At 36.4% G+C, this 57,671-nt stretch carries 59 protein-coding genes (2 of these 59 running past the window's edge); 8 read left to right on the top strand and 51 right to left on the bottom strand.

What is annotated here, in order from left to right:
- From IGL07_RS05735 to IGL07_RS05720, 4 genes are all read right to left on the bottom strand, one after another.
- Positions 1-942, bottom strand: partial view of an ABC transporter ATP-binding protein gene (locus IGL07_RS05735; protein ID WP_438747270.1) — the 5' portion only. Its footprint begins 99 nt before the window's first position; the window shows 942 of its 1,041 coding nt (coding positions 1-942); it begins with the start codon at positions 940-942; its stop codon lies off the left edge, out of view.
- A gap of 38 nt (positions 943-980) precedes the next feature.
- Positions 981-1,760, bottom strand: coding sequence for an ABC transporter permease (locus IGL07_RS05730; protein WP_002357916.1), 780 nt, complete (start codon positions 1,758-1,760; stop codon positions 981-983).
- The gene (locus tag IGL07_RS05725) at positions 1,753-2,589 is read right to left on the bottom strand and encodes an ABC transporter permease (protein WP_002382189.1); all 837 of its coding nucleotides are present in this window, start codon (positions 2,587-2,589) and stop codon (positions 1,753-1,755) included. Before IGL07_RS05725 ends, IGL07_RS05730 begins: the two co-directional genes overlap by 8 nt.
- Positions 2,590-2,796: 207 nt before the next feature.
- The gene (locus IGL07_RS05720; protein WP_025187334.1) at positions 2,797-3,177 is read right to left on the bottom strand and encodes a hypothetical protein; all 381 of its coding nucleotides are present in this window, start codon (positions 3,175-3,177) and stop codon (positions 2,797-2,799) included.
- 229 nt (positions 3,178-3,406) lie between these two features.
- Here IGL07_RS05720 and IGL07_RS05715 point away from each other — a divergent pair, with 229 nt between their 5' ends.
- Positions 3,407-4,168: a WxL domain-containing protein gene (locus tag IGL07_RS05715; protein WP_025189512.1), complete on the top strand. Its 762-nt coding sequence runs from the start codon at positions 3,407-3,409 to the stop codon at positions 4,166-4,168.
- A gap of 114 nt (positions 4,169-4,282) precedes the next feature.
- Here IGL07_RS05715 and IGL07_RS05710 read toward each other — a convergent pair whose 3' ends face one another.
- The 3 genes from IGL07_RS05710 to alsS form a co-directional block, all read right to left on the bottom strand.
- Positions 4,283-5,365, bottom strand: a complete 1,083-nt coding sequence (locus IGL07_RS05710) for a PA2928 family protein (RefSeq protein ID WP_010817200.1) — start codon at positions 5,363-5,365, stop codon at positions 4,283-4,285.
- A 157-nt stretch (positions 5,366-5,522) separates the two neighbouring features.
- Positions 5,523-6,227, bottom strand: coding sequence for an acetolactate decarboxylase (gene budA, locus IGL07_RS05705; protein WP_002357922.1), 705 nt, complete (start codon positions 6,225-6,227; stop codon positions 5,523-5,525).
- 11 nt (positions 6,228-6,238) lie between these two features.
- Positions 6,239-7,891, bottom strand: coding sequence for an acetolactate synthase AlsS (alsS, locus tag IGL07_RS05700; protein WP_002357923.1), 1,653 nt, complete (start codon positions 7,889-7,891; stop codon positions 6,239-6,241).
- Between the two features lie 277 nt (positions 7,892-8,168).
- Between alsS and IGL07_RS05695 the strand changes: the two genes are divergently transcribed.
- Positions 8,169-9,077 carry an LCP family glycopolymer transferase gene (locus IGL07_RS05695; protein ID WP_438747269.1) on the top strand — a complete coding sequence of 303 codons (909 nt, stop codon included), beginning with the start codon at positions 8,169-8,171 and terminating at the stop codon, positions 9,075-9,077.
- A 72-nt stretch (positions 9,078-9,149) separates the two neighbouring features.
- On the opposite strand, the gene IGL07_RS05690 is transcribed toward IGL07_RS05695, so the two are convergent.
- The 10 genes from IGL07_RS05690 to IGL07_RS05645 form a co-directional block, all read right to left on the bottom strand.
- Positions 9,150-9,851 (bottom strand): hypothetical protein, encoded by a 702-nt coding sequence (locus IGL07_RS05690; RefSeq protein WP_104879655.1) that lies wholly within the window; start codon positions 9,849-9,851, stop codon positions 9,150-9,152.
- Between the two features lie 3 nt (positions 9,852-9,854).
- Positions 9,855-10,688 carry an ABC transporter ATP-binding protein gene (locus tag IGL07_RS05685; RefSeq protein WP_010817199.1) on the bottom strand — a complete coding sequence of 278 codons (834 nt, stop codon included), beginning with the start codon at positions 10,686-10,688 and terminating at the stop codon, positions 9,855-9,857.
- A 351-nt stretch (positions 10,689-11,039) separates the two neighbouring features.
- Positions 11,040-12,503, bottom strand: a complete 1,464-nt coding sequence (locus tag IGL07_RS05680; protein WP_002369577.1) for a helix-turn-helix domain-containing protein — start codon at positions 12,501-12,503, stop codon at positions 11,040-11,042.
- Positions 12,504-12,690: 187 nt separating this feature from the next.
- Complete coding sequence (locus tag IGL07_RS05675) at positions 12,691-14,802, bottom strand: MucBP domain-containing protein (RefSeq protein WP_010817198.1); 2,112 nt, start codon at positions 14,800-14,802, stop codon at positions 12,691-12,693.
- Positions 14,795-15,139 (bottom strand): LPXTG cell wall anchor domain-containing protein, encoded by a 345-nt coding sequence (locus IGL07_RS05670; protein ID WP_002366500.1) that lies wholly within the window; start codon positions 15,137-15,139, stop codon positions 14,795-14,797. Before IGL07_RS05670 ends, IGL07_RS05675 begins: the two co-directional genes overlap by 8 nt.
- Before the next feature lie 16 nt (positions 15,140-15,155).
- Complete coding sequence (locus IGL07_RS05665) at positions 15,156-16,184, bottom strand: DUF916 and DUF3324 domain-containing protein (RefSeq protein WP_010817197.1); 1,029 nt, start codon at positions 16,182-16,184, stop codon at positions 15,156-15,158.
- Positions 16,171-16,836, bottom strand: coding sequence for a WxL domain-containing protein (locus IGL07_RS05660; protein WP_438747268.1), 666 nt, complete (start codon positions 16,834-16,836; stop codon positions 16,171-16,173). Before IGL07_RS05660 ends, IGL07_RS05665 begins: the two co-directional genes overlap by 14 nt.
- A 185-nt stretch (positions 16,837-17,021) precedes the next feature.
- Entirely contained in the window at positions 17,022-18,365 is a 1,344-nt protein-coding gene (locus IGL07_RS05655) for an NADH peroxidase (RefSeq protein ID WP_002357926.1), read from the bottom strand.
- A 184-nt stretch (positions 18,366-18,549) separates the two neighbouring features.
- Complete coding sequence (locus tag IGL07_RS05650; RefSeq protein ID WP_010817196.1) at positions 18,550-19,242, bottom strand: response regulator; 693 nt, start codon at positions 19,240-19,242, stop codon at positions 18,550-18,552.
- A complete protein-coding gene (locus IGL07_RS05645) occupies positions 19,223-20,773 on the bottom strand; it encodes a Spo0B domain-containing protein (RefSeq protein ID WP_010817195.1) in 1,551 nt (516 codons plus the stop codon). The genes IGL07_RS05650 and IGL07_RS05645 overlap by 20 nt, the downstream gene beginning before the upstream one ends.
- Before the next feature lie 147 nt (positions 20,774-20,920).
- On the opposite strand from IGL07_RS05645, the gene IGL07_RS05640 reads away from it, so the two are divergent.
- Positions 20,921-22,246: a 2-hydroxycarboxylate transporter family protein gene (locus IGL07_RS05640; protein ID WP_010712318.1), complete on the top strand. Its 1,326-nt coding sequence runs from the start codon at positions 20,921-20,923 to the stop codon at positions 22,244-22,246.
- Positions 22,247-22,277: 31 nt separating this feature from the next.
- Positions 22,278-23,447, top strand: coding sequence for an NAD(P)-dependent malic enzyme (locus tag IGL07_RS05635; protein ID WP_010817194.1), 1,170 nt, complete (start codon positions 22,278-22,280; stop codon positions 23,445-23,447).
- A 74-nt stretch (positions 23,448-23,521) separates the two neighbouring features.
- Here the strand turns inward: IGL07_RS05635 and IGL07_RS05630 are convergent, their stop codons facing one another.
- The 4 genes from IGL07_RS05630 to ireB all read right to left on the bottom strand — a co-directional run bounded on the left by IGL07_RS05630 (position 23,522) and on the right by ireB (position 25,902).
- Complete coding sequence (locus IGL07_RS05630; protein WP_002382173.1) at positions 23,522-24,370, bottom strand: helix-turn-helix domain-containing protein; 849 nt, start codon at positions 24,368-24,370, stop codon at positions 23,522-23,524.
- Positions 24,371-24,870: 500 nt separating this feature from the next.
- Positions 24,871-25,176: a DUF1292 domain-containing protein gene (locus tag IGL07_RS05625; protein WP_002357933.1), complete on the bottom strand. Its 306-nt coding sequence runs from the start codon at positions 25,174-25,176 to the stop codon at positions 24,871-24,873.
- A gap of 37 nt (positions 25,177-25,213) precedes the next feature.
- Entirely contained in the window at positions 25,214-25,636 is a 423-nt protein-coding gene (gene ruvX / locus IGL07_RS05620; RefSeq protein ID WP_002357936.1) for a Holliday junction resolvase RuvX, read from the bottom strand.
- A complete protein-coding gene (gene ireB, locus IGL07_RS05615; protein WP_002357937.1) occupies positions 25,633-25,902 on the bottom strand; it encodes a regulatory phosphoprotein IreB in 270 nt (89 codons plus the stop codon). The genes ruvX and ireB overlap by 4 nt, the downstream gene beginning before the upstream one ends.
- 435 nt (positions 25,903-26,337) lie before the next feature.
- On the opposite strand from ireB, the gene IGL07_RS05610 reads away from it, so the two are divergent.
- Positions 26,338-27,090 carry a threonine/serine exporter family protein gene (locus IGL07_RS05610; protein WP_002357938.1) on the top strand — a complete coding sequence of 251 codons (753 nt, stop codon included), beginning with the start codon at positions 26,338-26,340 and terminating at the stop codon, positions 27,088-27,090.
- Positions 27,091-27,095: 5 nt separating this feature from the next.
- On the top strand, positions 27,096-27,596 hold the full coding sequence (locus IGL07_RS05605) for a threonine/serine exporter family protein (RefSeq protein ID WP_029659058.1): 501 nt from the start codon (positions 27,096-27,098) through the stop codon (positions 27,594-27,596).
- Positions 27,597-27,647: 51 nt separating this feature from the next.
- Here the strand turns inward: IGL07_RS05605 and IGL07_RS05600 are convergent, their stop codons facing one another.
- From IGL07_RS05600 to IGL07_RS05520, 17 genes are all read right to left on the bottom strand, one after another.
- Entirely contained in the window at positions 27,648-28,514 is an 867-nt protein-coding gene (locus tag IGL07_RS05600; RefSeq protein ID WP_002357940.1) for a TIGR03943 family putative permease subunit, read from the bottom strand.
- A gap of 18 nt (positions 28,515-28,532) precedes the next feature.
- Positions 28,533-29,447: a permease gene (locus IGL07_RS05595; protein WP_002379342.1), complete on the bottom strand. Its 915-nt coding sequence runs from the start codon at positions 29,445-29,447 to the stop codon at positions 28,533-28,535.
- 210 nt (positions 29,448-29,657) lie between these two features.
- A complete protein-coding gene (locus IGL07_RS05590; protein WP_002357943.1) occupies positions 29,658-30,464 on the bottom strand; it encodes an MBL fold metallo-hydrolase in 807 nt (268 codons plus the stop codon).
- Between the two features lie 56 nt (positions 30,465-30,520).
- Positions 30,521-31,375: a two-component system regulatory protein YycI gene (locus tag IGL07_RS05585; protein ID WP_002365516.1), complete on the bottom strand. Its 855-nt coding sequence runs from the start codon at positions 31,373-31,375 to the stop codon at positions 30,521-30,523.
- Positions 31,375-32,685: a YycH family regulatory protein gene (locus tag IGL07_RS05580; protein WP_104879671.1), complete on the bottom strand. Its 1,311-nt coding sequence runs from the start codon at positions 32,683-32,685 to the stop codon at positions 31,375-31,377. The genes IGL07_RS05585 and IGL07_RS05580 overlap by 1 nt, the downstream gene beginning before the upstream one ends.
- Positions 32,682-34,511, bottom strand: a complete 1,830-nt coding sequence (gene walK / locus IGL07_RS05575; RefSeq protein ID WP_002357946.1) for a cell wall metabolism sensor histidine kinase WalK — start codon at positions 34,509-34,511, stop codon at positions 32,682-32,684. Before walK ends, IGL07_RS05580 begins: the two co-directional genes overlap by 4 nt.
- A gap of 6 nt (positions 34,512-34,517) precedes the next feature.
- Complete coding sequence (yycF, locus tag IGL07_RS05570) at positions 34,518-35,222, bottom strand: response regulator YycF (RefSeq protein WP_002357947.1); 705 nt, start codon at positions 35,220-35,222, stop codon at positions 34,518-34,520.
- A gap of 173 nt (positions 35,223-35,395) precedes the next feature.
- Positions 35,396-36,097, bottom strand: coding sequence for an MIP/aquaporin family protein (locus IGL07_RS05565; RefSeq protein ID WP_029659057.1), 702 nt, complete (start codon positions 36,095-36,097; stop codon positions 35,396-35,398).
- A gap of 117 nt (positions 36,098-36,214) precedes the next feature.
- Positions 36,215-37,075, bottom strand: a complete 861-nt coding sequence (locus IGL07_RS05560) for a DegV family protein (RefSeq protein WP_002357950.1) — start codon at positions 37,073-37,075, stop codon at positions 36,215-36,217.
- Positions 37,068-37,637: a DUF1836 domain-containing protein gene (locus IGL07_RS05555; RefSeq protein ID WP_002357951.1), complete on the bottom strand. Its 570-nt coding sequence runs from the start codon at positions 37,635-37,637 to the stop codon at positions 37,068-37,070. Before IGL07_RS05555 ends, IGL07_RS05560 begins: the two co-directional genes overlap by 8 nt.
- Positions 37,638-37,763: 126 nt before the next feature.
- Positions 37,764-38,417 carry a TIGR01906 family membrane protein gene (locus tag IGL07_RS05550; RefSeq protein ID WP_002382167.1) on the bottom strand — a complete coding sequence of 218 codons (654 nt, stop codon included), beginning with the start codon at positions 38,415-38,417 and terminating at the stop codon, positions 37,764-37,766.
- Positions 38,405-39,175 carry a TIGR01457 family HAD-type hydrolase gene (locus IGL07_RS05545; protein WP_010817192.1) on the bottom strand — a complete coding sequence of 257 codons (771 nt, stop codon included), beginning with the start codon at positions 39,173-39,175 and terminating at the stop codon, positions 38,405-38,407. The genes IGL07_RS05550 and IGL07_RS05545 overlap by 13 nt, the downstream gene beginning before the upstream one ends.
- Before the next feature lie 5 nt (positions 39,176-39,180).
- A complete protein-coding gene (locus IGL07_RS05540) occupies positions 39,181-39,810 on the bottom strand; it encodes a YutD family protein (protein ID WP_002357954.1) in 630 nt (209 codons plus the stop codon).
- 34 nt (positions 39,811-39,844) lie between these two features.
- Positions 39,845-41,227 carry a bifunctional metallophosphatase/5'-nucleotidase gene (locus IGL07_RS05535; protein ID WP_002357955.1) on the bottom strand — a complete coding sequence of 461 codons (1,383 nt, stop codon included), beginning with the start codon at positions 41,225-41,227 and terminating at the stop codon, positions 39,845-39,847.
- A gap of 124 nt (positions 41,228-41,351) precedes the next feature.
- Positions 41,352-43,040: a ribonuclease J gene (locus IGL07_RS05530; RefSeq protein ID WP_010712311.1), complete on the bottom strand. Its 1,689-nt coding sequence runs from the start codon at positions 43,038-43,040 to the stop codon at positions 41,352-41,354.
- 30 nt (positions 43,041-43,070) lie between these two features.
- Positions 43,071-43,943: a 4-hydroxy-tetrahydrodipicolinate synthase gene (gene dapA / locus IGL07_RS05525; protein WP_010817191.1), complete on the bottom strand. Its 873-nt coding sequence runs from the start codon at positions 43,941-43,943 to the stop codon at positions 43,071-43,073.
- A 33-nt stretch (positions 43,944-43,976) separates the two neighbouring features.
- Positions 43,977-45,044, bottom strand: a complete 1,068-nt coding sequence (locus IGL07_RS05520) for an aspartate-semialdehyde dehydrogenase (RefSeq protein ID WP_002381968.1) — start codon at positions 45,042-45,044, stop codon at positions 43,977-43,979.
- Positions 45,045-45,250: 206 nt separating this feature from the next.
- Between IGL07_RS05520 and IGL07_RS05515 the strand changes: the two genes are divergently transcribed.
- The gene (locus tag IGL07_RS05515) at positions 45,251-45,709 is read left to right on the top strand and encodes an S-ribosylhomocysteine lyase (protein ID WP_002357960.1); all 459 of its coding nucleotides are present in this window, start codon (positions 45,251-45,253) and stop codon (positions 45,707-45,709) included.
- A gap of 83 nt (positions 45,710-45,792) precedes the next feature.
- Positions 45,793-46,527 (top strand): oxygen-insensitive NADPH nitroreductase, encoded by a 735-nt coding sequence (nfsA, locus tag IGL07_RS05510; RefSeq protein WP_195526160.1) that lies wholly within the window; start codon positions 45,793-45,795, stop codon positions 46,525-46,527.
- A 57-nt stretch (positions 46,528-46,584) separates the two neighbouring features.
- Here nfsA and IGL07_RS05505 read toward each other — a convergent pair whose 3' ends face one another.
- The 13 genes from IGL07_RS05505 to IGL07_RS05445 form a co-directional block, all read right to left on the bottom strand.
- Positions 46,585-46,833 (bottom strand): YtxH domain-containing protein, encoded by a 249-nt coding sequence (locus tag IGL07_RS05505; protein ID WP_002357962.1) that lies wholly within the window; start codon positions 46,831-46,833, stop codon positions 46,585-46,587.
- A gap of 90 nt (positions 46,834-46,923) precedes the next feature.
- Positions 46,924-47,802 (bottom strand): fructokinase ScrK, encoded by an 879-nt coding sequence (gene scrK, locus IGL07_RS05500; RefSeq protein WP_002377804.1) that lies wholly within the window; start codon positions 47,800-47,802, stop codon positions 46,924-46,926.
- A 226-nt stretch (positions 47,803-48,028) separates the two neighbouring features.
- On the bottom strand, positions 48,029-48,241 hold the full coding sequence (locus tag IGL07_RS05495; protein ID WP_002377806.1) for a hypothetical protein: 213 nt from the start codon (positions 48,239-48,241) through the stop codon (positions 48,029-48,031).
- The gene (locus IGL07_RS05490; protein ID WP_010817189.1) at positions 48,234-49,298 is read right to left on the bottom strand and encodes a DUF916 and DUF3324 domain-containing protein; all 1,065 of its coding nucleotides are present in this window, start codon (positions 49,296-49,298) and stop codon (positions 48,234-48,236) included. The genes IGL07_RS05495 and IGL07_RS05490 overlap by 8 nt, the downstream gene beginning before the upstream one ends.
- Positions 49,299-49,436: 138 nt before the next feature.
- The gene (tagD, locus tag IGL07_RS05485) at positions 49,437-49,847 is read right to left on the bottom strand and encodes a glycerol-3-phosphate cytidylyltransferase (protein ID WP_025187336.1); all 411 of its coding nucleotides are present in this window, start codon (positions 49,845-49,847) and stop codon (positions 49,437-49,439) included.
- 53 nt (positions 49,848-49,900) lie between these two features.
- On the bottom strand, positions 49,901-50,494 hold the full coding sequence (locus IGL07_RS05480) for a hypothetical protein (RefSeq protein ID WP_002377812.1): 594 nt from the start codon (positions 50,492-50,494) through the stop codon (positions 49,901-49,903).
- Positions 50,495-51,241: a WecB/TagA/CpsF family glycosyltransferase gene (locus IGL07_RS05475; protein WP_010817188.1), complete on the bottom strand. Its 747-nt coding sequence runs from the start codon at positions 51,239-51,241 to the stop codon at positions 50,495-50,497.
- Positions 51,231-52,343 (bottom strand): teichoic acid biosynthesis protein TagB, encoded by a 1,113-nt coding sequence (tagB, locus tag IGL07_RS05470; protein WP_010817187.1) that lies wholly within the window; start codon positions 52,341-52,343, stop codon positions 51,231-51,233. Before tagB ends, IGL07_RS05475 begins: the two co-directional genes overlap by 11 nt.
- Positions 52,344-52,659: 316 nt before the next feature.
- On the bottom strand, positions 52,660-52,929 hold the full coding sequence (locus tag IGL07_RS05465; RefSeq protein ID WP_002357967.1) for a type B 50S ribosomal protein L31: 270 nt from the start codon (positions 52,927-52,929) through the stop codon (positions 52,660-52,662).
- Positions 52,930-53,029: 100 nt separating this feature from the next.
- Positions 53,030-54,322 (bottom strand): transcription termination factor Rho, encoded by a 1,293-nt coding sequence (gene rho, locus IGL07_RS05460; RefSeq protein WP_002357968.1) that lies wholly within the window; start codon positions 54,320-54,322, stop codon positions 53,030-53,032.
- Positions 54,319-55,611 (bottom strand): UDP-N-acetylglucosamine 1-carboxyvinyltransferase, encoded by a 1,293-nt coding sequence (locus IGL07_RS05455; RefSeq protein WP_002357969.1) that lies wholly within the window; start codon positions 55,609-55,611, stop codon positions 54,319-54,321. The genes rho and IGL07_RS05455 overlap by 4 nt, the downstream gene beginning before the upstream one ends.
- A 173-nt stretch (positions 55,612-55,784) precedes the next feature.
- Entirely contained in the window at positions 55,785-56,654 is an 870-nt protein-coding gene (locus IGL07_RS05450; protein WP_002357972.1) for a class II fructose-bisphosphate aldolase, read from the bottom strand.
- Between the two features lie 202 nt (positions 56,655-56,856).
- Positions 56,857-57,671, bottom strand: partial view of a YitT family protein gene (locus tag IGL07_RS05445; protein WP_002381974.1) — the 3' portion only. The gene runs 142 nt beyond the window's last position; only the last 815 of its 957 coding nucleotides appear in the window; the start codon falls outside the window, past its right edge; the stop codon is at positions 56,857-56,859.

Genomic DNA, 57,671 nt, shown 5'->3' with positions numbered 1-57,671 from the left:
ACCTAGCGCTGTTTCCACTTCATATTGATAGCTTTTCCCTAAAAATGTTCGGACAGCGACAGTACCTGCTACAGTATTAGTAGCAGCTTCTGAAACAATCTCGATGTCCTCTGGACGAATCGTTGCCACCGTCGTTGTAACATTGGGTTCAGGATTAGTCGTTTTCACTATTTGATTTGTTTGTGTCCGATAATGACCAGCTTCCATTTTTTTGACAGAGAAAAAGTTTTCAAAACCGATAAATTCAGCGACAAACTTAGTACGAGGCAAACGATAAATCGTTTCTGGTGAATCATATTGTTCAATCACGCCATTATTCATAATGGCCACTTTATCTGAAATAGAAAAACATTCTTCTTGGTCATGTGTGACAAAAACTGTCGTAATGCCTAATTGTTGTTGAATCCGTTTGATTTCAATCCGCATCGCTACTCGCAATTTTGCATCTAAATTACTCAACGGTTCATCTAGTAGTAATAGTTTAGGTTCAATAATCAGAGCACGTGCTAGCGCAACCCGCTGTCTTTGACCACCAGATAATTGTTTTGGATAACGGTCGCCTAAGCTTTCTAAACCACATACTTTTAGCATTTCTGTGACTTTTTGGTCCATGGTTTGTTTGCTTTCTTTGCGTAATTTCAACCCAAAAGCGACATTTTCTGCAATCGTTAAATGAGGGAATAACGCATAACTTTGAAAAACCATCCCGAAGTTTCTTTTATGGACAGGAACCTTTGTTAGTTCTTCTTGATCAACGAAAAACTGTCCGTCGTTTGGCTTAATTAATCCAGCAATCACTCTTAGCGTAGTCGTTTTACCACAACCACTCGGTCCTAATAAAGAAACTAACTCTCCTTTTTCCATTGAAATATTTAAATCTTTTAAAATATCTTGTTTTCCGTCATAGCTGACGCGAATATCTTTTAAATCCACAAAAGTCAAAATTTTCTCCTCTTTCTATCTCGTGCTTCTTCCATGTTTTAGGCAATGGAAGCTAGTCCCAACGTTTTTTCAATTAAAAACATTAAGCCCATTGTTAGTAGCATCAACAATACAGAAATTGCTGAAACAGTTGGATCATAATTGTATTCCATATAACTTAATAAAGAAGTAGGCAGCATCGTCACACCGGGACCTGATAAAAACATCGATACAGGAACATTGTTAAACGAATTGACAAATGCTAACATAAAGGCAGCAAAAATTCCTGAAGACACATTGGGTAAAACAATTTGAATGAATGCTCGCAATCTTGTACAACCTAATGTCCAAGCTACTTCTTCCATTGAATAATCTAGTTGTTCCATACTTGACCCAACCACTCGAATAATATAAGGCAAACTAATTAAAAAATGCCCCATTAATAATCCTTGAAAGACAGGCAAACCTAATTTAATAACAATATATTGAAATAACGTATACCCGACCACAATTCCTGGAATCACAGTTGGGGATAAGAAAAAGCTTTTAATAAAGTTGCGCCCGCGAACGGAATAACGTGCCAGCGCATAGGAAGCCGGAATCCCTACTATTAATGCTAAAACAGTCGCTAATACCCCAATCAACAAGCTTAACTTAAAACTGTCCATAAACGTTTCCGATTGTAAGGCTTTGGCGTACCAATCTAAAGTAAATCCTTTAATCGGAAATTGAATCGCTGCGGCTGTTCCAAAAGAAGTCACCACAATCAAACATAATGGTAAAAATAAAAACAGAAAAACTAGAATTGCAATAACAGATAGTCCTTTTTGCTTACGCATGATTTGCTTCTCTCCGATCTACTTTCTTAGCGACCATGTCTAGGCCTTTCATCACAATTAATGTTGTTAAAATCATAATAAATGCAAGAACACTTGCCGATTGCCAATCACCTAAAGTATTAGCCTTTTGATATAAGAAGGTCGACATCATCATTTTTTGGTTACCACCTAACAGCTGTGGCGTCGTATAAGCCGTTAAAGTTCCTGTAAACACTAATATACTTCCTACAATGGTGCCTGGAATTGATAAAGGTAAAACAATTTTCCGAAAAGCCGTCATTGGATTGGCGCCTAGCGTCTCAGCCGCTTCTAGCATTTCTCCTTCAATGTTTTCCATAACCCCAACTAAGGTCATAATCATTGTTGGTAAAAATAAATACACTGAACCGATAATAATTGCAAATTCTGTATACAATAAATTCAGCGGTTGCTCAATTAAGCCTGTTTTTAATAACAACGTATTCACTACACCGTTTTTTCCTAAAATGTTAATCCAAGCAAAACTTCGAATAACTGAATTGGTTAATAGTGGAAACAAGGTCATAGCCATTAAAAAGCCACGCCATTTTTTGGAAACTCCAGCAATAAAGTATGCCGTTGGAATGCCCAACACAATTGAAATACCCGTCACAATTAACGAAACTCTTATCGTTCGCCAGAAAATTGAAACATTATAGTCATCTTTAAAAAAAGTAACATACTGATTTAGTGTCAAGCCATGATCAGTAAAAATGGTTGGCAAAATGCTAGTAATTAATGGAATCATTAAGAAAAATAATAATAGTACTAGCCCCGGTGCCACAATTAAATAAGGAACTTTCTTGTTCATTCGTACACTCCTCGTTCGTTTTTTCACTTCATCAGTATACGCAAGGAAAACGTATATTTCAACACATTTTCATCTTTTTGTTCGTTTTTAAACCCGAACGTTCGTATATTTTTTCGGAAAAGGTTATTAAAAAATAAAACACGAACATTAAACAAAAAAACACAAACAAGACTGTTTGTGTTTTTTGTCAACTTTTTTATTTATCATTTAATTTTCTTGGAACGTTTGATCCTTTTCCATCATTTTCACTATAATACCATCTTGATACACCTGATAATATCCGAACAATTCATTCTCTTTTGAGACACTATTCTTTTCAGATATAATTTGAACAACATAACTTCCTTTATTTGACTGCTTAAACGTATAATGAAACGCCGAGTCATTCGTTGGTATCCCTAAACCATTTTGTAAAAATTCAATCGCTTCCTGTTTAGTATAAGATTCTGCTTCTAATTGCGTTCCTAAATGCGGATTTTTTTGATCAACAAATTGTCTTGCTTTGTCATTATTAGCAGACCTTTCTATAACGACTTCCTGTTGCGAATTCCTACTTCCTGAACAGCCAGATAATACAAATAAAATCATCAACAACCCGAAACACTTACTCAATTTTTCTCCTCCTCTCCATTTTGATTAGTGATACTTGATGATTTCTTTTATATTTTAGCATGCTTGATATAACGAATTGTGCTCAAAAAAGACAGAATCAACAAGTAAAAATTGTCGACTCATCTTTCTCTACTAATATTAAACACTATCTATCTCAATATTTTCGAATTACCTGTAAATTACTGATAAATAAAAACAGCTCCTTTTGCGTATACTTAGATTATCAGCACCTAAAGGAGGAACTTTCTTGAAGCAAAACAATCTACTCACTTATCAATCACTTGCCGTCTTGTTGCTAGTATTCAGTCTCTTTAGTTTTGACCCATCGGTTTCTTTTGCCACCCGTTCTGGAAAAACGCCTGTTTCAGTTAAACTAGAACTTGGAGGGTTGCCTGGCGATGAATCGGTTAACGATGCCATTGATCCTGATTTAGAAAATCCTAACACTAGTTTTGACTTGCTCTTTATTCCGAAAGAATTTACTTTTGAAACCCAAGCGATTTCTGGTGATTTAACAGCAGTTCCTATACGACCTTCTGAAGGTAATACTCATACAATGAGACACTTCGGGATGGGGGATGTTCGCGGAGCCTTAACTGGTTGGCATGTCACTGCTGAAATCCCACACATGCGAAACGAAGCTCATTCTTTACTAGGCATCATTACGTTTCAATTAACAGGCGGCTATGCCCGCTATGACAAAACGTTAAGGCGTTTCTTTATGACAAATACAATGTATGGACTGGATTTTTCAGAAGATCCTGCTGCACCCGACTTCCCGACCAACCCAATTATTATCGGTAACGGTGCGACTTTAATGAGTAACGCTGGTGATAGAAAAGGACAAGGAATGTGGAGCGGCCGCATGACCGATATTTCTCTTGCAATCCAAACCCCTGTTTCACAATTATTTCCTGGCGCATATACAGGTTCGCTTATCTGGAATTTAATCTCTGGACCTGCATAAAATAAAAAAAACGCTTAGAAAACTAGCGGAATCGCTACTCTTCTAAGCGTTTTTTTATATCATAAGGACTATTTGCTCCTTCTATTTGTCTAAGTATGCTTTACCGCTTTTCGTTTAACGAATCACTTGGCCCCAACGGTAATCAAACTGATACTCTTGATTACCATTATTCAAGTTAATTTTGTATAAATAACGCGGGACTTTAATGAATAACCCATCCTCTACTTGAAAAGCTTCAATAGGTACATTTTCTTTAGTTAAAAGCAATGGTGTTTGCCACTCGTATGTTTTTTTCTGCCAATTGTATAAGCCAACTATCGCTTGATTACTTTGTCTTTTCTTGTATGACAGAACATAATAATTTGCTTCATCTTTCTTGCCTAGTAAAACTGGCGCTATTAGTTGCTCTTCTAGTTTTCCTTGCACTGTTGTACGCTCTTCCGATGACAGCTCTTGACCAATTTGACTTTCATTTGAATCTACCGTCCATTTAGGCGCTTCTTGTGTTTGAAAGACTTCTTTGAAAGTTGGGTCTTGTTTTAACTGCCAATTTTTCAAATCTAATTGATAATATCGATTGTTTAATCCATAAATATAGAGATAGCGATTATCCATAAAACGATAATCAACGAAATCAGAGCTTAAACAGTCTTTTAATTCAGGGAATTTCTTCACTAAATCCGCTTCAGAAAACTGTTTTTTCCCTGTTTTTGTATCTAGTAAGTAAATGGCCTCGTTATCAGCATTATTCAAAACCACATATTGATCTGTTTGACCAATTAAATAATCACGCCAGCCTAAACGTTTACTCCACATTCGTTCGCCCGTCTGACTATTAACAGAAATCACTTGAAACAATGAGTTACTAGTGCTAATGCCATTCGTTCGTCCATTTGGGATAATCATTCGCTCGATAGAAGTTAAGCCTTTCGTTTTTTCAGAATAAAACGTCGCACTTTTCTCTTCAATCGTTACTGAACGAAACATTCCGAAAAAGATTAAACCAGCAAAATGTACCACTGCAAGATAAACCAACAAAATTAACGCATAGGGAACCAGTCTCCTTGTACTCCGCCTTCTTATTAAGGAAATAACCAAAATACCACTAATTACTATAAAAATAATTGCTACAATGATGACAAAAATATCATGATAGAGCCAACCAGATAATTGCCAACTTCTATAAAGTGTGTCCATTACGCCATCCTTTCCAATTGTTATTTGCTTATTATAAAAAGGATACTATTTTTTTTTGAAAAATAACAACAAAAAGCGACGAACAGCAATAAGCCCATTCAAGTTGACTAACTAGGTCAACTTGAATGGGCGTGGAGAAATGTGCCTTGTTATTCAGTTATTCCGCTTCTTCAATTGCGGACAAAGCTTTTGCAATATCAATTTCTTTATTCCGATAATCAGCATCATGAACTGGAAAATGCTGCCGCAATTCAGCTGTTTCCATCCACGAAACAGTCCCTTGTTTAATGCCAAAATCAAGAATGTGCCCACCAAATTGGTGATCCTCACTGATAAAGTGCAAATGAAACCCTGCGGCAGAGGCACCATGAAATAATTTAGGTGTAAAGAACCCTACAACTGTTCCCTGAATATTCTCCGCTGTAAATTCAGGTTGATTGCGTGCTGCTTCTACAAATGGTGGATACGGTTTTTCTTGTTTAGGTGCCACACGGACATGCATCTTCGCAAAAAGACCGCTAATTTTAATTGCCGCAAAAAAATTAGGACTAATTTTTTCTAAAATTTGTGCTTTAATATTTTCATCGGTTTCCGTTGATACAGGGAATGCGCCATCTTCTTGAAAACGAGTAACTGCGGCATATGGCGTTAATTCTTCGCCTTCTAGAATAGTAATTTCGCCAGTTTGATTTGCATGATATAATGTACCGTCCAATAAAATAATTTCGCCATTTGAGCCTTCTAATGTCCCAATTCCAAAATCACCTTGCGTGAGTAACGTACCAATTTCTGCCGTTCCTGCCATCAAACTTTCCATTAAACCGCCTAGCGTACCATGTTGATAAACATATTGTTCGCTCATTTTTCCATCTCCTAATAAAGTTGATCTGGTAACAATGTTTTACCTAATTCTTGATTATCTGAATAATCCACAGGAACATCAATAATCACTGGGCCTTCTGTTTGCATTCCTTCTTCTAAAGCTGCGGCAAATTCTGCTTGTGAATGAACTCGAACCCCTTTGGCTCCAAAAGCTTCAGCATACTTCACAAAATCAACTGGACCAAAATCTACGCCAGAGGATCGATTATATTTCATTTCTTCTTGGAATTTAACCATATCATAACTACCATCATTCCAAATAATATGCACGATATTTTGCTTTAAACGAACCGCTGTTTCTAATTCTTGCGCTGAAAATAGGAAACCGCCGTCCCCAGAAACAGAGATAATTTGTGTATTCGGACGAACCAGCGCAGCCGAGATTGCCCAAGGCAAAGCGACACCTAATGTTTGCATACCGTTACTAAATAATAAATGACGCGGTTCATAACTTCTAAAGTGGCGAGCCATCCAAATGTAATGGCTCCCTACATCAACAGTAACTGTCATTTCATTCGTGGTTTTTTCTTGAAGCGTTTGAACAATTTCTAATGGATGTAATCGATTTTCAATTGTACTTGTTTTTACTTCTTTAATCGTTAATTTTTCTTGAAGCGTTTCTAAATAATCTTGCGCATCTTCTGTTAGTATTGGTTCACTAAATGCTTCTGATAATTTCAAAATATTTTTAGACATATCACCAATTAGCTCTTCTTCCGGTTGCATATATTGGTCAATTTCCATTTGAACTTCATCAATGACAATAACGCGCGCATCTTTTTCTGCGTTCCAATTACGTGCTTCATATTCAATTGGGTCATAACCAATCGCAATCACTAAATCACTTCTTTTTAACAAACGATCCCCAGGTTGGTTTCGAAATAAACCAACACGCCCAAAGAAATGTTCTTCTAATTCTTTTGAAATAATTCCTGCCCCTTGGAACGTTTCCACGACTGGCAAACCAGTTATAGCAACCAATTCACGAATGGCTGCGGTAACTTTTCGTGCAGAGGCCCGCATTCCTAAAAGTAAAACAGGTAACTTCGCTTGCTTGATTCGTTCAGCTAAAGCTGCGATTGTTTCTGCTGATGCATGGCCCAGTTTCGGAGCCGACAAAGGCTTAATTGCTTCGCCTGTCACCGGACTATCTGTGACATCTTGTGGGATCGATAAGAATGTTGCACCTTTTTTCGCTGTTTTGGCGATACGGTAAGCATTGGCAATATTTTCAGATAATGTTTCTGGATCTTGAATTTCTGTACTGAATTTTGTTATTGGGCTAAATAATGCAGCATTATTCATGCTTTGGTGAGTTAATTTTGACAAATCGGACCGTTTCACCTGTCCAGCCAATGCTAAAACAGGATCCCCTTCTGCAGTCGCAGTTACTAACCCAGTGGCTAAATTGCTGGCACCAGGTCCACTAGTTGCAATAACTAAGCCAGGCTCTCCCGTCAAACGACCAATCCCTTGTGCCATAAAGGCAGCGTTTTGTTCATGTCGAGCTAAAATTAATTCTGGACCTTTGTCAACTAATGCATCAAAAACCCCATCAATTTTTGCACCGGGAATCCCAAAAATATAGGGCACTTCGTGATTGATTAAACTTTCTACTATGATATCTGATCCTTTTTTACTCACTGTTATACCTCCAATTAAAATCTGTACTAATTACAAATACAAAAATACCACTAAAATTCTAATTAATCAACAATGAAACACCTTGAAAACGTGTGATATACTAATTCGCATATTTTAATAGAATTGAGATATTTCAAAAGATTAAGCAAAAATAATGCAAAATACCTTAAAGTTTTATAGTCTTTCAACAATTATTATATACTTCTTCACTAAAAATTAGTAAGATTAACCTATAAGAAAAAAATCACAACCTGTGATAAATTATTGGAGGAAAAATATGTCAAAAGGGAAGAAAATTTTTGCCATTATCTTTGGAATTATCTTGGTTCTATTTCTTGCAGTTGTTGGAATGGGAGCAAAACTTTATTGGGATGTTTCTAAATCAATGGATAAAACCTATGAAACAGTAGAACGATCTAAAAAAAGTCAGGTCAATTTAAACAATAAGGAGCCTTTTTCTGTTTTATTATTAGGGATTGATACAGGCGATGATGGGCGTGTCGAGCAAGGTCGTTCGGATACAACAATTGTTGCAACAGTTAATCCTCGTGACAAGCAAACAACCTTAGTCAGTCTTGCTCGCGATACCTATGTTGATATTCCAGGTCAAGGAAAACAAGATAAATTGAATCACGCCTATGCTTTTGGTGGGGCATCTTTAGCAATGGACACAGTTGAAAACTATTTAAACATACCTATTAATCATTATGTTTCAATTAATATGGCTGGTTTAAAAGAATTAGTCAACGCGGTTGGTGGAATCGAAGTGAACAATAATCTGACTTTTTCTCAAGACGGATATGATTTTACGATTGGTAAAATTTCATTGGATGGTGAACAAGCACTCTCCTATTCAAGAATGCGTTACGAAGATCCTAATGGTGACTACGGCCGCCAAGAACGTCAAAGAAAAGTGATTGAAGGCATCGTCCAAAAAGTCTTAAGTCTTAATAGCGTGAGCAACTATCAAGAAATTTTAACAGCTGTTTCTGATAATATGAAGACAGATTTAAGTTTTGATGACATGAAAAAAATTGCCTTAGATTATCGTAGTGCCTTTGGTAAAGTGAAACAAGACCAACTTCAAGGTACTGGTTTTATGCAATATGGAGTTTCCTACCAACGTGTGGATGAACAAGAATTAAATCGTGTCCAACAAGAGTTGAAAAATCAATTGAATAACTAAGTAAAAGCATGTACCAGACATTAAAATACGTCTGATACATGCTTTTAAAATCTTAAATCGAACTATCCTTACTCAAAAATCAATTCGTAGTATTTTCCAATGATTTATTCCGTATAACACTAGTATGCTTACTAAACAATAAAATAATTCATCCATCGTTCCTGAACCCATCCCTAAAAATATTAAAATGTAAAAAGGAGACTGCAAAAGAACGACCCATCCGATAGTTGATGCTCCAATATTTATTAAAATAGGAACAATCATCACAAAAACTAAATTAAAGATCGTTAAAGTCACTCCCTGTATATGAAAGAATAAATACATTGTTATACCTAAAACTAAGTAGAATAACGGCAACAATATATAAGAAGCTAATAGGACAGTCAACACTTTCCATGAAACAGCTACTGAAAGAACCATGCTTAAAAGAGCACAAACACCGATTAATAAAAATCCTGCTAACAAGCCCAAACATAGTCCACAAATCAACAGCGAGAACAAATAAAGATGGCGACCTTGCCTCGTTTTAAAATAATAATCACTAATTCGTGAGCCTTGATCGTCAACAACAAAGGACACTACTAAAATCGGTAATAGCAAGCTGTTAATAAAATTCATCGCACTGATATAATCATTTACATCAAACATATCGCCAAAAAAATAATTTAAAAATGGTGGAACTAACCCTAAAATGGCAAACATAATGAGATAGCTTCCAGAAAACCAAAAAATTCTGCGCTGAATATCTTGTTTTAACACAGCTTTTACTTTCATCTCTTACTCCCCTTCTACTAATGAAAAATAAACATCTTCTAAATTTAGTGCATGTTTTTTCATTTCTAATGGAATGATGTCGTTTAAAACCAACTCTTTCAAGAACAACGGATAATCTGCTTCCGAAATTAACCAAAGAGGATGTCTTTGTTCTACGCCATCAAAAAGAGCACTAATTTCACTCACTTTGTCTTCGTTTTCTTCATCAAAGGTAAATTGATAGACTGATACTTCTTTTCCTAAAGTGACTGTTTGAATAATTGCTCCATTTTTAATAAAATACGCTCGATCGCACAACTTATCTAGATCCCCTAAAATATGACTGGAAATGACAATCCCTATATGTAACTCTTTTGCTAAGTGCTTTAGTGTCTGAACGGTCGCTTGTACGCCATCTGGATCTAAACCGTTCATTGGTTCATCTAAAATAAGCAGCTCATTTTTGTTAATTAAAGCTAACGCCATTCCTAAGCGCTGCTTCATACCTAAAGAAAAATCTTTGACTTTCTTTTTCCCGTAATTTTTCATATCAAATAGTGATTCTACGTAATCAACTGAATAACTCTCTTTTGAAAGAGCACGAAAATAATTAAGATTTTCTCTTGCTGTTCTATTTGGAAAATATTTAGGTCCATCAATTAAAACACCAATCCGTTCTTGTCCAACGACTTTACCTTGAAAATTAACAATTAACCCACTCATGATTTTCATTGTAGTCGTTTTACCTGCACCATTTGGACCAATTAAACCTACAATTTCACCTGGTTCTACAGTAATTGAAATATTTGTTAGAATTTCTTTTTTATCAATGGTTTTTGAAATATTTTCTAATTGCATTAGCAACACTCCTTAACTACAATTTTTTTCAGCCTTTAGTTCGTAATAGCAAAACAAGCCAATCCCTATTAATTTAACACTAATTACTACCATACCAAATGCAACCATTACTACCCGCTCCTTTCTATACTTTCAATTACTAGCATAGCAAGAAAAATAATCATTTTTTAGTGTAAAAAAATCCGCTATTTGGAAAAAAAATAAAAGAAACAGCGCCGGCAATTATCCTTCAGCGCTGTTTCTAAACTGACTAAAATTGTCTGTTAGCCAATGTTGCTTTTGTAAGTAAACAAAATTAATAGTAGTCGATATGTTATTAATTTAAAATGTAAAGCTCGCAAAAAAGTAGCTTTATTTATCATTGCAATGGGTTATTTTATAAAGAATTTTCTCTAAATTCCGCCAGTTGCGTTCTGTTGGTATATTTTTCATCAGTAGTAAAGTCGTTCCTTTTGTATCAAAATAATAGTTAGAAATCACTAAATCGACTTCAGATGCATCTACTTCATAATCATAAAAAGCCAAGGGATAAGCTTTACCAAAATAATTTTTTATTTTATTCATCAACCATAATCGATGAGTATGATGTAAATCGTCTGCAATTAAAATCTTAATGGGCGTCAATTTCTTTAACAACAAATCATAATAATCTAAAACATAGTAATAGTTTAAGAAAAGTTGTTCCCAATTTTTTAAAATTTCTTTGACCTCTTTTGTTGCCTGCTCTTGCAAATCTCGATGAAAGTTCTCCATCAGTTGGGCTATTTCCGTATTTTGTCTTTTAATTTCATTAATATAAGACTGATTGAAAAATAAATCAGTATTACCGAAAAAGAATTGACTTCGCTCGTGGAATGCCACAAAGTTAAAAATTAATTCAGAATCTGACAAATCCAATTGAAATTGATAGTCTTTTTGCGTGAGGTTATTTAATAGCAATACAGCTTGGTAAGACGTAGTATGATGCAATTTATGTGCTAATGCATGACTAACTTCATAGCGAGGATTACCATCAATCACTCCAAACGAGTAGATAATTCGATATATAAAATAGATCTCTTCTTCAGGCAGCGATAAGTTACACTTCTTCAGCCACATTTTTACTAAAGGAAAAGCTTTATCAGAATCAGCTACCTGTTTAATTTCATCTAAAAGTTCCACTCTTTTTTGTGGTGCACGTTCTAATACAATTGCTAGCCAATAAGAAAAAATTCGTTTCGGCAAACGTAACAATTCAATATCGTATACCTCTTCAAATTGTTCAATATATTGTTCAATCAACTTTTCAGAAATCGTAAATGGCCAGTCACCTGTACGTGAAGATTGCCAATAAAAATAATAATAAAAAGAACGACTCATGCTTTCTTGATTCTCTAGTTCTAAAGAGAACGTATGAAAGGTCATTTGATATCTTTTAAAATATTTTACTAATAATTTGGCATACCGAAAAACAGTCGAAACACTTGTAAATTGCGCATCTGCATAGTCTTCTAAATTTCTGTCTGGGTATTTGTACATATAATCAATCAAATTGAAATTATAAGATTGACGATAGTAATGCAAGTAAACATTATAGATAGGAAAATTAGCATCTTTATACATATAAAATCGTTGATTATTTTCATTTTTCAGTACAATTTTCCCATTAAATTGTTTAAAAATGTCTGATAATTCTTCTACATACAATAGAATAGATTTTGAAGAAACATTCAGTAAGTCTTTTAAATCTGCAATGGTTCGCCACTTGTTTTTTTCTAAGAGATAGTTAAATAGACGAATTTTCTTTTGAGAAGATTTCGTTAAAAATGTATGCACTTTATCAACCTCCTGTATTTCTAAATTTTTATAAATAACTTAGTCATATTAATTATACGACTTTCTTTTTGCAAGAGGTAAATTTTTGCCCCCAAAAAAACAGGTGCTAAAGAAGTTCCTTAGCACCTGTGCTTGATTTCAATTGATTCAATTATTAAGTCATGTTTAACGGAAATTTTATCTAGCTTTAAATAGGGGCATCTTCTAAGTTCCAAACTAATTGACCTTGATAGCTACCCGCGACATCGCTTGGAACTAAAGTTAATTCAAGTGTATTTGCTAAATTCAACATTTGACTTCCACTGCCACTAGCAATAGTTTGTTCGACGTCATTAATCGGTGTCCGTTTGCCCTCTTTAATAAAGCTTAAACCTTTTGACAATGTTTGATTATTTTGATTTTTCATCATTTGTTGCATTTTAACTTTGACTTTCCATTGACTTTTATCTAACTGGCTTTCATCAGTGATAGCCAGTTCTGCTTCTTGTGGCAACTTGACATAGCTATCTTTTACAGGGATTTCTTGTTGTCCAAAAGAAAGAACGTCAGGTAATTTTAATTGCGGCCCCTTTTCCAGACTGACTATCTTTTTTTCATTATTTGAAACTTGTCCAGTTTCATTCATTGCGTAAAATTCAACTTCTTGGTCAAGCCAATTATCTGGTATCTTCATTTTCACTTGATCGTCAACAGTCTCTGGTGCTGTTGGATACTCTTTTACTAATTGTTCCTCTCCACCGAAACGTGCCATTACGCGAATCGTTTTTCCCGCTTCGTGTTTTAAAGAATACGCCACCTCAGCTTCTTTAGTAAAGCGAGAAACCGGTATTGCCTCTCCTGAATTTTTCAATTGAAATTCCAAATTTTTACGATACCGATGAACGATTGTTTGTTCTTCTTGTTTAAACGTTCCTTGATCTTGTTCCACTGGATTTTTAACTGGATAATATCCAGGGATTTCAGGATACTCAGATGATACATCAAATGCTTGTGTTAAAATACCTGGCTGACTCATTGGCTCTTTCAATGGTAGATCATTTTCGTCGACAAAAAGAAGATTCACTTTGCTGTTATAATTCACTTTCAACATGCCTTCGGTCGCTTGATTAAACACTTTATCTCTATTGGTGGCCTTTGTTTGGATTGTATAAGGTAATGTCAGATTTCCTTCTGTATCAATGAAACGATTATCTACTGCTGGGGCATCTTCACGCCATTTCACGGCGACTGTATAAAGTAAAGTCGTGGCAGTTAACCGGCTATCTTGTGGTTGTAAGGCAGTCAATACTAATTCTTCGCCTTGCATCTCTTGTGAGAACAAAGCCGTTACATCTTCACCATTAAAGTTTTGAATGTTGATATTACCTGGCTCGTATTGCTGTGATTGCAAGAGATTTGTTAAGTTAAAACGTACTTCTAAATTACTTAATTTACGATCCTCTGCAACATTCGGCATGATTTGTTGGGCCTTTAATTCACTAACAGGTTGCGGCTTCTCTAACGTTAAAGAATTTGCTAAGGCCCCGCCAAACTCAGGTTTTGCCACAAAGTCTGTACGATAAGGAATTTCTAATGGCTGATTGTTATTCCAATTTCGATAAATAAAGGTTAATTTTTCTTTTGGTCGAGTTAAAATTTGTAGCTGTTGCTTTTGACTATTGATGGCATCGGTTTCCGTTTCGTTATGATAAGTTACCCAATAACCACCACTTTCATCATTCCATGTTCTAGAAAAAATATTGGTTGGATTAGATGAATAGAGTGATTGAATAGGAAATTGTACGCCAAAATAGTATTTTTTACTCAAATCATAAGTATTTACTGCTGTTGTTACTTGTATCGGTTGATTTTCTTCGTCAAAAAATTCATATGTCACTTTCACATCTCCAAGGAGAGATAGTGTTAAGAAACGTTCTTTTTCAAAAAAGATTGTTCCCCCCGCTCGATTTGACAAATTTTTCAACAGTGAAACTTTAATGCTGACCTTTTTCCCTTGATACCATCCCACATTACGAATCATGGCACTCCCTGCAGGAGAATTTTCATCAACTGTTAATTGACTACTGTTCACATTGCCTTCAAGTGGAATGACTTCTGTTTCTGCCCCAGATTGCATGACAAAAGTATGGGAAGCTGGCGTATAGACACCTGGCAAGGCCTTAAAGTAACCATAATCAGACAATTTTGTGTGATTTGAAATTTTCTTGACTAACTCAGTTGCTTCACCAATTTGCGGTCCTAAAGCAAACCCAATCAACGTGATTATAAAAACGAATGAGGTTTTAGCAATCTTATTCATCTGCTTTCCATCCTTTCTTTCGTCTTCGAGCCACTACAAACAGGATGATGCTTATAAGAAGTAAACCGATAGTTAGTAATTCCAATTGCTGTTTTTCTCCCGTATTGGGTAAAAGTTGATTGATTAATCCTTTATCAGAGTTAATCGTTTCTCGATTGGGTTGTTTGGCTTCATTAACTGGGGTTATTTTTTCAAAAGGCACTACCTGATCCTTATAATTTTTCTGATAAAATGTTATGCCTACTTCTGAATCTACTTGCTGCGCATGTACACTATTAGCACTTGCTAAAAAAAAGAGTGCTAGCATGAACACAAGATACCCACTTCTTTTTTTCATTTTAAAGCCTCCCTATTTATGATTTATTTTGGCGTAGTTTTAAAATATAAATAAATAACGCCAAAATAATTAAGATACAGCTTCCTATCACAAGATACAGAAGAATATTCGAAGCAGGTCGGGTGACTTTGACTGCCTCCTCATTCAATTTTTCATCTTCACCTTTAATTTCAAACGCTTTTTTCAATGTCCACTTTTTACTGTTTTGATCTTCCAACTGAATCGTCAACTCATATAAACCTTTTTTTAAGGCTTCATCATTCCAACTAATTGGAAGTTCAAATTGACTACGTGGTGCCACAGAAATTTGTTTTGATAACTCACGAATTTTCTCACTTTTTCCTTTTTTAGTAACAAAGGCGTTCATTTTCAATTGGCTCATTAAAACTGGTTCTGTATTTTCAATTGTCGCGAACAGTGTTAAATAACCATTTTCTAAACCTGGTTTCACCTTTGTTAACTGAAATGCTGGTTCCATTTTTTTATTTTCAACAACAAGTTTTGCTCCGATTGTGTAAGCAAATTTATTCGTTAAACTAAATCCTTTTATTTCCTTCTCTTTTCCATCTGTTAATTCATAACAATAAAATCCACCTAAAATCGTTCCTTCAAAACCATTTTTAGGGACATTTAATTGAAATGAAACTTCTTTTGTTTCTTTTCCTTGTAATTCGACTGTTTGTGACGGCGAAATCAATTCTTCAAATGTAGGACTACCTAATAATTTTTTTCCATGTTGCGAATAGTCTAAAGCGCCATTTTTATTGGTCAGCCCATTATTTGCATCGACACGCACTTTAATCGGTTGATCACTTACATTTTTCAAGCGTAATTTAAACTCTTGTGTGCTTCCAGGGGAGACTTTCAAATCGTAATAACTGACGGAAGATTGCTGGTTTTCTGGTAAAATAGCTTCTGCTTCAAAATTAATCTGATTTTCCTCAGCAGAAGCCGGTGCAGACCACAGAACCAACCAGCTAACTAAACTAAGAAAAAAGATGGGAATAAAAGTTCCCCATCTTTTTAAAGTCTTACGCTGGCGCATCAGATAAACCCCATGTAATCGTTGCTGTGTAGGCTTGTGCTTCAACACCTGCACGTGGTACAAAAAGTTTTACATTTTCATTTTTACCTTTTTCCCCTTGGAATAAGGCAGCCCAGGTGCCTGCACCTTTGCCTTTTTCAGCTGACATTACTGGTTGTAGTGAATCATTTAGTGTTAAACTATTTGATGCAATTGTTGGTGCTTCTGATTGGTTACTTTCTGTAGTTACTTGACCATTTGCCAAGGTTAATTGTGCACCTTTTAAAACGTTTTGATTTGTTACACCTTTAAATTCTGATATGGATGCGGATAATGCCCAGCCTTCTGCACCTCCACGAGTATCATTAACTTGGACAAATGGTTTTTCATTTTGTGCAAAGTAAGTGGCATCCCCTTGTTGGATTTCTTGTTCACCAAAGCTAATACTTGAAGCGTACGGGATTGATAACGCGCCTTCTGCGCCCGTAGCTGGATCTTCATCTGTATCGCCTGTTGGATCAACGACAGGTTTGACATCTTTCCCAGAACCTGCTTTTAAAGTTACATCAGCTTGCGTGTCTTGTAAGTTTGCTTCATTTGCATAAACTGCTTGTCCTGCAATACTTAATGTTAATGCACTTAATGCAACACTTGCTAAAATTTGTTTTTTCATTCTAAAATTCCTCCTAAAATTTCTTGGTCACTTGCGACCTGCTTTTATTTTTACATCATTTTGAAATTTTAGTAAGAGTAAAAAAATTCTTTGTTTTAGAAAAAAAGTAAAAGTGCGTTGTTATTTTTTTGAAAATATACAAAAAGAACGATACTATTTTTCAGCATCGTTCTTGTCTTGTTTTATTAACGTTCTTGTTTCACCGCTTCTAAAGCCGCTGTATTAATAATGTTCCAAGGTTTGTCAAACGCTGGTTGGAAGAAGAAGTCCGCATAGGCTAAGTCTTCAATCGTCATTTTGGCTTGAATCGCTAATGAAATAGCATTAATGTTTGCAGTTAAATCTGCTTTCGACATTAATTGAGCGCCTAAAATTTGTGTTGTTTCAGGATCATACACTAATTTAAACCAAGCTTTTTGTTTGTCTGGATTGAAGTCCATCAAGTAGTCTTCTACTACTGTCACCGCTTTTGTTTCTTTTCCTAATTTTTGAGCCATGACTTCATTAATCCCTGTTGAAGCAAATTTATAATCAAAGACAGCCAAGCCAGAAGATCCTTGAACACCAGGGAAAGGTTTAACTGGTTCTTCTAGGTTTTTCACAGCAAAGCGACCTTGTTTACGAGCATTCGTTGCTAAGGCAATATTTACTTCTGTGTCTGCAGGATTGTATTTAATTAACGTAGCATCCCCTACTGCAAATACATCAGGCTCACTTGTCCGCATGTATTCATCCGTCTTGATTAGGCCATTCGGATGTAATTCCAAGGTACCTTTTAACCAAGCAGTGTTTGGACGGACGCCAACCGCTACAACGACCAAATCAGCATCGTACGCATTTTTATCTGTAACGACTTTTTGCACACGACCGTCGCCTTCGTAACGTTCAACTGTTTCACCAGTTGCAATTGTAATATTATTAGCTTCCATCTCTTCTGTTAAAACATCTGTAAATTCTTTATCTAGATATACCCCTAATGGACGATCTAAAATGTCAATAACAGTAACCTTTTTGCCGGCTTTTGCAAATGCTTCGGCAGCTTCAATCCCAATATAACCACTACCAATCACAACCACATTATTGACTTCTGGATCTACTGTTTTTTGTTTTAATTTAATGGCCCATTGACGACCACGCATCAAGTAAATATTATCCAAATCTTTACCTGGAATATCTAATTCAAATGGGACAGCTCCGGGACTGATGATTAATTTATCATAATTTTCAACACGTTCTTCACCTGACACTAAATCTTTCACTGTCACTTGATGTTCTTTTGGTTGAATCGCTGTAATTTCAGTATTAGAAAAGACATTTACACCACGGCTCTCCATTTTTTCGCCAGTCATATAGCGAACAGAATTAACATCTTTCACTTTTCCTTCTAGGTACAACTGCATGCCACAAGACAAGAATGAGATAAAATCACCTTTCTCATACCATTGAATTTCTGCATCAGGATGAAGATTTAGTAATTCTTCTACCGCTTCATAACCTCCATGTGATGATCCTAAAACAATAACTTTCATCGCTCGTTCCTCCCATATAATATTATTTCTTACATAATAAAGAATATCATATATTCTCAAAAAATAACAAATAATATCCTCTTTTCCATTCTCAATTAAGTTCTTTAAATGAGAATAAAAAGGAGTATCCTCTGTATTTCGCCACTTTTCAATTACTTTTTTATTTACTAAAAAATAAAAAATACTAAATTCTCCGATACGATTGATAGGGACGCCCCACTTTTAAATAGCTATTTTTACTTTCTAAAAGGTTATTTTTTTCTAGAAACAACACATATTTGCGAACAGAAACATGTGAAAGCTGACTCGCTTCTGATAATTCTTGAATCGTAAAATAGTCAGTAAATTCGTCTATTTTTTTTAACAATAATTGTAATGTTGCTTGTGTTAGTCCTTTTTCTAAGGACATGTTTTGAAGAGCTTGTTCATTTTTACGTGCGTTTGTCTGTGAAGAATGAAACAATTGGTCCACTTTTGTTTGCGAAAGCTCCTTCGTTTCCAGCGTGAATTGAGCAGTTTTTTTCTGATAGTTTTCGATACTTTGTTGAAATCGTTCAAAAGAGAAGGGTTTAACTAAATAGTCTAAAACGCCTAAATGTAAGCTTCGTTTAACGTTTTCCAACTCGTTGGCAGCCGTAATCAGGATGACTTCTGTGTCAATTTTTTCATCTCTAATTGTTGCCAGATAGGTCAAGCCGTTGCCATCTTTCAAATGAACGTCTAATAAAACAAGTGCTGGTTGTTTTTCTTCCGTTAGTTGTAGACCTTCAGCAATTGTTGCCGCCGTAAAAATAGTCGGTTGGTGAATTAATTTTTCAAGATATTTTTGATGTATATATGCAACCATAGGATCGTCTTCAATAATCAATAGGTTCATTTTCCTCTGCTCCTTCGTAATGAACATTTATGCGAATGACAAGCCAATTGTTTTGTTGGTTTTCCCAAGTCAATGTCGCTTGCGCATTCTCTAATAATCTTGCCAAATAAGAAGTGAAAAACTCTTGCTCAAAGCGTTCCAGTTGTTCTTTTGGATAAGCAAACGAATAAGTCGTCGTCAAACTTCCTGGCTGATAATCAATGGTTTCAATGATCTCTTCTGGTAACGGTTGTTCCATCAGGAAACGATGAATATAACGGTAGATAGCAATCAAATTTTGTGTATCTTCATCTCGTTTATTTGGTGGAATTTCTGGATAAATTTCAATAGCTAATTGTGTTTTAATTTCTGCAAACTTGATTCTTTCCCCACTTAAAAAACCTGCTAGAATAGGATTTCTGACCAAAATAGCTAAGCGCTGTGCAAATTCCTTTTCTGGTTTCAATAAATCGGCTAGATAATGTTTTAGCGCCTCATAATCTTCTAAATCGACTAAGCCATAAATAACATGCATCTTATTCATAAATTCGTGTGATTGACTTTGTAATGCCGAAGCATATGTCGTTGTGCTGACAAGCTGTTCTGCGACAATAAACGTTTCCGTCGCATTTTTCAGAAAGATAACATGCCCAATTGTTTTTTTACGGACATTAATCGGGGCGATTGAGACGAAATAATCCTGGCCATTTTGACGATAGAATTGCTCTGTTTTTGAATGTACGACTAATTTTTCAGGAGATAAAACCAATGCTGAAAGTTTCTTTCCTAGTAAATTTTCTTCACTATTTGTTATATTATGATACATTTTAGTTGCTTCAATATTTGCTAATAAAATATTTTGATCGGTATCAATCACAAGGATTGCGTCTTTCGTTTCCTCAAGCATGGCGTTTCGCTCTTCTAATAGACGAGCAATTTCTCTTGGCTCTAAATCGTGAAGTTGTTTTTTTAAATAATAAGAAACCACGATGGCTAATATAAAGCCAAAACCAACACTTAAAAGGACACTCACTGTGTAATCATTTTTTGTTCGTTCAATCAATTGTGAAAGCGAGGTCATTTTAATGCCCATTGCCACAACCCCAATTTGTTTTCCTTGATCATAGACTGGGACAAAACCTCGTAATGATTCTCCTAAACTCCCTTGACTAACAGATAAATGTTCCTCCCCTTTTAATGCTCGCACTTCATCGCCACCTTCAAAATGCTTACCTATTTTTTGGCGATCAGGATGTGTTAAACGAATCCCCTGCATATTCATAATCACGATAAAATCCAACTGATGGATTTCACCTAAACGAACCGTATACGCTTCCAATTCATCTGAATAGTGATCATTCTTTAAGGCTTCAATAACATTCGGTTCAATAGCCAACTGTTCCCCGACGGCTAAAAGTGCTTGCTCTTGGTTTTTACGAACTTCTTTAATTGTTTGGACCGTCGTTACTCCGTAAAAGAAAGTAATCATAATAATTAATGTTGCAATAAAAATCACTGATAAGAAGCACCATAATTTCCCGCCACGCTTCATTCCATCCCTCTTTTCTCTTCAAATAAAGTATAGCATAGGAAGATTTGGTTAAAAAACTTTTCTTTAGTTAAATTAATTAAATAATCTACTCTACAGAAAACGTTTACATTATGATGAATATAGATTAAAGTTATAGGAGGAAATAGCATGGAAAAGAAATTGCACGCAACAGCTGCTAACGAAACAGATTGGCGCAACAAATTAACCAAAACGAGGATTGGTTCGGTTACGTTACCTGTTTATCTTGTAACAGCTAGCATTATTCTTGTTACGGCTCTATTAGAACAACTACCAGTCAATATGTTAGGTGGTTTTGCCGTAATTTTAACAATGGGTTGGTTACTTGGAACAATTGGTGGAAATATTCCTATTTTGAAACATTTTGGCGGTCCTGCAATTTTATCTTTATTAGTACCATCAATTATGGTCTTTTTCAATTTACTCAACCAAAATGTCTTAGACTCAACAGATATTTTAATGAAACAAGCAAACTTTCTCTATTTCTATATTGCTTGTTTAGTTTGTGGAAGTATCCTTGGAATGAACCGCAAAATTTTAGTCCAAGGTTTAATGCGCATGATTGTCCCGATGGCATTAGGAATGATTTTAGCAATGGGCGTTGGAACCCTTGTTGGAACGCTGTTAGGTCTCGGTTGGAAACATAGCCTTTTCTATATTGTCACCCCTGTTTTAGCTGGTGGAATTGGTGAAGGCATTCTTCCTTTATCCCTTGGTTATGGTGCCATTACTGGATTGCCAAGTGAACAATTAGTGGGGCAATTAATTCCCGCAACCATTATTGGTAATTTTTTTGCTATTATGTGTTCAGGTTTACTTAGTCGTTTAGGAGAAAAACGCCCTGAACTTTCTGGACAAGGTCAGTTGATTAAAATTACCAATTCAGATGATTTAAGTGATGCTTTAGAAGAAGACAAAGCACCAATTGATGTAAAATTAATGGGCGCTGGTGTTTTAATTGCGTGTACCTTATTTATTACAGGCGGTTTATTGCAACACTTAACAGGCTTTCCTGGTCCTGTTTTGATGATTGTTGTCGCAGCCTTTTTAAAATACTTAAACGTAGTACCGAAAGAAACCCAACGCGGATCAAAACAGCTTTATAAATTTATCTCTGGCAATTTTACGTTCCCGTTAATGGTCGGCTTAGGTATGTTATATATTCCTTTAAAAGATGTCGTAGGAATGCTTAGCTGGCAATATTTTGTTGTGGTAATTAGTGTCGTTTTCACTGTTATTGCTACAGGATTTTTCGTTTCACGCTTCATGAATATGAATCCCGTTGAGGCTGCCATTGTCTCCGCTTGCCAGAGTGGTATGGGTGGGACTGGCGATGTGGCTATTTTAAGTACAGCCAATCGAATGAACTTAATGCCGTTTGCACAAGTTGCGACACGTTTAGGCGGTGCCATTACAGTAATAACAATGACTGCTATTTTTAGAATGCTTTTTTAACTATAAGTGAATTATTTAGGAGGAAAATGATATGTCAACAAAAGATGTAAAAGAATTAGCGATTGAGCAAGCAAAAAAATTTGGGGGAAAATTAGAAGTCTGTCCTAAAGTTCCGATTGAAACAAAAGCAGACTTAGGAATTGCCTACACACCAGGTGTTGCGGCTGTTTCTTCTGCCATACATGAAAAAAAAGAACGCGCCTACGAATTAACAACAAAGAAAAACACCGTCGCCGTTATCAGTGATGGTTCAGCAGTTTTAGGTTTAGGTAACATTGGTCCTGAAGCAGCGATGCCTGTCATGGAAGGAAAAGCTGCATTGTTTAAACGCTTTGCTGGTGTGGATTCGATTCCCCTTGTTTTAGATACACAAGATACCGAAGAAATTATTCAAACGGTGAAATTTTTGGCTCCAACCTTTGGGGGGATTAACTTGGAAGATATCAGCGCTCCTCGTTGTTTTGAAATTGAACAGCGTTTAATCGATGAACTAGATATTCCCGTTTTCCATGATGATCAACACGGGACAGCGATTGTTGTTCTAGCGGCTTTGTACAACAGCTTAAAATTAATCAACAAGAAAATAGAGGACATTCATGTGGTAATCAACGGCGGTGGCTCCGCTGGTCTTTCAATCACAAGAAAATTTTTAGCTGCTGGCGTAAAACATATTATCATTGTTGACCGTACAGGGATTCTGAACGAAACAGATACAGCTCTGCCACCACACCACGCAGAAATTGCGAAGCTAACCAATCGGGAACATCGTACCGGTGATTTAGCTACTGCTCTTGAAGGCGCTGATGTCTTTGTTGGTGTTTCGGCACCAGGTGTTTTAAAACCCGAGTGGATTCAACAGATGAATGAGCAGCCAGTTATTTTTGCAATGGCTAACCCAGTTCCTGAAATTTTTCCTGATGAAGCTTTAGCGGCAGGCGCTTATATTGTCGGAACTGGTCGTAGTGACTTTCCGAATCAAATTAATAATGTGTTGGCCTTCCCTGGTATCTTCCGCGGTGCCTTAGATGCTCGTGCGAAAAAGATTACGATTGAAATGCAAATTGCCGCTGCCAAAGGGATTGCAAAATTGATTCCCGATAATGAACTCACGCCGACCAATATTATTCCCGATCCATTCCAAGAAGGAGTCGCAAAAGTCGTCGCCGAAAGCGTCCGTAACGCTGTCAAAGAAACAAATTAAAAAGAGAAAAAAGGAACAACTTAACTCCTCTTGAGTTAAGTTGTTCCTTTTTTTAAATTTGAAACGATAATCTATTATTTAAAACTGATATTAAACTCTTGCATATCTTTTTCAATATAAGCAAGTAATTTTTTATTTTCAAAGAAACGTGTAAAGTAGTACGCAATACGATAATCTTCAACAGCATCTAGTCCTAGCATTTGTTTATTAAACGCTTTTTCGTATAATAAGCAATCTAAAGAGTAAATAGAACTGTGTGTCCGATTAATTTCGATTCCTTTATCACTTAATTCAATACTCTTGGCATAGTCTTTAATTAATGAATAGAATTTTGCGGTATTATAATAAATACGGCATTGCTCTAATGGATAATCTAATTTGAATTCGCTTAGCAATTGTAAAGATTTATCGTAATAAACTTTTGCTTTTTCAATATCATCTTCTAATTCATATAAAATACCGATCGCATTCATACTCAAAATATTATAAATATTAATATCACGACTAATTTCAGAACCACGATGTAAATAGAACAATGCTTCGCTATTATTTTTCTTACCTAATAAACTCGTAATTCCTTTATAATAGAAAAATTTTGTTTCTAAAATTCTGTTTGAACTTTCGATATCATCTGGATAGTCTTTCAACAAATCATAGGCTTCATCGTGCTTAAAGTAAAAGCATAATTCTTCTACTTTATTTAATAAGCTTTCGAGTTTTTTCTCACTAGAACCTTCGATACATTCTTCCACTTGTAAGTCTAAACGTAGACATACAGATGAGAAAATGTCTAAACTGTCACACACATTTTTGTTTTCAATGTTACTAATTGTTGCTTGTGTACAAATTCCTTTTGCCAATTCAGCTTGCGATAATTTTTTCTTTTTACGCGCTGTTTTGATTTTTTCTCCCGCTACTCTCACAGTCAAAACTCCAATCTTTCTATTTTTTTTGTATTAAACATACCATCATTTTACAGATAATGTTATAATGAAGCTATCATAATAAAGGAGGTGAAATATATGTTTGATTTACTTGCTTTATTAACTGGAATTTCAGTTCGTGGCAATGCACCACACCAATAATTACGTGTTTGTTTAACTGAATTTCTGACGGCTCTACCTATGCCAGTAGGTGGAGCCATTTTTTTATTTAATATTATAAAATTAACAGTATTTCTAAAACCTCACACTTAGTATAACACAAATTATAAATTATGCTAGATAGTTACCAAATTAACGTCATTACAAGGATGTTACGTTTTTACAACATCTTGTAAAACTAGATAATGCTGTCCTTCTTTATCCACCACACTCAATGATAGCGATAGTATCTTATGATAGAAACAACATGTACATTATAACAATTATTATTAAGAAAGCTACTTCTCAATAGGAGAAGTAGCGCTTCTCTCGTTACAGTTTTACTCTTCTTCTTCAGCCATGAATGTATTGAAAACTTCTTCAATCATATCCCATTCAGCGTCTGTTTCGATTTGCTGTAAATCGCCTTCTGTACCTTCTGCGTTTTCCACATATGAGTAAGCTTGCAATTCAACATCTTCATCCTCAGGAATTCCTGCTGGATATAATAAAACATAATTTTTACCGAATTCTTCTTGACCGTCAACAGTTAGTAAGATCTCGTATAATGTTTCATTTCCTTGTTCGTCTACTAAAGTAATGTGTTCATGTCCTTCGTGATCATGATCGTGGTTGTGTTCTGTCATTCTTCTTCTCTCCCTTGATGTATTCAAAGCTCGATAATTATCGGCTATGTGCATCTAAATAATTTTGTAGAATCATTACTGCCGCTAGTTTATCAATGACTTTTTTTCTTTTGGCTCTGGAAGCATCTGCTTGCTCCACCAAGAAACGCTCTGCTTGGACAGTTGTTAATCGTTCATCTTGATAGTCAACAGGTAATTGAAATAATTCTTGAATCTTATCACCATATGCCATAGATGCTTCAGCTCTAGGACCGATGGAATTATTCATGTTTTTCGGTAAACCTACGACAAATTTCGTGACTTCGTATTCTTTCACCAATTCACCTAATCGCTCAAAGCCGAAGTTCTCTTCCTCTTCGTTGATGCGAATAATTTCGATGCCTTGCGCTGTCCAACCTAATAAATCACTAACAGCCACACCGACTGTCCGTGAACCTACATCTAGCCCCATGATCCTCATTTGATATCGATTCCGTGGTTCGCTAAGTAATATTTGGTTAATTCTTCCATGATTTCATCACGTTCATGACGACGAATTAAGTTTCGAGCATCTTGATAACGAGGAATGTAAGCCGGGTCCCCAGAAAGTAAATACCCTACTATTTGGTTAATAGGATTGTATCCCTTTTCTTCTAATGCCCGATATACGGTTTCTAACGTTTCACTGATTGCTTTTTTTCGATTATCATCAAAATCAAAGCGTACTGTTTCGTCTGTAAAACCCATTTTACTACACCTCACTTCTACTTTTATACAATTTCATTTTACTAGAAAAGAACCGAAACTACAAACAAAATTTCTTCTCCTTCTCTCTTTTTTGTTATTTCTTAGTCTTTTATTAATAAAGGCTTCGTAAAAAAATGACAGCCATCGATAATTTTAAAATTATAAAAACAAATACACAACTTTATAAAACAAGAATAAAGCTCTGCTAAATCGCCAGAATATCACCTTTCCCTTCAATTCATTTTGCGAAAAAATCGACGTTTTTCTTTTGAAAACTTTTAAATATCTATGATTAAATAATATCAGCCTTTTAATGTTACAATTCGCTAACAATCTGTTTACGATGTAAATTTTCGATTGCAGCTGTTATTTATTTCCTCTTTTTGGTTCGTTTGTAGTACACTAGAAGAAAATACATAAAGTGAGGCTTGCTCAATGACTCCTGCTCATTTGGATTTACTTTTAGAAACCTGTTTGTTAGCTGGTAAAATTATGATAGAAAGCGATGCAGAAATGTACCGTGTTGAAGATACAATGAGCCGAATTGCGCTTGCTTCTGGCAACTATCGAATGGTTAGCTATGTGACACAAACCGGGTTATTTGTTGGCATAGATGGAACCTCCACGATTCGTATGGTTCAAGTAATGAAACGTGGCATTGATTTAGAAAAAATCTCTCGTGTGAATCAGCTGTCTCGTGCTTATGTGGCTGGTGATTTTTCTTTAGAGGAATTACTGAATAAACTAAAAGTGATTGATAGTGAACACCGACATTTTCCAATTAGCGCACGCATTGTTAGTGCGGCCGTTGTCAGCGCTACGATTATGATTCTTTTTGGTGGCGTCTGGTCCGATTTATTCTTGACTTTTCTGATTGGTGGTTGCGGCTATAGTCTTTATTATTTTAGTTTAAAGTTTCTCAAGATTAAATTTTTATCTGAATTTTTAGCTTCGCTGTTCATTGGTGCAGCCGCTATTCTTTCAGTCAAATTGGGACTCGGACAATCACAAGATTTAATCATCATTGGTTGTGTCATGCCTTTAGTGCCTGGTGTGCAAATTACCAATGCTCTTCGCGATTTGCTAGCTGGACACTACTTATCGGGTGTTTCTCGTGGGACTGAAGCATTAATGACTTCAGGAATGATTGGTTTTGGCATTGCTTTTGTCTTTCAACTTTTCTATTAAAAGGAGTGACTCACTTGCTAGGAATCGTTTTGGTACAATTTATCTTTAGTTTTTTAGCTTCTGCGGCGTTTGCGATTATTATTAATGTTCCTCGACGATCACTGGTGGCTTGTGGTCTCACTGGTAGTGTAAGCTGGATGCTTTATTGGGTAATCGTTGAAGTTTTTAGTGGAAATGCGGCATTAGGTTCCCTCATCGGTGCTGTCGGTGTTGCGGCAGTAAGCTACCTATTCTCAAAAATATTGAAAATGCCTGTCACGATTTTTAATATTCCTGGTATTGTTCCATTGGTACCTGGTGGCTTAGCTTATCAAGCTGTTCGGAATATCGTAATTGGCAATTATGAAAAAGGTGCCTATTTTACCGTGCAAGCTGTAATGATTGCTGGGGCAATTGCGTTAGGCTTAGTCGCTTCTGAGGTTTTCAATCAGAATATCCGCAGCTTTCGAGAAAAAAGAGAATCTTTGGGTTTTATTCGTCGTAAGCGCAACAAAATAAAAAAATAGATAGCAAAAAAGTTGGTTGCTTCCATTTGATAAGGAAGCAACCAACTTTTTTTAAAAGGAACGATAGACATATTGATTTTTTGGTGCTTGATCTGCTTTGACTTTCTCCACTTGCACAGTTGGTATTTGTCGTTTAAATGGTGGATAATAGGACAACTCAACGGTTCCGGTAATCGTTACCCAATCATTGTTTTGAAATTGAGTATGTTCAGGAAAATGAACCAACAAGCCAAAAACGCCAGAATCAGCAACACAATGAATAATCCCAAAACGGAAGACAAACTGGTCAACACTTTCTTCTCGTTTTGAATTATAGACAAAGCCTTTATAAGAAATCCTTTTTCCTGCAAACTGACTTGGATAATTATAGATTAGTTCCATAATTTCCAAATAGTTTTCATCCGTAATTGAAATCACAGATTGGCCATCATATTGTTTCATGGCTTTTGCCATCTGTTTGTCATAATCCGTCTTATTGAAATACATACTTGTATCAGGTTTCAAATATTGCGTTTGCATATCAGGATCCCCTACTGATTCTTTACTTACTGGAAAGTTAAATCCTTTTGCTTCAACGATTGTTGTGTCTAAACTAACTGTCGGAAATAATAAGCCAACAATCAACGGTAAAGAAAGTAGTAAATAGGCAAGCCCTCTTTGGCTGGGTTTTTCCAAATTATGCTGATGGCCATGATGTTCATGTCCCCCATGTTGGTGCATGTCTTCATGTTTTTTTTGCATTGATGGATCTGCTTGGTTCCACAAAATCAATTGGACAATCGCCATAATAAAAGCTAAAACCATTGATAAAACAGCTAAGTAATTATAATGAATATTGATATATTGGTTCAGTTCACCTGAAATTTGAAGATACATCATCAACCCCATATATCCAATTAAAATAATAAATCGTATCATCGATTGTAGGCCTCCTTTCTAAACTACTGCCGCATAAATAGTTACGACAAGCGCCACTATCAAAACAAATTGTACAATGAATGACATTTTAAAATAACGTTTCATCATCAATAAATTTTTAATATCTACCATTGGACCAAAAACCAAGAAGGCGACAATTGGTCCTGTTCCAAACAAACTCAAAAGAGAAGAACCAATAAATGCATCTGCTTCTGAACAAAGTGATAGAGTGGCAGCGATGACTAGCATGACTAGAATCGCTAAAATCTTTGAATGGCCCAATTGCATAAGCGCACCAGTTGGAATATAGGTTTGCATGATTGCTGCTAACAAAGAACCAAAAATTAAATACCGACCCGTATCAAAAAATTCATCAATACTATGGGTTAACGCTGACCAGCCGTTTTTCCAAAATGAACGAACTTCATCAACGTGTTCATGCGTATGAGCAACCTGCTCTTCTTTAATCTGCGCCAACTCTTTTTCTGTTAAAATTGATTCTTTTCGAAAATAAGCTAACCAAATGCCGATAACCCACGCGACAATCATACTGCCTAAAACTCGCCAAATCACAAATTTTGTTGCGCCACTAAAGGCTACGTATGTTGAGAATAGCACAATTGGATTAATGATTGGTGCCGTTAACATAAAAGCAAAAGCGGTATGTGTTGGTACATCTTTTTTAACAAATTGATGCACAATGGGTACGATCCCACATTCACAAGAAGGGAAGAAAAACCCTAGGAAACTCCCTACACAAATTGATAAAAATTTATTTTTAGGTAACACTTTTTTTACTCGTTCTGGTGTTAAAAAAACATGTAAAGCGCCTGAAATCAAGCAACCTAACATGACAAAAGGCAATGCTTCGATAATAATCGAAAGAAAAATAGTGCTCATCTGTAAAACAGAGTTTGGTAAAAATTGAAACATTATAGACCTCCCACTAGTAAAAATCTAGTTAACTATACTCCTAACACCAGACAAACACAAGTATTTGTCAAAAAATTAACTAAGAGTTTAAAAGTATTATCACCGATGTCTCTGTCAAACCAGCTGGATAAAAGAACAAAAAATGAGCATGGGACAAAAATCACTTTGGATTTTTGCTCCACGCTCAAAAACTGATAAACCACCATTATTCTAAATTTGAAATAACTCTGAGGCTGAATCGGGGTCTGTATCATATACCTTAAATGCTTCACCGACGCCTAAATCCTTTTGCTTCAAAGTAGACTCCATTGCCATTCGCGCATGAAGTTTCGTATTATTTTCTTTGCTAAGATGACCTAAATAAATGCGTTTTGTTTTATCACCTAACACATCCGCCATCACAAGAGCACCATCATCATTGGATAAATGGCCTTTATCTCCTAAAATCCGTTGTTTAAGACTCCATGGATAAGGTCCTGCTCGCAAAATTTCAATTTCATGATTGCTTTCGACTAAATAAGCATCTGCATTTTCAATCGTACCACGAATATGATCGCTACAATAACCTGTATCCGTTAGAACAACAAAGGAACGATTATTGCGATGAAAACGATAAAATTGAGGCGCAATCGCATCATGTGAGACACCAAAACTTTCAATGTCCATATCTCCCAAGGTCAAAACTTTGCCCATTTCAAAAATATGTTTTTGAGCGACATCGACTTTGCCAATCATGGGATCCATCGCTTGCCACGTTTTTTCATTGGCATAGACATCTAACTTATATTTTCGCGCTAACACGCCAACGCCATGAATGTGATCCCGATGTTCATGTGTAACTAAAATCGCATCTAAATCCTCTGGTTTGCGATTGACTTCTGCTAACAGTGAAGTGATCTTTTTGCCACTTAAACCCGCATCTACTAATACTTTCTTTTGGTTGGTTTCAATAAAAAGGGAATTGCCTGTACTGCCACTGGCAAGAACACTGATATTAAAAGCAAACTCTGAATCCATTTAAAACTCTTCCCTTCTACATTACAACATTAACGTGTTTCATTATACAACGGACCTTAATGTTTTTCCACCTTTGGCACAGTATTATTTGTGATGATGGTATTACTTACGGCATTCACCTGTTCAATTTCAACTGAATCTTCACCAGTAGAAATTCCTACAAACCAGACTGGAACGTATACATTTTTCTCACGAATTTTATAAATTCTTGAATAGGCCAATTTAATGAATGTTATTTTGGAATTACTAGGAATGCGGTTATTCATATAGAGCGTGTCTATCGCATCACGATTGGAATATAAATCCGTTTTGTCTCGTAATTCTTCAATATTTTCAATGTGCGTTTGCGAATATTTACTAATTTTCCATAATTCACCTGACGTATCTGCTAAAATACTTAATTTTGCCGTGTCATCTCTAAAGGGAATTCCTTTATACGATTGTGCAGCCACAATTTCTGCCGTCGGCTCTTTTAAATGAGAAAATTCTGGTAAGTATTGATATTCGTCTCCGAATAATAAAGCATTTTTTTCATTTAAAAAAGTACTTAAATCTTTATCAATTTTCTTAGGATCAATAAAATAGTTTTTACTAGGCACACTCGTTAAAGTATTATCCGCAATTTGCAGCCCATTTCTCAAAAAGTTTTTATTCTTTTCACGTTGGATTTTTAAAGCAGCAGAAAAATTGGTTTGTTCGCCACTTAAATAATAGCCTTCCAATCGTTCTGAAGAAAGTGTCCCTTTATACGAGATGTTATCTTTTTCCAACCGACTTTCAATCGATTCTGTTTGGCTGGAAGAAGAGACGTTGCTCTCTTCTTGTTGACCTTCCCGATAAATTCCAAATAAAAAGATATTTAATCCTAAAAACGCTAAGAAGAAAATCCACTCAATTCGTTTAAAATCCATTAGCCCACCTCCAAGCTTGGTAATTGTTTTACCAAGTCCGTTGCAGTGTACCAATTGTTGTTATAAAGGACATACCATTCCGGACTTAAATCAACGACTTGTTTGACTTCTTCAATTGTCTGCCACGTATAACCAATAACAGCCGATTGGATTTTTTCCTTTTTAGCACCAGCCGTTTCTAAACGCTTAATCAATTTTTCCGTGCTTTCCAGCGTCACTTCTTCTTCTGAAGGAATCGGCACTTGGATCGTATTCACACTTGTGTTAATGGTTACGCTTGGCGCAGCACTATCGTTGTTCGTGATGCGAATATCCACTTGGCCTTTTAAATCATTACTAAACACTGGGAAGCCTTCCACAAAAGTCCGATAATTGACACTATCTTTCGTTCGATCAAAGTAACGTAAATTCCCCATATTGGTTCCTAAACGTTTTACATAAGAAAAGCTTTGATTATAGATTGAATCCCGTTTATTCTCTTCTGGCAAGGTCCCTTTAAAATCGATTTTTCCCAGTTTTTCTTCTGCAAACAATCGTTCCTCTTTACTCGTGTAGGTTAAGTCTTGACTGTCTTCATTGGTTTGGATATCTTCCGTTTCATTGAAAAAAGCATTCCTAAAACGAGTAACTGGTTGCGAAGCTAAGATATAACTGTACTTTTTCAACTTCATATCATTGGTTAAATAACATTGCCCTTGTTTGGTTAGCGTATTTTCGGAAACATCTTGATATTGCAATCCCTCTTTATCGATAATTCCCATTAAGCGCGCCTTATTGACAGTCATGGGCGCTTCATAGACGTTGGCTTGGTCATAATCTAAAAAACGTATCTTATTTTCGTTAAAATCCAATTGAATTTTCGTAAAATACTGGTCCGTCAACTCATTAAAGTTAGTAAAATTAATGGATAGATTATAAATCGAAGCATAGTCCGAGATTAAAAAGGGACCTTGATAAAGAAGTTCAATGCCTTGTTCCATTTGGTTGTAGCGCTTAAGTTGCTCTGCATTTTTTGTCACAACTTGTGTCAATTTACCAAAAGTAGCCATTTTAATATCATTTTGAACATTACTAATTAATGTTTCACGATTACTTTGCATCGCTTTTCCATCAGTTATTCGAATCAATTGCAAAGGTAAATAGACATCGCCAATGGCTTTTTCATTGACAGCTGTTGTGACTTGGCTTCCCGACTTCATTTCTGGTATTTTTTTGGCAGAATTCAGCCAGATATTGACTGAAAAATATATACTTAAAATGACCATTAAAATCAAGCCAATTCTTGTAATCCATTCTGATAATTTCATCATTCCCACCAATCCTCTTCATAAGGTTCATATGGTAGTGAAATATAGAAAGTCGATCCTTCACCTTCTGTACTTTCCACCCAAATACTCCCGTTATGGGCCCGAATTACTTCTTTAGAAATTGCTAAACCTAAACCAGTCCCACCTTGTGCTCGCGCACGTGCTTTATCCACACGATAAAAACGCTCGAAGACTTTCCCGAGATCTTTTTTAGGGATGCCCAAACCTTGGTCCGAGATACTAAAGACGACATTATTATGTGTTTCAACTAGTCGGCAGGTAATGACGCCGCCATCTGGCGAATACTTAATCGCATTGTTCAAAATGTTGTCTAAAACCTGAATTACTTTGTCTGTATCTAACTCTACCCATAAATCGCGTTTAGTAAATTCACGGCGAATTTTGTAATTTTTTTGCTCATTTTCAATCATCATATCAAAGCGATCCAAGACAAAATTAATCAATTCGTTAAAATTCACATACTCTAATTGAAGATGTGTATTCCCAGAGTCCATCCGAGATAAATTCAACAAATCATTAATCATACGAATCATCCGGTCGGTTTCTTCTAACGTAACTTTTAAGAAATTCGGCGCAATCTCAGGGTTTTCCCAAGCTCCTTCACTCAAAGCCTCTATATAACTACGCATACTTGTCAAAGGCGTTCGCAACTCATGAGAAACATTGGAAACAAATTCCCGTCTTTCCCGTTCGTTTTTTTCCTGTTCTGTAACGTCATGAAGTACGCAAACTAAGCCAGTAATAAATCCTGATTCCCGACGAATCATCGTAAAGTCTACCCGGATAATCATTTGGTCTTCTTCACGATCAGACGTTGAGCGATCAATCAGCAGTTCATCTGGCTCTTCTAACAGCTTCCGCAATGTGTAATCTTCTTCAATATCTAACAACTCTAATAACGAGGTCCCAATCACATTTTCATTTTTTACATTTAATAATGAAAGGGCCATTTCATTAATCGTAATTACCTTTCCGCGGCGATCCGTCGCAATGACACCATCTGTCATATGCGTTAAGACACTATCTAAACGATTTCTTTCTGCTTCCATTGTTTCTTGTGCTTCTTCAATCCGTTCTGATAATTGATTAAATGTTTCTGCTAATTGGCCTAATTCATCTTTTCCATGGACTTCTACTTTTCCAGCGTAATCACCACGAGCGATTCGAATGGCTTGCTCGCGCATTTCCCCAATCGGCTTCGTGATTGATCGTGCAATCAGTAAGGTCACAATAATCGAGATTGCTGCGGCAATAATAGAAGCAGTGAAAAAGATACTTGCTGTGTTGGTAATTTCTTGGTATTTATTTTCTAAATTACTTTTCACATAAAGGACACCAATCACTGTTTCTCCAGTAGGCGATTGAATCGGCTGGACATTCACATACACGCGTTTATCATTATCTAAAGCTTGATATTTTTTACTCGTAAAGTCATTTAAATCACGATAATCATTCTTTTTCCCAATAATGTTTTGTTGATTTAAATCATTGGTTGCCCGAATAATCCCTTTATCATCGACAATTCTCGCTTCAGAAATGTCTGCATTTGAAAAATCAGATAACGCTTTTTTTAAATTTGCATCAACGTCACTACGTTCGAGATCTTTGTTGCTCATCTGCGTACTTAACGTATTTGACAATTGGACAACCTGAGAATCCATATTTTTCTTAAAATCGGAAATTGTAGTGGCTTCCAATTCACGAATGAAATAGCCACCAATGATTTGAATCGCAATCAGTAACAGCAGAATAAATGATAAAGCAATCTTAAAATTAACAGATTGAAAAAAGTGAACTTTTTTCTTCATACCTGATTACTCCTGTTCAGGATTTCTTAGATAATAACCAACCCCACGACGAGTAACTAAATATGTTGGATGACTTGGACTATCTTCAATTTTTTCTCTTAAACGACGTACGGTTACGTCCACTGTCCGCACATCACCAAAATAATCATAACCCCAAACGGTTTGTAATAAATGTTCACGAGTCATGACTTGTCCGATATGTTTTGCTAAGTAATAAAGTAACTCAAATTCACGGTGGGTTAATTCAATTTTTTCACCCCGTTTTGAGACCATGTATGCATCAGGATGAATGGTTAAATCACCAATCGTTAATTCAGATTGCGTTGTCACCTCGGCTTCTTTCGCATTGGTTGCACCTCGCCGTAAATTGGCTTTTACACGAGCAACTAATTCACGATTTGAAAATGGTTTCGTCACATAGTCATCGGCTCCTAATTCTAATCCTAAAACCTTATCGATTTCAGAATCTTTGGCAGTCACCATAATGATTGGCATATCATGTGTTTTGCGCACTTCTCGCGCGACTTCTAAGCCATCCATTTTAGGGAGCATTAAGTCTAAAATAATTAAGTCTGGTTCCACTTCTTCCACTTTTTCAAGTGCTTCTTCTCCATCGTAAGCAGTAAATACTTCATATCCTTCTTTAACCAAATTATATTTAACGATCTCTGAAATTGGCTTCTCGTCATCAACTACTAAAATTTTCTTCACAAAGAGACACCTCTTTTTCCTTCTAATCTTATTTGATACTTTCCTATTATACCTTATTTTGATGATGTTTTCATCTTTGGTTAAAAATGCGCCTTTAGGTTCTCCTAGTATAACAAAAAAAGAATCTCTGACAACAATTGACGCTTGTTATCAAAGATTCTTCTTTCGCTAATCTATTCTTCCGTATCTAAGACGAATTTTGCTACAAGAGCGGCTAATAATCCACCAACTAATGGCGCAACGATAAAAATCCACAACTCAGATAACGCTGAACCACCCGCAAAAACGGCTGGCGCGATGCTACGAGCTGGGTTGACAGAAGTTCCTGTCAAAGGAATACCGACTAAGTGAATCATTGTTAGTGTTAACCCAATTACGATTCCTGCTAATGAAGCATTGCCTTTCTTAGCACTTGTAACTGTCATGACAACTAAAACAAAAATAAATGTTAAAATAATTTCGACTGTCAATGCACCAGCAACACTTAATTCCCCTACGCCATTTTGACCTAAGTTCTCAATACTTTTACCAGCACCTTTTAGAATGCTTAATAATGCAAATGAGGCAATCAAGCCACCAACAATTTGTCCCACTACATAGTAGATTAATTCCATTGTTGTCATTCGTTTATTAAGCCACATTCCTAGAGAAACAGCTGGATTTAGATGTGCACCTGAAATTGTGCCAATACTATAGGCAGCAGCAACGATTGTTAACCCAAATGCTAAGGCAATCCCCGTTGTTCCAATCCCTTCCATACCATTTCCTAGAACGGCTGTTCCTGTCCCAAAAAAGACAAGAATAAATGTTCCTAAACATTCTGCTATTGCTTTTTTCACAAAAAATTCCCCCTTTGTAGACAAATTGTAACACATTCGTGAAATTTTCAATATAATTTTCGTTGTTTTTTCAGTAAAATGATATTTCTATGAAAAAGAGAAATCTTAAATGAAAAATCCCCTCAAAAAAATTTGAGGGGATTTTTCATTTAATTAATCATTTAATAACTGTATGCCAACACCTAAAAGTCCTGGCCCTGTATGAACAACTAATGCCGGACTAATCGTTCCAAAGTAAATTTCTTCTGCTTGTGGAAAAGCCGCTTTCAAGCGTTCCATCATTGCTTTTGCTTCTTCCTCTGCCGCACCGTGAGCAACTGCCAAACGAAAACGGGGCGCTTCACCTATAAAGTTCGTCACCAACTCAAACGTTTTATCAAGACTTTTTTTACGGCCGCGAGACTTAGCCACCGTATAATAAATGCCTTCTTCATTACAAGAAATAATAGGGTTTAATTTTAGCGCATTGCCTAAAATAGAAGTAACTAAACCAATCCGTCCACCTTTTTGTAGATATTCTAAAGTGGCTACATTAAAAAATACTTTTGCGTTGGCTACTTCTTCTGTTAATTTTTGTTGTAATTCTTGCCATCCTAATCCTGTTTCAATTAATTCTGCTGCTCGTATCGCCTGAATGCCAGCCCCGATACCAATGTTCTTTGTATCTAAAACAAATACATCTAGTCCTTCGGTTTGTTCTCCAAGCAAGCGAACCACATTATAGGTTCCACTTAAACCACTAGAAATGGTCACCGCTAAGACTTTTTCGTAACCCGCTTCTTTAATTTTGTCAAAAATAGCTTGGATTGTCGCACCATCTGGTAATGAAGTACTAGGGATTTCTTTCTCTAAACGTTGATACACTTCTTCTGGTGTAATATCTACCTTATCTGTATAGGTTTTTTCAGGATAAATAATCTGTAAAGGCAAGACATACATGCCGTATTGTTTGACTAATGCTTCTGGAACATCTGTCCCAGAATCAACCAGTAGTGCGATCTTTTCTTTATTCATGTGTCATCTCATCCATTTCTTTTAAGTATTCTTGTTCCAATTCAATCACTTTTTCACTAAACATTTTAGTAGCAAAAGACATTGTCGCTGCTTTTACAGCCAAATATTCAATCCCCATAGGTTCTTGTGATTTGGCCTGAACTTCTTTTTCTTGCGCTTGAGCAGCAATCACATAAATCGCTCGTTCCTGTTCTTGACAAAATAAATTGTACGCTTCACGAATACCAACCGTGGCTCCTTGGAATAAAATGCCTTGCTTAATTTCTGGCAATGTTAACACTTGTTTCAACAACGTAATCGCAATTAAAAACGCTAAATGCTTTTGATTGTAGCGCTTTTTCACTGGGGCCGGGATTAACCCGTGTTTGACATAATTATTAACCATTGAGGACGTTAACAAAGTATGTTTTTCCAGTGTAATCAATGGGGATAAGTATTTTTCTATCAGAGTAATCACTTGATCCATATATAATTCAATGTCTGGTAACTCATGCCATCTTGGCAAATGAACGTTTTCCAATTGTTGGCCCCAATTTTGTAGTGATTTTTCTATCTCGTCCATAAAAACCCTCCTAACCATTTCTAAAAAAGAATATCATACTTTTGACAATTATTCAATCTAGTTTTTAAAACTAGATTGAATAAAAAAGAAAAGCGAGCAATTTTGGAATTGTTCACTTTTCTCTTTTTATTTTTTTAAAGAACGTTTTCCGATTAAAATACCTATCAAAAACAGGCCTTCTAATAAAACAAAAAACAAGATAAAACAATGCATAAAGTAGGCTTCAGGTAAGGCATTGATAATCGGATCAGTCAGCGGATTAAATAACCAAGCATCGTTGTTAAAAAATAATCCATGAAACGCAATAAAAAATTGATCAAAGCCAATCAGCATGAAAAAGCCAAAAAGCACAGGCAAAAACATTCCCCACTGAAATGGCCGTATCAATGTCCATAAACGCTGATTTTTTACCAAATATTTTAAATAAAGGACACTAGGCAACAACGTAACTAGTAATACGCCGTAGCACAATAAAAACAATTTTTTCACTTCATAAAAATGAAAAGCCGCGCTATCAGACATTGGGAAATCAGGAAATACTAATGTTTTTTCAAAAGGATTGTTTAAGTACATCATTAAATGATCGTAATTTTTAATCAAGGTCACACGATCAACCTCTACGTCTTTTAAAATATTTAAGTGTTGGATATCAAAAAGATACAATGGACGAAAATTAATCGTGATCGTGATACTTAAAGCCACAATCGTTAAAAACAAACAAATGAGTCCAAGTGTTTCCCTTAAACGCAATTTCGACCTCATCATACTCAAAAAGTCCATTCATCTAAGGAATCAACAACATAGGTTGGTGGCGTTGGTAAAGTTGGAACAGCTGACTTAGGGGTAAAACCTGATGTAACTAACAAGCTATCAATACCATTTTGAATCCCTGATTGAATATCGGTTTCATAATTATCTCCAACCATAATCACTTGCTCTTTTTCCACGCCTAAATGCGCAATCGCTCGTTCCATGATAATCGCTTTTGGTTTGCCAATATAAACTGGTTTTGTTTGAGTAGCTGTCTCCACAAACGTCACAACTGAACCTGCACCAGGTAATAAGCCTCTTTCTGTCGGAATGTTCTTATCTGGATTGGTCCCAATAAACAACGCCCCTTTTTGAATGGCTAAGGTAGCTAAAACCACTTTTTCGTAAGATAATTCTGTATCAAGTCCCACGACAACATAATCAGGGTTTGTTTCATCCCATTCAAAACCTGCTTCTAAAATTAAGTCAATTAAACCAGCCTCGCCGATGACAAAGACTTTCTTGCCCCGATTGGCTTCTTTCATGTAATCAATCGTCGCTAAAGTCGCTGTATAAACAAGGGATGCTGGGACATGAATATCAAATTCATTTGCTAAACGTTGTGCCACTGTTTCAGGAGATTTAGTGGTATTATTCGTTACAAATAAAAAAGGCAAATCTTTTTTCTGTAACTGCTCGACAAAACGTTTTCCGGCTGGAATTGGTTCTTTTCCTAAATAAATCGTTCCATCTAAATCAATTAAATATCCTTGATAGTCTTTTTTCACTCTGTTTACTCCTCACGTTGACGAATCGTAAAGCCTTTGCCAGATTTTTTGGGACTAGGCTGTTTGGGTGTAGTCGTTTTTTTATTTTCTTCTTTTCGCGTACGAATCACTGGCTTGCTATTTTTATTAGCGGGCGCACTCTTTTCCTCGACAAACGCGTTAGAACGATTATTTTTTTTATGGCGACGACGACGATGCGTTGTTTTTTCTTTACGTTCCCCTGTTCGTTCAATTACAAAATAGGCACAGCCAAAATTACAATATTCATACAAATAGTCTTCTAGTGTATCAATGCGTTGATCCGGCGCTGCCCGACGATTAGAAGTATCAAAAAAGCCACGCAAGCGTAACTGTTCATAGCCCCAGTCTCCTACAATATAATCATAACGCGCTAATACTTCACTAAACCGTTCACCTAAGCGTTCAGGATCAAAGGCATCACGATGATTTTTAACAATTCGGTACTCTCTTTCACCAATTTGAATATCTGTTTCATTCACAATGGTGACAATTTCCCCTTTTTTCTTTTCTTTTACAGGTTCTTCTTTTATTTCTTCAAGAACTGCTGTTAGTTCTTCTGTAAAGGTTGCAGCAGTTTCTGTTTCTTTTTTTTCGGTTGTCTTTTTGTCTGTCATTTTTTCACCACCTAGTTTTTATTATACCTTGTTTTTATTTGATTGGATAGTGGGCATGCAGATAGTTCGCCACGACAGTTCTTAAAACGTCTGGAAATAAAAATTCGACTTCTCCAACTAACTCAATCGTTGGGAAAAACGGAACAAATTGAAAGTGATCCACTGTTGTCAGCGTATACTTCTGCTCTGGCTGAATAGGTTTCCCTTGCCAAAAAACGGTCTGGCTATTTCGCTCAAAACGAATCCCATCATAACATAATTCGCCAAAAATTTTCCCGCGGAAGCCCATCCCGCGAATCGGAAATTTCCGCAGAAATTGACGACTTTTTTCCATTTCACGAATCAAACGGCTCATGTCTGACCCTTTCAAGGTAACCTTGATTAAATGCATTGGATGAGGCAAAGCCTCATGTAATTGGTCTGCATTGATTATTCCTTCTGGTAAATCTGCTAAAAATAACCCGTTGTTTAACACAGCCGCTTCGGTCTGCCCCGCTTCTTTTAACGCCTTCAAGGCAACAGTTATAAAGGCATGCGGTTGCCGTAAGTCCGTTGACAAGGTTTCAGGGATTTGTGCAATTTGCTGCGCTTGCAATAGTCGATGACCTTCCGTTAAGTAACCCGCAATTTCCTTGGCATCAGTTGCTTGCTCTTCTAAACTTGCTGTTTCAATCGTTTTTGCATAACTTGTGACTTGCTTCGTGTCGGCATCCACAAACAGATGCACTTCACCAATATACTGTCCATATTTGCCAGCAGCTGCTAGTTGCACATGATTAATTTTTTCACCATCTTTAAATAAATGATGTGTATGGGAACCTAAAATCACTTGAATTTCAGGATAATTCGCCGCAATCATAAAATCAGTATCTATCCCCAAGTGACTAAGCAAAATGAGAACATCACATTGAGGCGCAACTTCTGTAATCAGTTGAGGAAGGACTGCTTCCACTTGTTTGATTGTCCAGCCATTGGGATTATACGTTAAAGGAAATGGTGCGGTTAAGCCAATAAACCCTAACTTTGTGCCTTCTTTAGTTGTCATAATTTTATATGCTTGACAAAAATCTGGTAACGTTTGGGTTTTTGGATCTTCTAAATTAGCTAAGACCACTTCAAATGTTGCCTGATCATATAAATGCTCTAATTGTTTCTTTGAATTGCCGATTCCTTCATTATTTCCAATTGTAACCAGATCATACGCTAATGTATTCATTATAGCTACATTTGCTCGACCATCTGTTGCTTCGGTCAAAGGATGACACCGATCTGAAAAGTCACCTAAATCAATGGTTACGACTGTTTTGCCCTCTTTTTGGTACAGCGAACGTTTGGCTTTAACCAGACGCCGTATTTTGGGCCAATTTTCAAAGTGAGAATGAAGATCATTGGTATGGAACAACACAATCTCTTCCACTAAAATCGCCTCCTTTATTCAGCGCTCTGATTAATAGTACCATATTTATAGAAGAAAGTTACAAAAAAGAACAGATGACTTTAGAAGAATTTCTCCTAAAATCACCTGCTTTGATCAGGACGAACTATGCGTTATTTTTGGGACGCTTGCGTTGCGTCGCTTCCATGATAACTGGTAAGATCACAGGACGACGTTTGGTTTGTTCAAATAAATAACGGCTTAAGTTTTCGCGGATTTCTTGTTTCAGTTTGCTCCATTCAAAATCGTCACTTTCTAAATGCTTTTCAACAATTTCTGTGACAATATTGCTACTTTCTTTCATTAGGTCTTTACTTGTTTTAACGTAAACAAAACCTCTAGAAGTAATTTTAGCTGGTGAAACAATTCGTTTTTCTCGGCGATTAATTGTCACAACAGCCACAAAAATACCATCTTCGGAAAGAATACGACGATCTCGTAAAACGATATTACCAATATCGCCGACACCAATTCCGTCAATCATAATATTTTCGGCCGTTGTGCTGCCAGCTACCGACATTCTACCTTTTGTATACTCTAGAATGTCCCCACGACCTGTAATAAAGATATCTTTATAAGGCATGCCAATTTCGTGTGCTAAGTCCGCATGCGCAGCTAACTGGCGGTATTCACCTTGGACAGGAATGAAATATTTTGGTTTCATTAAGTTCAACATCAATTGCAAGTCATTCGGATTAGCGTGACCAGACACACGTAAATTGTCGGAAATTTGCTTCACCGTAGCACCGGCCCGATAGACAATATCCTCTGTTTTGGCAACCGTTGTTTCCATGGCCGTTGTCGGCGTTGTCGTAATATAAACTAAATCGCCTTCTTCAATTCGAACGACACCATGTGTATTATTAGCCATTTTTTGAAGTGACTTAATAGGTTCTCCCATCCGGCCTGTTTCTAAAATTAATAACTGTTCGGGTGCATATTTTTTCATTTCTTTTGGTTTCACTAATAGATCTTCACTTGGCAATTGTAATTTTTCCAATTTCATCGCCGTCCGAATAATCCGTTCAAAATCTTGGCCTGTCAAAACGACTTTACGACCAGAACGATCCGCTGCATTCAATACTTGTTGGACCCGTTGCAAATTACTTGCCACACATGCCACGATGATTCGTCCTTCCCAATAGCGAATCGTGTCGAACACTTCATCAGCGATTTGGGCTTCTGAAGCAACTTGGACTGGGTTTTCAGCATTTGATGAATCACTAAGTAGCGCCAAGACGCCTTCTTTCCCAATTTCAGCCAAGCGGCCATAATCGGTTTGATACATCTCAATCGCACTTTGATCAAATTTAAAATCACCAGTATAAACAATGTTGCCTTCTTTTGTTTTGATGCTAACACCAATCGAATCTGGAATGGTGTGCGTTGTTTTAAAGAAGCTCACCGTTGCTTGACCAAAATCAATTTCTGTATGCGGGTCAATCACATGGAAATCTTTAAATTTCTTCGTTTCCGCATGACTGTTGACACTTAGTTTTGCTAATTCAATCGTTAATTCTGTCCCAAAAACAGGCACTTGAATTTTTGAAAGCAAATACGGTAAGGCCCCAATTGCATCTGCATGGCCATGTGTTAAAAAGATCCCTGCAATTCGTTCACTATTTTCTTCTAAATACGTAAAATCCGGAATGACAACGTCAATTCCTAAAAGTTCGTTCTCTGGATATTGTAATCCACAATCCAGTACAAAAATTTCATCTTCCACTTCAGCAACGTACATATTTTTTCCATTTTCACGAACGCCGCCTAATGGAACGATTTTTATTGTACTCACTCTTTTCACCTCTCTATGATTACACGTTCTTTAAATCTCTAACGTGCGAATAATTCTTTGCTCTTCTTCTGGTGTACAAGCAACTAGAGGTAAACGTAAATTTCCAACAGGAATACCTAAATGATTTAAGGCCGCTTTCACGGGTGCCGGCGAAGGCACTGAAAACAAGGCGTTCATTTTTGGTAATAACTGTCGTTGAATTTTAGCCGCTTCCGGCAAGTTCCCCTGCTCCAGCGCTTGATACATCTCATACATTGACGAACCGAAGACATGACTGGCTACCGAAATAACCCCTTGTCCGCCAAGTGCCTTGGTGGCAAAAGCCAACCCGTCTTCTCCAGTATACACTAGAAAGTCTTTTGGCGCTCTTTCAATCAACTCAGTAATTGCATCTAACCCTGCACATTCTTTAATCGCCACAATTTTTTCCAATTGTGCTAAGCGCAAAGTAGTTTCCACTTCTAGACATGTAGCCGTTCTACCAGGAACATTGTACAAAATAATTGGCAGTTCACTTGCTTCTGCGATGGTTTTAAAATGTTGATACATACCTTCTTGATTTGGTTTATTATAATAAGGAACAACCGCCAAAACAGCATCGATACCAGCGATTGTCGCTAACTCTTTCACAAAAGCGACTGAGTCACGTGTATCATTCGTACCCACACCACAAATAATCGGAATACGTCCATCGATCAGTTCAATAATTCGCTGGAATAATTGTAATTCTTCTTCATGAGTCAACGTGGGTGATTCACCAGTTGTTCCTGCTAAAATAACGCCTTCTGTATGATTGGCCAATAAATAGTCTACCAATTGCGGCAGTTTATCAAAATCTATTTCTCCCGATTCTTGAAACGGCGTAACCATTGCCGTAATAATTGTTGCATTCGTTAAATCCATCCTATTCCCTCCCGAGTATACAATACAAACCTTCTAGTCGTTTTCAGGTACACGAAGCAAATTCATTTCGTGTAGCGTTTCAGCAATTTGGACCGAGTTCCAAGCAGCTCCTTTTAATAGGTTGTCTGACACAATCCATAAATGGAAACCGTTCTTCACGTCAACGTCTTGACGAATACGGCCGACAAATGTTTCTTTCTGGTTGACGCTATTTAGCGCTTGTGGATATAGTTGTTCACTTGGCTCATCTTGCAAAATTACACCTGGAGCTTGCGCCATTAATTCTTGGATGGCTGAGACCGATGCATCTGCTTGTTTCACTTCTATATAAACAGATTCAGAATGTCCTGAAATTACCGGAATACGGACACAGGTGGCAACGACTTTTAGCTTGTTGTCTCCCATGATTTTTTTTGTTTCATTCATCATTTTCCATTCTTCGTAGGTATACCCTGCTTCTGAAAAAACATCAATTTGAGGCAACGCATTAAAAGCAATTGGATAATGTTTTTCGTCACTGCCAGCTGGTAAAATTTCAGCTGACCATTCACTGACAGGTTTTCCCTCTAAAAAATCTTCGGCTTGTTCTTTTAGCTCATTAATTGCACGGATACCTGCGCCACTCACAGCTTGATACGTTGAAACGATGATTCGTTCTAAGCCAAACGCTTGCCGAATTGGTTCCAAGGCCACCATCATTTGAATCGTAGAACAATTGGGATTTGCGATGATTCCCTGATGATTTTTCAAGGCTTCCGGGTTCACTTCTGGAACAACTAAAGGAACATCTTTTGCCATTCTAAAATGGCTAGTGTTGTCAACAACGACAGCTCCGCGCTTAACTGCTTCTGGTGCAAACTTTTCGGAAATACTCCCACCAGCACTAAATAATGCTAAATCGATTCCTTCAAATGATTCCGGGACTAATTCTTCCACGATAAGAGGTTGCCCTTTAAACTGAATCTCTTGTCCAGCAGAACGCTTAGACGCCAATAACCTCACACTGGCAATTGGCAAACTTGTTTCTGCTAACAATTCAATCATTCTTGTCCCGACAGCACCTGTTGCTCCTACCACGGCAACATGATATTCTTTTCCCATATTTTCATACTCCCCTCTTACCTTCTTGTAAAAGCTACTTGTCCTATTTTACCATAGTATTGAAAAAACCTACATAGTCAAAAAAATGATTTTTTTATTTTCCCATGATATTTTAAAACTATTACCCATCAAAGGACTATCCATTGACTTTTGACTTAAATTTGTTATAGTTAAAACGAATTTAATTATAAAGGGAGCGAAATTTCATGGCACGCGTAGAAAGTTTTGAATTAGATCACAACACAGTAAAAGCACCATATGTTCGCCTTGCTGGCACAGAACAAAATGGTGATGCGTTAGTCGAAAAATATGACTTACGTTTCTTACAACCAAACAAAGATGCCCTACCAACAGGCGCATTACACACGTTGGAACATTTATTAGCAGTTAACATGCGTGATGAATTAAAAGGAATCATTGACATTTCGCCAATGGGTTGCCGCACTGGTTTTTATATGATTATGTGGGATCAACATTCACCACAAGAAATCCGTGATGCATTAGTCAACGTTTTAAACAAAGTAATCAATACAGAAGTTGTTCCAGCAGTCTCTGCAAAAGAGTGTGGAAACTACAAAGATCATTCTTTATTTGCAGCGAAAGAATACGCAAAAATCGTTTTAGACCAAGGAATTAGTTTAGATCCATTTGAACGTATTCTGTAACCTTTAGCAATTAACGACAGAGAAACCCACTATTAAGCTGTGGGTTTTTCTGTTCTCTTTCTTAATTTAAACGGAGGTTTTTTATGAATCAAACAATCGAACAATTACTAAGTCACCGTTCCGTTCGTCATTTTAAAAAGCAAGCGTTAACGGACAAGCAGAAACAACAGTTAATTACTGCAGCTCAAGCAGGATCAAGCTCCAATTTTTTACAAGCTTATACAATTATTGAAATCAAAGATCCTGAGCTACGCAGAGAATTGGGACGTTTAGCGAATTGTGAAGACTATGTTGTTAACACTGGTGTGTTCTATGTTTTTGTTGATGATTTGTATCGTCATGCAACGATTTTGTCAAAAGAGGGGCAATCATTAGAACCCTTAAAGACACCAGAATCATTATTAGTAGCTGCCGTTGATACAACGATTGCTGCGCAAAACATGGCCATTGCGGCTGAATCTATGGATTTAGGGATTTGTTATATTGGCGGCATTCGAAATGACTTAGACACAGTAGCCCAACGCTTATCTTTGCCTGAATTAACTGTACCACTTTTTGGATTAACAATCGGTGTACCAGAAACGTTAAATGGTGTAAAACCACGGATGCCTTTTGAAAATATTTTAAGCGAAAATCACTACCAATCAGACAAATTGACAGATATGCACACATATGATGAATTATTAAAAGATTATTATGCCAGCCGCTCAAGTAACGCCCAAACAGCGGATTGGTCACAGAAGTCTTTGTCCTATTTTTCTTATAATCGTCGCCCAGAAGTAAAAATTTTCTTGCAAAAACAAGGATTTGATGTCTAAACAAAAGAGCGTGGGCTTACGTTGAAATAACGTAAGCCCACGCTCTTTTGTTAATTTTTATTTATCTTTACTAAATTTGTCTTTTAAGTCTTCAAAGCCTTCTTTAACTTTATCAGTTAATTTTTCAGCGCCTTCTTTAAGGTCGTCGCCGGCATCACGTGCTTTGTCTTTTACGTCAGCAAAGGTTGATTGAGCTTTTCCTTCAAGTTCTTTGCCTTTATCATCCGTAACTTTGCCTTGCGCTTCTTTTGCAGTACCTTCTACTTTATCTTTTGCATCGTCAAAACGTCCTTTTAAATCTGCCATGCTAATCCCTCCTAAATAATTAATTACATAATAAGAGTATCATTCTTAGCCATTTCCTTCAAATATAATGCATGAACTGCGAATAAATGGTTAATTTTGAGCCATTAAAGCTTTTTTTGCCAAGGCAAAGCAACCAATTGTTCCTGGATTATCTTCTAAAAGAGGCGTCACCAAGTATTTTTCTAAAGGTGGTGTTTCCACGTATCCATTGACTAATTCAGCAAATTTTTCACGAACTTTCGGCATCAAATGACGTTGTTTCATGACGCCGCCGCCTAAAATGATCACTTCTGGCGCTAATAATAAAGTCGTATTGTACGCTGCTTGCGCTAAATAATAAGCTTCTAGTTCCCAAGTTTTATGATCCTCTTCCAATAAATGTCCTTTTTTACCAGAACGACCTTCAACTGCTGGTCCTGCTGCAATCCCTTCTAAACAATCTCCATGATAAGGACAATTTCCTGCATACGTATCTTCAGGATGACGACGGACTAACGCATGCCCCATTTCTGGGTGGCTAAAGCCTTCAATAAACTCACCGTTTTGAATCGCTCCAGCGCCAACACCAGTTCCAATTGTATAATATACACAACTAGATGTATGTTGCCCATTTCCAGCAACATACTCACCATATGCCGCAGCATTCACATCCGTTGTCCAAGCCATTGGCACATCAAAATGTTGTTTCATAGTTCCTAACAAGTCAAAGTTACGCCAAGCTAATTTTGGTGTAGAAGTGATATAACCATACGTAGGAGAATCAACGTGAATATCAATCGGACCAAACGAGCCAATCCCAATCGCTTTTAAAGGATATTGTTGGAAAAATTCTATTACCTTTTTCATTGTTTCTTCTGGGGTTGTTGTGGGAAAACTGACACGTTCTACGATGGTCAAATCATCTGTCCCAACGCCACATACAAATTTTGTGCCACCGGCTTCGATACTTCCTAAAAGTTTTTCTGTCATTGCAATATGCTCCTTCGTTTCCATTTTATAAGTAAGCGGATACATTACTTTTGATTAAATAACTAACATACACGTTTAGTTTACCACTTTTTTGTCGTTTCGACAGAACAATTTAACAATTTCAGTCAGGTTGCCCAATGAAATCTGGCAAGTTGCTAAAGAGCATTTTTCTAAAACAAAAAAACGAGCATTCACGGTTATCTAACAATGAATGCTCGTTTTTTGTTTATTGATTCTTTAGCGAAAAATATAACAATAGTCCGATTGTAATCCACCCACCACTAAGTAAAAGCATTAACCAACTCAAAAGCGTTTCTTTTAGAATACTTCTGGGTTCTTTTGCATGCTGAATAAAACTCATACTAGTCAGCAAAGAAAAGAGGAAAAACATAAAACAAATGAATGCTAAACCGCCAGACAACCAAAACCAACTAGTCATTATTCTCACTCTCCTTTTCGCTTGTTTTTTGGTAATTATTGCGCCAAATGACACTACAAATTGCCCCGATTGTGATTACTAACAACGTGTAGAAAGTCGGTAACCACCATGTAGGTAGGACCCATTTGACCGTAGCTTCTTGATTTAATTTTTTTGCTTCACGAGTGTTAATCGTAAATTCTTGTTGAAAAGGCCAAGACTGTTGTTCATCTTGTTGTAAAATAGCACGTCCTGTAAATATATAAGTCCCAGCATCTAGCGGCTGTTTGCCCAAATCAAGATGAAAATTCATGGAACTATTTGGGGCAAAGCGAACATTTTTTAGTGTCCGTTGTGCAATTTTTTTAGAGGATCCTTTTTTTATCACTTGACCTTCTAAACGAACTTCTGGAAAAATAGCAGCATACGGATTTTGAATGACCGCCTTTAGCGATTTGGACCCTAAAGCAATTGTAGGTGTTACTTTCGCTAATTTCAGTTGGTTCACCTCTGTTAAAGGAGCGTTCTCAGCACTCCTCATGGCAATCGCAACATTAAACCCGTAGCGACTGGTTAATCCCGTTGTTTGGTTCTCTTCCTCTGTTTTTTCATCTTTGAGATGCGCATAAACCCCGCCTAAAACAACTCCTTTGATAGGCTGATCAAGTCCCTTCACCTTCATCTTTGCTGATACTGTTTGATGAGGCGGCACACTCACTTCCTCATTTTCTAAAGTAACCAAGTCTGTCAGCGGAACCTTTAACGATGAATCAAGTGGTTTATCAAAATCATTGTACACAATCAACCCATTATCATTTGTTGATGCATTTGCTAGAGTCAATACGATGAACAATTTTTCGTCTGTCTTATTTTTTATGTCTAAGACAATAGTGGAAGATTGCTTTGGTGCCAGAATTAAATCATAATAACTTGATGTTCCTGACACTTGATTTTCTGGTAAAACAGGCGTCACTGTAAATTTAGTCTTCATTTCTTCTGTAGCTTCTACTTTTGGAACAATAATCAAAAATGTGAAAAACAGAAATAGACAGAAAACACCGACTTTTTTTCTACTCATTTCTTCAAGATCTCCTTTATAAAGCTGAATGTACCTACTAGTCTAACAAATCAGCGAAACAATGCTGATCAATCTTTGACTTTTGGGAAGGATAATCTTGAAAAAAGTCTCCTTGAAAAATACCAAGGAGACTTTTTATTATTCACTATAATATAATTCTTTTTTTATCTGTGTGGTTGATACTTCTGGCGTTCGTGGCAAATAAAGAACCTTTGCGGGTGTTTCAACTTCTAGAAAATCAAAAGCCCCTTGCCAATCGTCGCCCATGACTAACGTATCAATTTTAAATTCAGCAATATCGGAAACTTTTTGTTTCCAACTAGTTTCAGGAATAACTAAATCAACATAACGAATTGCCTCTAATAATTGTTTACGTTTTTCATATGAAAAATAACTTTGTTTCTTTTTTTCTAAATTAAAAGCATCTGTTGAAAGTCCAACAATCAGGTAGTCTCCTTGTTGTTTCGCTTTTTTCAACAAATTAATATGACCATAGTGTAGGAGGTCAAATGTGCCGTAAGTAAGTATTTTTTTCATAAAAACCTCCATTTGTACTTTGATATTTCTTCGTTAATTATCAATTTTTGTGAATAGAAAAAAGGCTACTCTTGATTGACTTTGATAGTTTTTCGGTCAAATTTTTTATTTTCTGTAGCAGTATAGATTAGTAATAACTTACTCAGAGATTTTATAGAGAAAGACGTTGTTGTAGCTTTTTTTAATTGTTTTAACTGCTTTTGCAATTTCAACGGATTTTTATCTTTTAATAATTTAATTTTCGTTAAACGAAAAATGTGTTCCTGATGCTCAAATGAACGTTCAACATCTGAATGACTAAAACGAAGATATTCTGAAAGCACCTCTTGATTTACAGCAACTTTTCCTTTTGGTAAAAACCATTCTTTGCCATTTTGATCTATTAGATGCCACTCGCTTTGATTTGAAATAACAATTTCTTTATCGTCTTCAAAAAGATACGAAAAAAGCAATGCTTTTTTTATAATTATGTACTCAGTTACTTCATATGAAGACAATTTTCTTAATTCTTCTCTCAAACTATTCCATTGATTATTTTGAACAAATTCACTTAGTTTGTGAATAGGTGGTACTCGTAAAATGAACTTCTCATCTTTCTCTATTTTCACGATATAAAAAGTTGTGTCTACGTCATTTTCCCAAATAAACAAAATAATCATTTACTGCCCCCTAGACTTGTTGTTCCGATACTTAATAGTCAAATAAATATATTTAGGAATTTGCATTAACCGATCGTATCTCTTCATTGTCAAACAACGATATAACCATTCCAAATTGTGATTTATATAAAATTCTGGCGCTCTTTTTACGGATCCAGCTAATACGTCAAAAGTACCGCCTACGTCTAAAAATACATCAGCTGTCAGGTGATCAATTGTTTGTTCTAAAAAAATCTCTTGTTTCGGTGAACCTAATGCTACAAAGACAAACCTTGGTTCAGCTTTGTTAATTTGTTCCACAATTTCCTGCTGTTTTTTCTTCGTGTAGCCATGTAAAATACCGCTAATAACAATCCCTGGATATTGTTGTTGAATATTTTTTGCTGCTGCTTCAACTACTTCTTGCTTTGCACCATACAAGAAGATTCGTTCCTTATGTTGATTTGCATACTCTAAAAAATTATCCATGACATCAATTCCTGTAACTCTTTCACGAATAGACCCACCCATTAGCTTCGATGCCTTGACCACACCTATCCCATCTGCAATCCGATGAGTTGCTCTTTTCAAATATAACTTAACTTCTGGATGTTCAAATGCTAACAATGAAATTTGCGGATTAACGCTAGTTACAATCATTTTCTCTTTAGCTTTGAGATAACTTTCTAAGTCATCCATAATTTCTTGATGTGTTAATACGTCAACTGGTAATCCCCCAATATATTCAGTGCGTACCTTACTTTTCACAAAATCCCCCCAAGATTCTCTCTACCAACTCTACTATTTTATTAATGGTCTCTTTTGACTGATATTGATTCCATTCTTCGTTAATTCTAGCAATATTATCTTTATAACTATTTATTGAAAAATTTGACAATGCCACAATCAACTGTTTTTCATTTTCAACTAACGGTCCTGGTAAATATTCAAAAAAATCAGGCTCAATTCCAGGATTTAATGCGTATTTTTCTAAATCTGGGCAAAAAAATAAAATGTTCGGTTGCTCTTTAACATGCATATATTCAAAGACCACACTCGAATAATCAGTAATCAAGCAGCCTATTTCACTAAAGCTTTCAAAAATATGCTTTTCCCAAATAGAAACATTTCTCGGTAGTTCAATGGCATCTAACTGGATGGATGGATGTAATTTCATATAAAAATGAAACTTTGGCATAGCAGAAAAAGCCTTTATTGCTTGATTTATCACAAGCATCATTTCGTTCGATCCCTCTCGATAAGTTGGTGCATATAAAATTTTGTTATTCTGATTTGTTTCTCCTATCTCTAATTTTTCAAGATAAGCAAGACGTGGCGAACCAAAATGACAAAATTGAGCATTCTCGAGACGATAATTGTTTCTAAAAATTGCTTCCATTTTTAGTGAATTAACGATAAAATAATTCATTTTATCGTAAACTTTTTGAAACCTGATTTGATCCTTGCGACTTCTTTGATTCGTATGATAAGCACCCCAGCCAAACTGTTTTAAAGCCCCATTAGCATGCCATAATTGGATAACTACTTGCTTTTTTTTTAAAATTGCCAATTCTGGAAAATAATTATCTACAAAAATTAACGGCGCTGACTTCAAGTATGAAATCGCCGTTGTAATCAACAAAGTTTTCTTATCAAAAAGTATCGTCTTTATGCCTTTTTGATTTAAGGATGCTGCGTATGATTGACAATTTTTTGTATAAAGTACTATTATCATTCCGTGATAGTGTTGTTCTAATTGTTCAATTAAATGTCCATCATTTCTTGGGAAACTCATTATGTACACAATTTTTACTTTTTTATGATTGTACGGTCTCCATCTTAATACTGTTAAGTACAATTGTTTTAGCACTTTTACATCCTTTCACAAACAATAGTTTTCTTATAAAAAAGATATGATCAAAGTCTTTAAAAAGAAAAAGCTTACATATAAACTCATTAAAACAAATTATACCTTAAAGATTCTAAAAAGACAATTACACTTTACAATATGTATACTATCCGAATAATTTAAATTATACGGTATACGGACTATCTATACTTTCAGTTAAATAAAATAATATTTAAATAATTTCTCTGAATTTAAAACTGCCTACCCAACAAAAAAAGAGGTTTCCCACCACAGCGGAAAACCTCTATAAACCTTGTCATAACAATGTTTTGAAAGACTATGCGTCTGGATTTGCGTTTTCGTCTTTGAGACCGTATTTTTTGTTGAAACGGTCCACACGTCCGTCGGCTTGTGTGAATTTTTGACGACCAGTGTAGAATGGGTGTGAGTCTGAAGTAACCTCAACACGTAATAATGGATAAGTGTTGCCATCTTCCCATTCAACAGTTTCTGAAGATCCTTTAGTTGAACCTGAAAGGAATTTGAAACCTGTTGTTGAATCCATGAATACTACTGGTTGGTAATTTGGATGGATATCTTGTTTCATACGTTTTTTTCGCTCCTTTGCCCTGATCCATTTGCTGTATCAGAGTTATTTTGTCGGTATACAACAATGCTATCTTACCATGTTTTCAGTTGGTATGCAATTATCTTTTTGGATTTCTTTTAATTTGTTTGCCAAACGAAACATCATGGAAAACTTCAAATAATTGTTGATTATTTTGGGTCCGTTTCAACATTTTTATGAATTGATCCGTATATTCCAGCGAGTCTCCTGACATATTATTTCTCAATTTCCACGTTTCTTCTAGTTGTTCTGGTGTCATTAACAACTCTTCTTTTCGCGTACTTGATTTTTTAATATCAATTGCTGGGAAAATACGGCGCTCTGCTAATTCACGAGATAAATGGAGCTCCATGTTGCCTGTGCCTTTGAATTCTTCATAGATGACATCATCCATTCGGCTACCTGTATCCACCAATGCCGTGGCTAAAATAGTTAAACTGCCCCCTTCTTCGATATTTCTGGCAGCACCAAAAAATCGTTTAGGTTTGAAAAACGCAGCTGGATCTATTCCGCCACTTAAGGTTCGACCACTAGGCGGGACCACTAAATTATAGGCCCTTGCTAAACGAGTGATGCTGTCCATTAAAATAACTACGTCCCGTTTGTCTTCAACTAAGCGCATTGCTCGATCCAGAACCAATTCAGCAACTCGCGTATGATTTTGTGGTTGTTGATCAAAAGTTGAAGAAACCACATCTCCTTTAACGCTTCGCTCTAAATCAGTCACTTCTTCAGGACGCTCGTCAATTAACAACAGAATCAATTCCACATCAGGATGATTTTCTGTAATCCCATTAGCAATTTCCTTTAAAACACTTGTTTTTCCCGCTTTTGGCGGCGCTACAATTAAACCACGTTGCCCAAAACCAATTGGGGCAAATACATCAATCATTCGTGTTGATAATCTGCCAGCCGTTGTTTCTAACGTTAATTGTTTTTCAGGATACAACGGTGTTAGCGCTGGAAAATGTGGCCGCTCTTTCGCTTCTTCAGGATCTTTCCCATTGACACTTTCAACATGCATGAGTCCATAGTAACGTTCTGATTCCTTTGGCGGACGCGCCTTGCCAGCTACTTTGTCCCCATTTCTCAATCCGAAACGACGAATTTGAGAAGAAGAAATATAAATGTCTTCTGCACTTGGTCCATAATTAATTGGCCGCAAAAAGCCATAACCATCCTGAGAAACAATATCTAAAATTCCTTCCATGAAGAAAAACCCTTGCTTCTCAGCTTGTGCACGAATCACAGCTAAAGACAATTCTTTTTTGTTCATTTGGCTATAATAAGGAATTTTAAACTCTTTCGCGTACGCATAAATATCTTTTAACGTACTGTTTTCCAATTCAGCCATTGTTAAATAGTCGCTCATTGATCCACCTCAAACGGACCTTCTTGTTCTTCGGTTTCTAGCATTTGAATATCAGCGCCCAAAGCAGTTAACTTTTCGATAATGTGGTCGTACCCACGTAAAATATATTCTACATTATAAATCGTGGTCGTACCTTCAGCCATCAAGCCGGCAGTGACTAGGCAAGCGCCTGCCCGTAAATCAGAGGCGACTACTTCTGCACCGTGCAATTGATTTGGGCCATTTAAGATAATCATATTGCCTTCAACCGAAGCATCAGCCCCCATCCGCACCAACTCAGGGATATGCTTATTTCGTTGAGCATAAATCGTATCAATAATTTCACCAGTTCCTTGCGCTTTTAAAAGTAATGGCGTTAACGGTTGTTGCAAGTCTGTGGCAAACCCAGGATACGGATAGGTTTTCACCGTTGTCATTTTCAGATCATGTGACGGATGAACTTCAATCATGTCTTCTTCAATTGTCATCTTAACGCCCATTTCTTGCAATTTCGCAATGAAGCTTTCTAAATGCTCATAAATAACATTTCGAACTTTGATTCCTTCACCCATAGCTGCTGCCATAGCTAAATAAGTCCCAGCTTCAATTCGATCTGGAATAATCGAGTGACGACAACCATGTAATTCTTCGACACCTTCAATCCGAATAACGTCCGTTCCAGCTCCTCGAACTTTTGCACCCATGTTATTTAATAATGTAGCAATATCAATAATTTCTGGCTCACGCGCAGCATTTTCAATAATCGTTTTGCCTTTGGCTTTAACTGCGGCTAACATGACATTGATTGTAGCGCCAATAGATACCATATCCATAAAAATTCGTGTTCCTTGTAAGCCAGCTTCGTCTGTTCTCAAGTACATCGCCCCATGTTCGTTGGTTACATGAGCGCCTAATGCTTCAAATCCTTTGATATGTAAATCAATTGGACGAGGTCCTAAGTAACAACCGCCAGGTAAGCCGACAACGCCTTCTCCAAATCGACCAAGAAGTGAGCCCATAAAATAATAGGACGCACGTAAGCTATTGATTTTTCCTTTTGGCATTGGCACAGAAACAACTTCTGTTGGGTCAATAATTAATGTATTATTTTCAAAAGTAATTTTAGCACCCATAATTTCTAAAATTTCAATTAATGAGTGAACGTCCTGAATATCAGGAACGCCATCTAAAGTCACGGGCGAATCTGCTAAAATAGCAGCTGGAATTAAAGCGACCACACTATTTTTGGCGCCGCTAATGGTTACTTCGCCTTTTAATGGACGATTTCCATTGATTACGATTTTTTTCATTTATATTCTCACCTATCTGTAATATACGTTTTCTAAATAAACTACCCAATCATTCTATCATAATCAAGCTTAAGAAAAAAGAAAACTTCTCAGGTATTTTAATAGAATGAAAAAATAACAAAAAATAAAAAAGACAGCCACGTGCTGTGGCTGTCTTTAACGTAACTAGTTGATTAAGCTTTGTTAGCTGAACCGAACCAATCAATGTGTTCTTCTGCATCTTTGATGATTGCAGCTTTACCTGGTGCTAATAATTTACGAGGGTCAAATCCTTTACCTTCTAAATCTTTACCAGCTTCAATATATTCGCGCGTTGCTTTAGCGAATGATAATTGGAATTCTGTATTTACGTTAACTTTTGAGATACCCATTGAAATTGCTTTTTCAATTTGTTCTTGAGGAATACCAGAACCTCCGTGTAATACTAGAGGTACATCAGAACCGACAGCTTCAGCAATCGCTTGTAAGTGATCAAATGCTAAACCTTTCCAGTTTTCTGGATATTGACCATGGATGTTACCGATACCACATGCTAAGTAGTCAATACCTGTAGCAACCATTTGTTTACATTCTTCGATATCAGCTAATTCACCAGTACCGATGATTCCGTCTTCTTCACCACCGATTGAACCAACTTCACATTCGACAGAAATACCTTTAGCGTGAGCTTTTTCAACTACATCTTTCGCTAATTTTAAGTTTTCTTCGAATGGTAAGTGAGAACCATCAAACATGATTGAAGTATAGCCAACTTCGATACATTCTAAAGCAGCTTCGTAGTCACCGTGGTCTAAGTGAATTGCTACTGGAACTGTGATATTCATTGAGTCTACTAAATTAGTAATCATGTCTTTAGCTACTTTGTAGCCGCCCATGTATTTAGCAGCGCCCATTGATGTTTGGATTAGAACTGGTGCTTTTTTAGCTTCTGCTGCTTCTAAAATCGCTTGTGTCCATTCTAAGTTATTTGTGTTATAGCCACCTACTGCATAGCCGCCTTTACGTGCTGCTTTTAAGAATTCTGCTCCTGATACTACTGGCATAAAAAATTCCTCCTAAGTTTTTAAAAACTTTATTTGTTAGGTGTTCCCTAACCAACGGTTCTATTTTAGCAGAATTCCTGACACTTTTCTAGTAAAATTCCCTTTTTCAGAAAATTTTTGTCTATTCTTTCACATAACCTTCATTTTTATAAAAAAACCTCCAGTTTTCCCGTTATCACTTTGGGATCTGAAGGCCGACTTGCTATTTTAATTTTTTCTTTGGTGGATAACGTTTCACCTTGTAAGATTGAAGCTCAGGAAATGTTCCTGTACTATGAAAAATCCGTTGTTCATCTTCATTGGCAAAACGCCCTAAAACCGATTGTGTTGGTAAAATATTTACAAAGGCATTCTCATCGATACTGTAAACTGCTTGTTCTAAATCATAGAGTTCGTAGCGAGTAATGACCATCATAATCATCCGACCTTCTGCACCTGAATAGCCGCCGATTGAAGGCAACAAGGTCATGCCACGAGCGATTTGTTGAGAAACTTCTAAGGCAACGGCTTCTGGTCTCGTGGTGACAATCATTGCTGTGACTTTTTGGTGACTGGTATGAATCATGTCAACCACCTGACTCAAACAATAAATAGAAATAATAGTATACAACGCACTTTCCCAGTTAAATACAAAACCAGCCAACAGCACAATAATACCATTTAATAAGAACATAAAATTACCAACTGTTTTCCCTGTTGTTTTTGAAAGAATCAGTGAAATAATGTCCATGCCGCCAGTGTTAAAGCCCATTTTCAATGAAAGCCCTGCACCAACGCCGACTAAGACACCACCCATAATTGCGTTCATCAAAGGATTCGTAGTGACTGTTACGATTGGCACAAACATAGTCACAACGGAAATGCCAATAACATTGATGAAACTAAGAATCGTTGATTGTTTCCCTAATTTTACAAACCCTAGAATGAAGACGGGAATGTTTAAAAATAAAATGAAGATTCCTGTATTAATATGGATTCCTAAATTTGTATATAATAATGTAGCAATGATTTGCGCAA

Source organism: Enterococcus sp. DIV1368f (assembly GCF_051712245.1).
In the GTDB taxonomy this organism is placed as follows: Bacteria; Bacillota; Bacilli; order Lactobacillales; family Enterococcaceae; genus Enterococcus; species Enterococcus faecalis.
Note: the sequence above shows the minus strand (reverse complement) of the source record. Positions and strands in the feature narration are given on the sequence as shown.

What these genes read in the sequence shown, in the direction of transcription:
- IGL07_RS05455 (WP_002357969.1), bottom strand. Translation starts at nt 55,611, where the DNA reads ATGAAAAAAATCGTAATCAATGGAAATCGTCCATTAAAAGGCGAAGTA.
- IGL07_RS05555 (WP_002357951.1), bottom strand. Translation starts at nt 37,637, where the DNA reads ATGGACGAGATAGAAAAATCACTACAAAATTGGGGCCAACAATTGGAA.
- IGL07_RS05565 (WP_029659057.1), bottom strand. Translation starts at nt 36,097, where the DNA reads ATGTGTTACAATTTGTCTACAAAGGGGGAATTTTTTGTGAAAAAAGCA.
- IGL07_RS05585 (WP_002365516.1), bottom strand. Translation starts at nt 31,375, where the DNA reads ATGGATTTTAAACGAATTGAGTGGATTTTCTTCTTAGCGTTTTTAGGA.
- IGL07_RS05655 (WP_002357926.1), bottom strand. Translation starts at nt 18,365, where the DNA reads ATGAAAGTTATTGTTTTAGGATCATCACATGGAGGTTATGAAGCGGTA.
- IGL07_RS05645 (WP_010817195.1), bottom strand. Translation starts at nt 20,773, where the DNA reads ATGAAGCGTGGCGGGAAATTATGGTGCTTCTTATCAGTGATTTTTATT.
- IGL07_RS05495 (WP_002377806.1), bottom strand. Translation starts at nt 48,241, where the DNA reads ATGACTAGTTGGTTTTGGTTGTCTGGCGGTTTAGCATTCATTTGTTTT.
- IGL07_RS05480 (WP_002377812.1), bottom strand. Translation starts at nt 50,494, where the DNA reads ATGATTATTTTGTTTATTTGGGAAAATGACGTAGACACAACTTTTTAT.
- IGL07_RS05690 (WP_104879655.1), bottom strand. Translation starts at nt 9,851, where the DNA reads ATGAAAGTAAAAGCTGTGTTAAAACAAGATATTCAGCGCAGAATTTTT.
- IGL07_RS05600 (WP_002357940.1), bottom strand. Translation starts at nt 28,514, where the DNA reads ATGATACGATTTATTATTTTAATTGGATATATGGGGTTGATGATGTAT.
- IGL07_RS05465 (WP_002357967.1), bottom strand. Translation starts at nt 52,929, where the DNA reads ATGAAACAAGATATCCATCCAAATTACCAACCAGTAGTATTCATGGAT.
- IGL07_RS05520 (WP_002381968.1), bottom strand. Translation starts at nt 45,044, where the DNA reads ATGGGAAAAGAATATCATGTTGCCGTGGTAGGAGCAACAGGTGCTGTC.
- IGL07_RS05515 (WP_002357960.1), top strand. Translation starts at nt 45,251, where the DNA reads ATGGCACGCGTAGAAAGTTTTGAATTAGATCACAACACAGTAAAAGCA.
- IGL07_RS05685 (WP_010817199.1), bottom strand. Translation starts at nt 10,688, where the DNA reads ATGCAATTAGAAAATATTTCAAAAACCATTGATAAAAAAGAAATTCTA.
- IGL07_RS05675 (WP_010817198.1), bottom strand. Translation starts at nt 14,802, where the DNA reads ATGAATAAGATTGCTAAAACCTCATTCGTTTTTATAATCACGTTGATT.
- rho (WP_002357968.1), bottom strand. Translation starts at nt 54,322, where the DNA reads ATGAGCGACTATTTAACAATGGCTGAATTGGAAAACAGTACGTTAAAA.
- IGL07_RS05730 (WP_002357916.1), bottom strand. Translation starts at nt 1,760, where the DNA reads ATGCGTAAGCAAAAAGGACTATCTGTTATTGCAATTCTAGTTTTTCTG.
- IGL07_RS05540 (WP_002357954.1), bottom strand. Translation starts at nt 39,810, where the DNA reads ATGACAGACAAAAAGACAACCGAAAAAAAAGAAACAGAAACTGCTGCA.
- IGL07_RS05670 (WP_002366500.1), bottom strand. Translation starts at nt 15,139, where the DNA reads ATGAAAAAAAGAAGTGGGTATCTTGTGTTCATGCTAGCACTCTTTTTT.
- IGL07_RS05665 (WP_010817197.1), bottom strand. Translation starts at nt 16,184, where the DNA reads ATGCGCCAGCGTAAGACTTTAAAAAGATGGGGAACTTTTATTCCCATC.
- IGL07_RS05505 (WP_002357962.1), bottom strand. Translation starts at nt 46,833, where the DNA reads ATGGCAGATTTAAAAGGACGTTTTGACGATGCAAAAGATAAAGTAGAA.
- ireB (WP_002357937.1), bottom strand. Translation starts at nt 25,902, where the DNA reads ATGGGTTTTACAGACGAAACAGTACGCTTTGATTTTGATGATAATCGA.
- IGL07_RS05625 (WP_002357933.1), bottom strand. Translation starts at nt 25,176, where the DNA reads ATGACAGAACACAACCACGATCATGATCACGAAGGACATGAACACATT.
- IGL07_RS05590 (WP_002357943.1), bottom strand. Translation starts at nt 30,464, where the DNA reads ATGGATTCAGAGTTTGCTTTTAATATCAGTGTTCTTGCCAGTGGCAGT.
- IGL07_RS05640 (WP_010712318.1), top strand. Translation starts at nt 20,921, where the DNA reads ATGGAAAAGAAATTGCACGCAACAGCTGCTAACGAAACAGATTGGCGC.
- IGL07_RS05550 (WP_002382167.1), bottom strand. Translation starts at nt 38,417, where the DNA reads ATGGACTTTTTGAGTATGATGAGGTCGAAATTGCGTTTAAGGGAAACA.
- budA (WP_002357922.1), bottom strand. Translation starts at nt 6,227, where the DNA reads ATGAGCGAACAATATGTTTATCAACATGGTACGCTAGGCGGTTTAATG.
- IGL07_RS05490 (WP_010817189.1), bottom strand. Translation starts at nt 49,298, where the DNA reads ATGAGTAGAAAAAAAGTCGGTGTTTTCTGTCTATTTCTGTTTTTCACA.
- nfsA (WP_195526160.1), top strand. Translation starts at nt 45,793, where the DNA reads ATGAATCAAACAATCGAACAATTACTAAGTCACCGTTCCGTTCGTCAT.
- IGL07_RS05695 (WP_438747269.1), top strand. Translation starts at nt 8,169, where the DNA reads ATGTCAAAAGGGAAGAAAATTTTTGCCATTATCTTTGGAATTATCTTG.
- scrK (WP_002377804.1), bottom strand. Translation starts at nt 47,802, where the DNA reads ATGACAGAAAAACTTTTAGGAAGTATCGAAGCCGGTGGCACAAAATTT.
- IGL07_RS05580 (WP_104879671.1), bottom strand. Translation starts at nt 32,685, where the DNA reads ATGATGAAATTATCAGAATGGATTACAAGAATTGGCTTGATTTTAATG.
- IGL07_RS05595 (WP_002379342.1), bottom strand. Translation starts at nt 29,447, where the DNA reads ATGTTTCAATTTTTACCAAACTCTGTTTTACAGATGAGCACTATTTTT.
- IGL07_RS05560 (WP_002357950.1), bottom strand. Translation starts at nt 37,075, where the DNA reads ATGAATAAAGAAAAGATCGCACTACTGGTTGATTCTGGGACAGATGTT.
- IGL07_RS05660 (WP_438747268.1), bottom strand. Translation starts at nt 16,836, where the DNA reads ATGAAAAAACAAATTTTAGCAAGTGTTGCATTAAGTGCATTAACATTA.
- IGL07_RS05725 (WP_002382189.1), bottom strand. Translation starts at nt 2,589, where the DNA reads ATGAACAAGAAAGTTCCTTATTTAATTGTGGCACCGGGGCTAGTACTA.
- walK (WP_002357946.1), bottom strand. Translation starts at nt 34,511, where the DNA reads ATGAAGAAAAAAGTTCACTTTTTTCAATCTGTTAATTTTAAGATTGCT.
- IGL07_RS05650 (WP_010817196.1), bottom strand. Translation starts at nt 19,242, where the DNA reads ATGAACCTATTGATTATTGAAGACGATCCTATGGTTGCATATATACAT.
- IGL07_RS05720 (WP_025187334.1), bottom strand. Translation starts at nt 3,177, where the DNA reads ATGATTTTATTTGTATTATCTGGCTGTTCAGGAAGTAGGAATTCGCAA.
- IGL07_RS05635 (WP_010817194.1), top strand. Translation starts at nt 22,278, where the DNA reads ATGTCAACAAAAGATGTAAAAGAATTAGCGATTGAGCAAGCAAAAAAA.
- IGL07_RS05450 (WP_002357972.1), bottom strand. Translation starts at nt 56,654, where the DNA reads ATGCCAGTAGTATCAGGAGCAGAATTCTTAAAAGCAGCACGTAAAGGC.
- ruvX (WP_002357936.1), bottom strand. Translation starts at nt 25,636, where the DNA reads ATGAGGATCATGGGGCTAGATGTAGGTTCACGGACAGTCGGTGTGGCT.
- tagD (WP_025187336.1), bottom strand. Translation starts at nt 49,847, where the DNA reads ATGGAGGTTTTTATGAAAAAAATACTTACTTACGGCACATTTGACCTC.
- IGL07_RS05610 (WP_002357938.1), top strand. Translation starts at nt 26,338, where the DNA reads ATGACTCCTGCTCATTTGGATTTACTTTTAGAAACCTGTTTGTTAGCT.
- dapA (WP_010817191.1), bottom strand. Translation starts at nt 43,943, where the DNA reads ATGGATTTAACGAATGCAACAATTATTACGGCAATGGTTACGCCGTTT.
- IGL07_RS05710 (WP_010817200.1), bottom strand. Translation starts at nt 5,365, where the DNA reads ATGGACACACTTTATAGAAGTTGGCAATTATCTGGTTGGCTCTATCAT.